The following is a 57,023-nucleotide window of genomic DNA, read 5'->3' as shown; positions in this document are numbered from 1 at the left end:
TTCGGCGAAGATGATCGCCGCCTTGGTCGCACGCGAAGGGCACTCTGTCATGTGCGCCCACGGCATTGCTGCCGCACGCCGGCTGATCGCGATGCAGCGGCCCGACCTGCTCCTGCTCGACCTGCATCTGCCCGACGGGAACGGCTTCGATCTGCTGGACGACCCCCAAATCGTGAGCGACACCATGCTGGTTTTAATGACCGGGCAGGCGAGCCTCGAGACCTCCATCAGGGCGCTGCGGCTCGGCGCCGCGGACTACCTCGTGAAGCCGATCAACCCGCAGCACCTGAAGGGCCTGCTCAAGCGCCTCATCCCTCCATCGCAGCTGCGCGCCGAGCTCGACGAGGTGCAGGAGTTCTGGCGCGAGACGGGCCGCTTCGGCCACCTCATCGGCCGCTCGGAGCCGATGCAGCGCGCCTATCGGCAGATGTCGAGAGTGGCCGGCACGGCCGTGACCGTGTTCATCCACGGAGAGAGCGGTACGGGCAAGGAGCTGGTGGCCCGCGCCGTGCACGACCTGAGCCGGCGGCGCGAGCAACCCTTTCTTGCCGTCAACTGCGGCGCGCTGTCGCCGCACTTGGTCGAAAGCGAAATTTTCGGCCATGAGCGCGGCAGCTTCACCGGGGCGGAGCGCCAGCACCAGGGCTTTTTCGAACGCGCGCACGGCGGCACGCTGTTTCTCGACGAGGTCACCGAGATGCCGCCCGAGTTGCAGGTGAAGTTGCTCCGCGTGCTGGAGAGCGGCACCTTCATGCGGGTTGGTTCCACCCAGGTTCAGCAGACCGACGTGCGCATCATCGCGGCCACAAACCGCGACGCCGCCCAGGCGGTGGCGCGCGGCCAGATGCGGGAAGACCTGTTGTACCGCCTCAATGTATTTCCGATCGGACTGCCGCCCCTGCGCGAGCGCGGCGACGACATCGCGCTCATTGCCAGCAGCTTTCTGCAGGACCTCGGACGCCAGGAAGGCGGCACCAAGCGTTTCACGCCGGCAGCGCTGGCGCGGCTGGCAGCGCACCGCTGGCCGGGCAATGTGCGCGAGCTGCGCAACGTGGTGCAGCGCGCCTGGGTGATGGCCTCCGGCTACGAGATCGACGAGGAATGGCTTCCCGCCAGCGACGGCGCCGTGCCCGGCATCGATCCCCGGCCCCAGCCCGAGGCGGCGCAAGGCCATGCATCTGCGCCGGCGGCGGGGCACGACGGCCGACGCAACGGCGCGGCCGCGGCAGCCCTGCCAGGCCCCGGCGAGGACCAGATCGTGGTCGAAGTGGGAATGCAGCTCGCGGAGGTGGAGCGGCGCGTCATTCTTGCAACCTACGAGCGTTGCGGTCGCCACAAGGAGCGCACTGCGGCGCTGCTCGGCATCAGCATGAAGACGCTCTACAACCGTCTGAAGGAGTACCAGCAATGAGAGGAAGGCGCCGGCGGCTGGACCAGCCCGCGCCGGCGGGCGCGTGAAGAGGGGCCTGCGGAGGTGGCCGACGCGCGCATTTGCTCGCGATAGCCTTCCTTCCAGCTGCGCAGGCGCAACCTGTACGCCGCGGCGCCGGTGGGATCGAAGTCCGTTCCCAGATAATTCGCCGGGTTTTCGAGGGGATGGCTGGCGAAATAGCTGCTGAGTTCGTTCATTGGCGTCTCCGGTGCGTGAGGGTTATCGCTCGGCACAGTTCTCGCGCAAGGCAATGGCCACCCGGCAAACAGCGTGCCAGCCAGTGCCGCGGGCCGAAAGCACGTACGCCGTTTGCCGCTGTAAGAAGGAGGATGCGCATTGGATGTGACCCCCGACCAGGCCGTGGAAGAGCTGGGCGACCAGATGCGGCGGGCGCCAGGCGGGCACGCCGCTTGCCGAAAGTCGAATCGGTGCGCAATGGTTGCGCGCTCAGGCCCGCACTGTTCTTGCGGAACGAAGGAAGGCATCCAATGAACAATCAAGATGGGCGCATTCGTACCCGGCGCGGCTTTGCCGGGATGGATCCCGAGCGCCAGCGGGAGATCGCCAGGCAGGGCGGGCGCGCCGCCCATGAACTGGGACGCGCCCATGAATTCACCCCCGAGGAAGCCCGGCATGCGCGGGCCAAGAGCCTCAATGGACGGGCGCAAGCGGCCGAACGGCTCCAGGAGTGAACAGGCAGGCTGGCAGCAAGCGCAGCCGCCGCGCTCAGCCGATCGCGGCGTGCAGCGCGGCGGGTTCGAAGGTTCTTGCGAGCACGGCGTCGAAGCCGGCAATTGCGCCCTTGTCCTCGTGGGCTTGCGGGCCCGATTGGTCTGCTGCCGGCGGTGAGTCTTCGACGGCGACCATGCGGCCTTCGAAGCCCGCGCCCCGCGCGCGTTGGCCCAACGCAAGGGCCGTGCCGGTCGAGGTGCGCACGTCGATCACCGCGATCTCGGGCGCGCGCTTCATGAGGGCGAGATAGCCGCCCTCGCTGCTCGCGGCGAGTTCGACCCTGTAGCCCGCGTCCGAAAGCAGCCCACCCAGCATCGCCAGCAAACCCGCGTCGTCGGACACGGCCAGTGCCAGGCCGGCGTTGCCTGCGCCGCGCTGTGCGTGTGCCATGAGCTCGGTCATCCGGGCCGTTAGCTGGAGAACCTGACGTGCCACCACGATGCCCGCGTCGCGCAGCACCGCATGGGGAAGTTCCACGCGCGCGAGCACTTCGCTGGCCGACGAAATGGCGGCCAGTGCGTTGCGGGCGTCATGCATGCAGCGGTTCAGATCCTCGGAGTCGTCGGTGATAGGTTCGGGCATGTGAATCAATCGCGTCGAGGTGCGAGACCCCATGGCATACGGCGTGCCCGCCAGCAATGGCAAGGCCAGCGGATCGTTCGAGGCTGTCGTCGGCTAGCGCCGCGCTACTCCCTCTGGGGCCCGAGCCGACCGGGCGTGCAAAACTTGCTGCAAATAGCGCCCCGGGCCACGGTGAAGTGCAGCAGGGCGTGCTCGCGCAGTGGACACGGGGAGGGGACTAGCGTGTGCTTGCCGGCGTTCGCACGCCGGCCAGCACGCGGCGAAAATCCGCGGCGAAACGTCGGCGCTGCGGGTCGGCCAGGTAGACGGCTACGGGCACTCGGGTGCGGCCGCTGCACAGCGCCGGCGGCCCTGCATTCGCCCTGCATTCGAGCCGGGTCCAGCAGGGGTTGAGGCGAACGGTGGTCGAACGAAGGCCGCGTGTGGTGCGTACTTCGAGCAATTCGCCGGCGAGCACAAGCTGCTCGCCGTCCAGCGCATGGATCGCGTGGTAAATCACGGCCCCGGCGAGTGCCAGGGCCTGCAGGATGCAAAAGCCGAACACCACCGGATAGCCCACGATCAAGAAGCCGATTCCAATGGTGCAGCTCAAGCCGGCCGCCGTGCCGACATGCAGCATGAAGACACGCGGAGTCATCGCGATGTTGCGCCGGAGATTCCAGCAGAGGGCCGGTGGTGCGCTGCCGTCGCCTGGTGTTGCGGCCTGCGCGTTGCCGCTTGAGGCGTGATCGATAAGGACTGGCATTTTTTTTCTCCAGCATGTGTCCCGCACCACACGTATTTTCCCAAGCAATCGGTGTACCCATGCGCCCTGTGGGCTTCGTCCGACGAGGCATCTGGGCGGCTGCTGGCGCGAAAACCCTGATGACGGCAGTCCTGGTCCGCTCTCGGGCCTCGTCCGGCGCAAAATCGAGGGAAAAAATCGGCCACGAAACCGAAAACAGCCACCGACAAACGGGGCAAAATTTCAGGACCGAAATGCGCGCACGGCAAGCCCGGGGTTCCCGCTCCGCAACTGACCTTCAATGCCCACATCGAACCCGCCTCCGCCTTCCTCTCCCGCCAGTACTGAACGCAAGCTCACGCCCAGCACGCTGAACTTTCCGATCATCGGTATCGGTGCCTCCGCGGGCGGGCTGGAAGCATTGATCCGCTTCTTCGAGCAGATGCCGGCCGACCCGGGCATGGCCTTTGTCGTCATCCTGCATCTCTCGCCCAAGCATGAGAGCAACGCGGCCGAGATACTGCAGCGCTCCACCCAATTGCCGGTGACCCAGGTCACGCACCCGGCACCGGTGGAGGCGAACCATGTCTACGTGATTCCGCCGGGCATCGAGCTGACCATGGATGACGGCTACGTGCGGGTCGCGCCCGGCGAGCGCGTGAGGGGCCACCAGGTGGCGGTGGACGTGTTCTTTCGCACCATGGCCGAGGTGCACAGGGAGCGGGCCGTCTGCATCGTGATGTCGGGCACGGGCAGCGACGGTGCGGTCGGGCTCACGCGCGTGAAGGAAAACGGCGGCTTGACCATGGCGCAGCTGCCCGAGGACGCGGCGCACGACGGCATGCCGCGCGCGGCCATTGGCACCGGCATGGTCGACATCGTGCTGCCCGCCGCCGAGATGGGTCCGCGCCTGGTCGAGCATTGGCACAACGCCCGGCGCATTCGCATGCCGGATGACGAGCAGGTGGAACTCACCCCCGAGGCAGACAGCGGCGGGGACGCGGCCCGGCAGGCCGAGAAAGCGCTGCAGGAGATCATGGCGCTGTTGCGCACCTACACGCGGCACGACTTTCTTCACTACAAGCGCGCCACGGTGCTGCGCCGCATTGAGCGCCGGCTGCAGGTGAACCGCCTGGCCGACCTGCCTGCCTACCGAGACTTCTTGCACAACCATCCCGAAGAGGCGGCGCCGCTGCTGCAGGACATGCTGATCAGCGTGACCAACTTCTTCCGCGATCTCGAGGCCTTCGAGGCGTTCGAGCAAGACGCGATTCCCAAGCTCCTTGCAAACAGGCAGCCCGGCGAGCAGGTGCGCGCCTGGGTGGCAGGCTGCGCCACGGGCGAGGAAGCCTATTCGCTGAGCATGCTGCTTCGCGAGCAGGTCGACCGGCAATCCAAGCCGCTCGACATCCAGATCTTTGCCACCGACATCGACGAACGCGCCATCGCCACGGCGCGCAGGGGCCTCTATGCGCAGGGCATCGCCGAGGACATCTCGCCCGCGCGGCTGCGGCAGTTCTTCGTGATCGAGCAGGACCAGTACCGCATTGCGACCTCGGTGCGCGAACCTGTGCTCTTTGCGCTGCACAACCTGCTGCGCGACCCGCCGTTCTCGCGGCTGGACATCATCTGCTGCCGCAACCTGCTGATCTATCTCGATCGTGCGGCGCAGGCCCACGTTCTGGAGATGTTCCGCATCGCGCTGCGGCCGGGCGGCTACCTGTTCCTGGGCACTTCGGAATCGATCGACGCGGTGGGCAGCCTGTTCACTCCGGTCGACAAGAAGAACCGCATCTTCCGCGTGAATCCCGATCTGCCCCCGGGGCGGCACATGCCGCTCATCAGCGATGCGCCGGTAAAGCCCGGCTGGGCCGGCCCCACGGAAGTGCTGCGCTCGCCCAAGCGTGCCGCAAGGCTGAGCTTTGCGGAACTTCACCAGCGCGCGCTGGAACAGTTTTCGCCGCCCAGCGTGCTGATCAACAGCGAGCACGAGGTGCTGCACCTGTCCAACGGGGTGGGTCGCTTCATGGAGCGGGCCAGCGGCGAGCCGTCGAACAACCTGCTGAGCAATGTTCGGCCCGATCTGCGCCTGGAGCTTCGAACCGCGCTCTTCAAGGCCGCGCAGACGGCCGGCAGCGTGGAGACCCGGCTGGTGCAGCGGCGGGACGACGGGCGGCAGGTGTTCCTCAACATCACCGTGCGTCCGCTGCAGCAGCAAAAGGACGACCAGAAGGAAGCCGCTCCGCAGCTCACGCTGGTGGTGTTCGACGAGGTGGAAGACAGCATGCGCCCCGAAGGCGGCGAGTCGGCCGATGCGGCGCGCGAACTGCTCATCAGCCAGATGGAAGGCGAGATCCGCCAGCTCAAGCTGCATCTGCAGGACACCATCGAAGGCGCCGAAACCTCGACCGAAGAACTGAAGGCCTCCAACGCGGAACTGCAGGCCATCAACGAGGAGCTGCGCTCCGCCACCGAGGAACTCGAGACCAGCAAGGAAGAGCTGCAGTCGATGAACGAGGAGCTCGTGACGGTGAACTTCGAGCTCAAGATGAAGGTGGAAGAGCGCGGCCGCATCAACGACGACATGCAGAACCTGATCGCGTCGTCAGAGATTGCGACCGTGTTCGTGGACCGCGGCATGCACGTCAAGCGCTACACGCCGCATGCGAGCAACCTGTTCAACCTGATTGCAACCGACCTCGGGCGTTCGCTGTTCGACATCACCAGCCGGCTCGACTACCCGCAACTGGCGGAGGACACGGCCGCGGCCTTCAAGGAGCTGCGCATCAGCGAGCGTCACGTGACCAGCGTGGACGGGCGGCACTACCTGGCGCGGATCCTTCCTTACCGCACGGCGGAAGACAAGATCGAAGGCGCGATCCTCAACTTCTTCGACATCACCGACCTCACCGCCGCCGAAGAGCGTGTGAAAGCGGGCGAAGAAAGGCTGCGGCTGGTGGCGGCCACCACGCGCGACTTCGCCATCATCACGACCGACGACCACGGCCTGATCGCTACATGGAATGCGGGTGCGCGCCGCATCTTCGGCTACACCGAAGAAGAAATGCTGCGCAAGCCGCTGGCGACGATCTTCACCGCCGAAGACCAGGCGAACGGCGTGCCGGAAAAAGAGATGCGCCGCGCGCGCGAAATAGGCCGCTCCGAGGACGAGCGCTGGCACCAGCGCAAGGACGGCAGCCGCTTTTTCTGCAGCGGCGTGACCACTCGGCTGGAACCCGCGGCAGGCGGCGGCTACGCCAAGATCGCGCGCGACATGACGGGCACCAAGCAGCATGAGCTCGCGCAGGAGCACCGGCTTTTCAAGGAGAAGAAGGCCAGCCTCAACGCGCAGATGGCCAACGAGCTCAAGGACAAGTTCCTGGCCGTGATGTCGCATGAACTGAAGCAGCCGCTCAACCTGATCCAGATGAACGCCGAGCTCCTGATGCACATGCCTGCCACTGCCGACAACCCTGTTGTGCGGCGCGTGGGCGAGACCATCAAGCGCGCCGTGGCCAGCCAGACGCGCATCATCAACGACCTGCTCGACCTCTCGCGCATCCGCACTGGAAAGCTGCGGCTGAACCTCGTGGCTGTCGACCTGGGCGAGCTGGTGCACGCCACGGCGCACGGCGCTGTGGGCGGCGCGGCCGGCAAGAAGCTCGAGCTGGAGGCGGACTGCGAAGCCGGCGTGATCTGCGACGGCGACCGCGTGCGCATCGAGCAGATCGTATGGAACCTGCTCAGCAATGCGGTCAAGTTCACGCCCGACGGCGGACGCATTTCAGTGCGCGTGAAGGCCGACGACGAGAACTTTGGCCGGCTCACGGTGCGCGACACCGGCTGCGGCATTGCGCCGGAGTTTCTTCCGCATGTTTTCGGCATGTTCAACCAGGCGAGCAGCGACGCCACGCCGCCCAATGGCGGCCTGGGCATCGGGCTGGCGCTGGTGCAGGAGTTGACGCGGGCGCACGGCGGCCGGGTCGAGGTGCATTCGGCCGGGTTGGGGCAAGGCGCGGAGTTCGACGTCTGGCTGCCGCGGGTGGGTGCGCATGTGGAGGTGCCGGTGAACGAGGTCCCGGCCAAGGTCAATCTTCGCGGCTGGCGCGTGCTCGCGGTGGACGACTATGCCGATGCGCTGGCCCCGTTTGCCGAGGTGCTGCGGCTCGAAGGCGCGATCGTCGACGTGGCGCAAAGCGCGAAAAAAGGCTTGGAGCTGCTCGATGCAAACAACTACGACCTACTCGTGTCCGACCTGGGCATGCCCGAGATGGACGGCTACCAGTTCATTGCCGAGGTGCGGCGGCGGCCGGGCACGCGCGAACTGCCTTCCATAGCCATGTCCGGCTTTGGCCGGCGGGCCGACGCACGCCGCGCGCTCGAAGCGGGCTTCAACGCGCATCTGCCGAAACCCGCGTCGCTCGAGGAACTGAAGGCGGCCATCGGCAGGCTGTGAATCGGCGTGGTCAGCCGATTCGCCGGACGATGAAGCCGCTGGCCGGCGCGATCCACTCGGTCTCGTCGTTTGTGTGCACCGCCGGCGTTCCGGCAGCGCCGGTGAAGAGGAAGCGTTCCTCGGCCAGCAGAAACTGGCGTGCCTGTGCGCCATCGATTGCCGCCCCTGAGTGCAGTACGCGCAGCGTGGCACCACTCAGGTCGAGGGTCTCCCCAGGTTCAGGCCACAGCACCGTGGCATCCGGCCATGAGGACGATCGGAGATGTTCGAGCGCGGCGGCCGATTCGTCAGTGCGGGCCGCGGTCGAGAGCAGCCAGCGCACGGGCCCCGGAGCCGCTCCGGCCTGTGCCGAACCCAGCGGTGCAGGGTCGATCAATGCCCACTGTCCGCCGTCGCCGCTGACGAAGTAGCTGTGCGGCGATTGCGCGTCGCCGGCCACGCGGCGGATGCGCGGCGACAGCTGCGTGGCCAGGCCCGCTTCGAGCGCATAGCGTGCATCGCCTCGGCCCTCGGGGTCGAGTCGGCCGATCTCCTGATAGGCCGCCTCGTCGATGTTCACCGCGCGCCGACCCGCAGGTCCGTCGGCCAGGCGCGGCATGTTCAGCGGAATGCCGGTGAGCGCGCGCGCATGGGTCATGCAGTGTTCGGCGCTGTCGAAAGCAGCCAACTGCTCGAGCGTGCGCCGCGTCACATTCATCAGCTTGAGGCCGCGCGCGGGGTCTACCGCCTCGGCCGGCTTGAGCCACATGTGCGCCACGATCTCGCGGCCGTCGGGCCGTACGTCTTGGGCGGACGGCATTTGCGCGATGAAGAAGCGGGTGTCGAAGCGGCGCGGCATGCCGGGCGGCGTCAGCCAGTGGCTGAAATAGGCCAGCCGGTCCATCGCCAGAAGCCAGCCTTGTGCTTCGCACATGGCAAGCAGCGCATCGGTGCCTTGTTCGGCCGCATGACGCATGGCCTCGAGCCGGCCGGGGGGCAGACCGTCGAGTTCGACCAGGCGGTCTTCGCTGTCGCTCGCGAACAGGATACCGGCCTCCTCGAAGCATTCGCGCACCGCGGCGGCGTAGTAATCGAGGCCGCCGTCGGATATGCCGAGGCGCGTGCTGGCGGCGAGGTCGTCCAGCCCCTTGCACATCAGGTGCAGACTGCGGTCATGCGTGTCGACCACGCCGCCCGGGAACACGCTGGCACCGCTGTTCTGGTCGTCGGCTTTTTCGGCGCGGCGCAGCAGCAGCACCTCCATGCCGCGGTCGCTTTCGCGCAAGAGAATCAGACTGGCTGCGGTGCGGATGGGGCGCGGCACGGACGATGGAGGGGCCGGCGCGGCCGTCGAAGGCTTGGCGTTCATGGGCGCCGATTGTCGGGCCAAAGCCTCAGATGGCGCGCTGGTTCACCCGCTTCGAAAGCTGCTCGGCGCTTTCCTTGCGCTCACTGTAGCGATCGACAAGGTAGTCGGCGGCGCCCCGCGTGAGCAGCGTGAACTTCACGAGTTCTTCCATCACGTCGACAACCCGCTCGTAGTACGAAGATGGCTTCATGCGGCCGGCTTCGTCGAACTCGAGAAAGGCCTTGGCCACCGACGACTGGTTGGGAATGGTCAGCATCCGCATCCAGCGACCGAGCACGCGCAACTGGTTCACCGCGTTGAACGACTGCGATCCGCCCGACACCTGCATGACGGCAAGCGTTTTGCCCTGCGTCGGCCGCACGGCACCCACGCTGAGCGGGATCCAGTCGATCTGCGCTTTCATGATGCCGGTCATCGAACCGTGGCGCTCGGGCGAGCACCACACCATGCCCTCGGCCCATTGCGCGAGCGTGCGCAGCTCCTGCACCTTGGGGTGATCGTCCGGTGCGCTGTCCGGCAGCGGCAGGCCGGCGGGATCGAAGATGCGCGTTTCGCCGCCCATCGCTTCGAGCAGGCGCGCGGCCTCTTCGGTCAACAGGCGGCTGTAGGAACGCTCGCGCAGCGAGCCGTAGAGCAGCAGGAACCGCGGTGCGTGGTGCAACGATGCCGCGCTGGCCAGTCGCTCGGACGAGGGCCGGTCGAACAGCTCGGCGTCGATGTTGGGGAGCTCACGCAGGGCGATGGACACGGCGGCCCTCCGAATCGATGACGGCTTCGCCGTCTTCCTTGGTGAACGCGCCTTGTTGCGGCGAGGGCAGGATGTCGAGCACTTCTTCTGAGGGGCGGCACAGGCGCGTGCCGAGGGGCGTGACCACGATGGGCCGGTTGATGAGGATCGGATGCGCGAGCATGAAGTCGATCAGCTGCTCGTCCGTCCACTTTGCGTCGTCCAGGCCGAGCTCTTCATACGGCGTGCCTTTTTTGCGCAGAAGCGCGCGGGGCGCCATGTTCATTGCGGCAAGCAGCTCGCGCAGCGTCTCTTTGCTGGGCGGCGTCTTCAGGTATTCGACGACCTGCGGCTCTTCGCCGCTGTTGCGGATCAGCGCCAGCGTGTTGCGCGAAGTGCCGCATGCCGGGTTGTGAAAGATGGTGATGGAAGAAGGCTGTGTTTGCATTCCTGCAATTATGCAACTATTATTGAAATATGGAAGAACAAGACATCGTCAGATCCCTCGCAGCGTTGGCCCAGCCCGTGCGCCTGCAGGTCTTTCGCGCGCTGGTGGTGGCGGGCCCGGCGGGGCTCACACCCGGCGCGCTGGTCGAAGCGCTCGACGTGCAGGCCACCAGCCTGTCGTTCCACCTGAAGGAGCTCACCCATTCGGGGCTGGTGACGCAGGAGCGCAGCGGCCGCAACCTGATCTACCGCGCGGCGTTCGAACGGATGAACGCGCTCATCGGCTACCTCACCGAAAACTGCTGCCAGGGCGAGGCGTGCCTGCCGCAGGCAGCGCAGGCTTGTGCATGCTGAACAAGGAGCAACCATGAAGCGATTTCACGTGCATCTGAACGTGCACGGCGAGAAGCGGGCGCTCGCCGGTTCGGAATCCGCATGCTGCGCACCGCGCAGCAATACCGTCACCATTCATTCGCGGATCCCGAACATGGCCAAGGCGAAGGGAGCCGCGCAATGACTGTCAACGTGCTGATCCTGTGCACGCACAACTCGGCGCGCAGCGTGCTGGCCGAAGGCATGCTCAATCACCTGGCGCAAAAGGCGGGGAAGGACGTGCGGGCCTACAGCGCCGGCAGTGCGCCGAGCGGGCGGCTGAATCCTTTCGCGCTCGAGGCGCTTGTCGGCGCCGGCGTGGACGTGTCCCCCTACCGCAGCAAGAGCTGGGACGAATTCGCGGGCGATGCAAGCCCGGTGATGCGCATTGTCATCACGGTCTGCGACAGTGCGGCGCAGGAGACCTGCCCTTATTGGCCCGGCAGCCCGGTGAAGGTTCACTGGGGCTATCCCGATCCATCGAATGCACCGGGCGGGGACGAGGGCAAGCGGGTGGCTTTCGAGCTGACGCGCCAAGCCATTGCCTACCGCCTCGTGCAGTTGCTGGCGCTGCCGCTCGAATCGATGCCCGACGCCGAACTCCAGGCGGCGCTGACCGCGATTTCCGAAAGCTGACCTTTTCATGAGCTCCAATACCGCCGCCGCCGTTGCATCTTCCGCGCCGCCGCCCGCCATCGGCTTCTTCGAACGCTATCTCACGATCTGGGTCGCGCTGTGCATCGTGGCCGGCATTGCGCTCGGCCAGTGGCTGCCTGGCGTGTTCCGCGGCATTGCATCGCTGGAGGTGGCCAAGGTCAACGTGCCGGTGGGCGTGCTCATCTGGGTGATGATCATCCCGATGCTGCTGAAGATCGACTTCGCAGCGCTCGGTCAGGTGAAGGCGCATTGGCGCGGCATTGGCGTCACGCTCTTCATCAACTGGGCCGTCAAGCCTTTCTCGATGGCGCTGCTCGGGTGGATCTTCATTCGCCACGTGTTTGCGCCGCTGCTGCCGCCGGAACAGTTGGACAGCTACGTCGCGGGCCTCATCTTGCTGGCCGCGGCGCCGTGCACGGCGATGGTGTTCGTGTGGAGCCAGCTGTGCAAGGGCGATCCGTACTTCACGCTGTCCCAGGTGGCGCTCAACGACGCGATCATGGTGGTGGCCTTCGCGCCGGTGGTTGCGCTCTTGCTCGGACTGTCGTCGATCACCGTGCCGTGGGACACGCTGTTGACGTCGGTGGGCCTGTACATCGTGGTGCCGGTGATCATTGCGCAGCTGCTGCGAAGGCAGCTGCTCAAGAAGGGCACGGCGCACTTCCAGGCGGTTGCCGCGCGGCTCGGGCCATGGTCGATCTCGGCGCTGCTGCTCACGCTGGTGCTGCTGTTCGCCTTCCAGGGCGAAGCGATCCTGCGGCAGCCGCTGGTGATTGCGCTGCTCGCGGTGCCCATCTTGATCCAGGTGTTCCTGAACTCGGGGCTGGCCTATGTGCTCAACCGCAAGCTGGGCGTGGCGCACTGCGTGGCGGGCCCGTCGGCGCTGATCGGCGCCAGCAACTTCTTCGAGCTGGCGGTGGCCACGGCCATCAGTTTGTTCGGCTTCCAGTCGGGCGCGGCACTGGCCACGGTGGTGGGGGTGCTGATCGAAGTGCCCGTGATGCTGCTGGTGGTCGCGGTGGTCAACAGGTCGCAGGGCTGGTACGAAAAGGGCGCGAAGACGGCCTGACGACGGGGGCAGGCGATCGGCCGGGGGGCGCCGGGCTCCCCGCAGGGCGTGTTCTCCGACATGGCCCGGGCGCCTTCAGGGCCATGATCCGGAATCCGGTACTTCTTCGGTGCAGGGTTCATGAAGATCGCGACCTTCAACGTCAACGGCGTCAACGGCCGGTTGCCGCGCCTCCTGGAGTGGCTGGCCGAGTCCTGCCCCGACGTCGCGTGCCTGCAGGAACTCAAGGCGCCCGACATGGGCTTTCCCGCGGCCGCGATCCGCGAGGCGGGCTACGGCGTGGTGTTCCACGGGCAGCGCTCGTGGAACGGCGTGGCCATCCTGGCGCGCGGACGTGAACCGATCGAAACGGGCCGCGGCCTCGACGGCAATTTCGAAGACAGCCAGAGCCGCTACATCGAAGCCGTGGTGAACGGCGTGATCGTCGGATGCCTCTACCTGCCCAATGGCAACCCGCAGCCCGGTCCCAAGTTCGACTACAAGCTCGAATGGTTCGAGCGGCTCAACGCCCATGCAAGGCGCCTCTTCCACTGCGGCCTGCCGGTGGTGCTGGCCGGCGACTTCAACGTGGTGCCCACCGACGCCGACATCTACAACCCGGCCTCATGGCGGGACGATGCGCTGCTGCAGCCCGAAAGCCGCGCCGCCTTCGCGCGGCTGCTCGAGCAGGGGTGGACCGACGCCATCCGTGCTCGGCATCCGGGCGAGGCGGTCTACACCTATTGGGATTACTGGCGAAACCGATGGCCCCGCAACGCGGGGCTGCGCATCGACCATCTGCTGCTGAACGACGAACTCGCGCCCCTGCTGGTCGACGCGAACGTGGACCGCGAGGTGCGCGGCCGGCCCGGGGCAAGCGATCACGCGCCAGCGTGGGTCGAACTGGCGCTGCCCGCGGGCTGAGCTTGAGCACGAAAAGTCGGAACTGCGGCGGAAAAACCACGGTTAGCCGGATCGGTGACAGACAGGTTACATTTGAAGACTGTGCACTATTCAATTACTTGGCCTATTCCTGAGGATCCATTCCAGTGATTACCGGAGCAACGGCCGATGCCAGCTTTTCCCGGGGTTTCGACGCCGGGTTCGTCATGGCTTTCCAGCCCATCGTGGACTTCGAGCGGCGGGAAGTCTTTGCGCACGAAGCGCTGGTGCGGGGCGCCGCGGGAGAGGGCGCCCTGGAAGTCTTCTCGCGCGTGAACCCGCAGAACCGGTTCGCGTTTCATGAAGCTTGCCGCGTGAAAGCCATTGAAACCGCATCCGAACTGGGCATGCAATCGAAGCTCAGCCTCAACATCATGCCCAACGACGTGGCCGGGCAGACCGAGTGCTTTCATACCGCCATGGAAGCCGCCCAGCGCTGCAACTTTCCGGTCCACCGCCTGATGTTCGAGATCACCGAAGGCGAACGCGTGGCCGACCTGCCGGCATTGGCGGCCGCCTTTCGCACCTACAAGGGCTACGGCTTCACCTCGGCCATCGACGACTTCGGCGCCGCCTATGCGGGCTTCGAACTGCTTGCGGAGTTCCAGCCCGACGTGGTGAAGATCGACATGGGCCTGGTGCGCAACATTCACAACGACCCGGTCCGGCTCAGCATCGTGCGGGGTTTTGTCGGCACGTGCCTGGAGCTGGGCATCCGTGCCGTTGCGGAAGGCGTCGAGTCTTCGGACGAAGTGCACGCGCTCCGGTCGCTGGGCGTGGAATTGTTCCAGGGATTCCTGTTCGCCCGCCCCGCCATCGCCACGCTGCCGCCGGTGGCGTGGGACGCCGCCTGAGCGGCGGCACGCCTTGCGCCATCCGGCGCTGACTCACACGTTGCTGGTTGCGCGGACCTCTTCGATGGTGGTCTTGCCCGCAAGAACCTTGTCGATGCCGTCCTGGCGCAGGGTGCGCATGCCCTCCTGCATGGCGGCATCCTGCAGTTCCTCGGCGCGGGCGCCGTTCTGGACCAAGCGGCGCAACGTCCTGGAGATCACCATCAGTTCGTGAATGCCCACGCGCCCGTTGAAACCGGTGCTGTCGCAGTGCGGGCATCCGGTGCTCGTGAAGACTTGCAGCTGCCCGTCGCGGCCATACTGGCCGAGCCAGTGCTTGTGCACCGCCTCGCGCTCGGCCTGCATGGCGTCGTGCGCGGCGAATGAATGCATGTAGTCGGACAGCAGTTCCTCGACTTCTTCAGCACGCATGGGCCGGCTTTGGACGCAACGCTCGCAGAGCCGACGCACCAGCCGTTGCGCCAGCACCGCCAAGAGTGAATCGGCGAAGTTGAACGGGTCCATGCCCATGTCCAGCAGCCGCGTCACGGTTTCGGGCGCGCTGTTGGTGTGCAGCGTCGACAGCACGAGGTGGCCGGTAAGCGAAGCCTCGATGGCGGTCTTGGCGGTTTCCTCGTCGCGGATTTCGCCGACCATGATCACGTCGGGATCGGCGCGCACGAAGGCCCGCAGCGCCTTGGCAAAGGTCCAGTCGATGCGCGGATTGACCTGCACCTGGCGCAGGCCCGGCTGGGTGATTTCGATCGGGTCTTCGGCGGTCCAGATTTTTCGCTCGGGCGTGTTGATGTGCATGAGCGCCGAGTGCAGGGTGGTGGTCTTGCCCGAACCCGTGGGGCCCACGCAAAGCACCATGCCATAGGGGCGTTCGATCGCCTGCGTCAACAGCGCCAGGTTTCGCTCGGAGAGCCCGAGCTGCTTCAGCGCAAGGGGCTGCGCCGAGGCCAGGATACGCATCACCACGTCTTCGAGGCCGTTGGCGGTGGGGATGGTGGCCACGCGCAGCTCGATGCGGTGCTGCGGCGAATACTTGGCGAAGTTGATCTTGCCGTCCTGCGGCTTGCGCCGTTCGCTGATGTCCAGGTCGCACATGATCTTGATGCGCGCCACCACCACGTTGCGATAGGTGGCCGGCAGCTCCAGGTGGGTGCGCAGCCGCCCGTCCTTACGAAACCGGATGCGGGTCTTCTCCTGGCCCGGATAGCTTTCGATGTGGATGTCCGACGCGCCTTCGCGGTGCGCATCGATGATCATGCTGTTGATCATCCGCACCAGCGAGTTGTCCGACTGTTCGATGGGCGCCTCTTCGACCGCGGGCGCGCGCTCTTGCCGCTCTTCTTTCTCCAGGGTGACCAGCAGGTCGCTGGTGCCCCCCGCGTCGAAGTCGAGCGGCCGCGAGGGATCGTGGACGATGGTGGGGTCGGGCGTGTCCTGCCCGAGTTTTCCGTAAGCCTTGTAGAGCACGGTGTCCAGCACCAGGCACTCCCCGATGACCGGCACTACCTTCATCTGCGTGATGAACTCCACCTCGTCGATCGCGGCCAGCCGGCTCGCAGGGTCGTCGAGCGCAACGATGAGGCGCCCCTCGTGGATCATGAGCGGCATGACCTGCAGGCGCCGCGCCGCGCCGTGGCTGAGGGTGCGCAAGGCGTTCACGGCCACGGGAAACACATGCAGGTTCACGAGCGGATAGCCCATCTTGCGCACCAGCGCGGACTGCAACTGCGCCCGGGTGACCACGCCCATGCGCACCAGCGTTTCGCCGAGCGGCACGCTGCGGTCGAGCTTCTGCTGCTCCAGGCCCGCGCGCAACTGCTCTTCGGTGAGCACGCCGAGCGCCATCAGCGCCTGGCCGATGCGCAGTATCGGCATACGGCTTTGAACCTCCAGCGCATGCAGCAATTGCTCGGGCGTGACGACTTCGGTGGGGGACATGAATGGATCTCCTGTGGGGCGATTCTGAGGGGGCCGGCGGGCCTTGTCAGCAAAGGCGCGCCGGCCGCGCAGTGCGGGCGCAACGCAGCACTACGAAAGTATTCAGAACGAAGTCGGCGCGGCCGAGGCGCGTCAATCGGAAAATCCGAAGGTGTTGCGGCCCGCCGACTTGGCGCGGTAAAGCGCCGCGTCGGCACGCGCCAGCAGGTCGGCATCGGTGACGGCGACGGCGGCGTCGCCGGGCTGGTGGAACGCAATGCCGATGCTGGTGGTGACCCTGAGGCTCTGGCCGTCGAGCTCGAAGGCCGAGGTGGCGATCAGGTTGACGATCTTTCGTGCCACGGCCACGGCAGCTTCGCGCGTGTGCACGTTTTCCAGCACCACCACGAACTCGTCGCCGGCAAGGCGCGCCACCGTGTCGGTGCTTCGCACGCTGGCCAGCAGGCGCTTTGCATATTCCACCAGCACACCGTCGCCGGTCGCATGGCCGAAGGTGTCGTTGATGGTCTTGAAGTGGTCGATGTCCAGAAACAGCACCGCCAGTGCGTTGCCCGAGCGCTGGGCGCGGGCGAGGGCGCTGGGCAGGTACTCGTTGAAGGCGAGCCGGTTCGACAAGCCCGTGAGCGGATCGAGGCGGGCCAGGTCGATCAACTGGCGCTCCACCGCCTTCAGGGCGCTGATGTCCAGGCTGAGAGAGAAGATTCCGCGCGTGATGCCGTCGGGACCGATGTCGGGCACGTAGCTCACGCGGGTCGTGCGGTCGAAGTCCTTCGTCCGGGTCTTGGCCTCGAACTCGACACGCTCGCCGGCCAGCGCACGCTCGATCATGGCCTTGCGTGAAAGATACAGTTCTTCGCCCGCCACCTCGCTCACATGGCGGCCCAGCAACCGGGCGGGATCCACGCCCATCCACTCGCGGTAGGTGGCATTGGCAAAGGTGATTTTCTCGTCGCGGTCGATGTAGGTGATGAGGGCCGGCAGGTTGTCGGTGATGGTGCGCAGGCGCATTTCGCTTTCGGCCTGCCGCAGCTCCGCCTGCTTCAAGGCGGTGATGTTGAAAGACATGAGGTAGAAGCCGATGAACTTGCCGTCCGGGTCCATGTCGGGAATCAGGTTGACCTGGAAATAGCCGGTCTTTCCATAGAGCGGGGCCTGGACCGGAAAGCGCACCGACTTGCCCTCGCGCACCAGCGGAAGGTAGGGCCGCTGCTGCCGGTACACCGCCTTGCCCACGGCCGAGCGCATCGTCACGCCATCGAGCGGACCGTCGCCAAGGCCGGCCATGCGCCGCGCGCGGCTGTTGGCAAACAGGCAGTTCTCGTTGCTGTCGAAGTAGCCCACCAGCGCCGGAATACTGTCGGTCACGTCGCGCAGCCGTTTTTCCTGGGCGGTCAGGGCCTTGCGTATGTTCACCTCGTCGGTGATGTCGAAGGTCATGGCGAACACGCCCTGCACCACGCCGTTCGCGTCCTGGTCGGGAATGTAGTGGGCCTTGAAGGTCCGCTCGCCGATGCCCAGCGCCGCATCGCCGGCTTTCTCGATGACCACCGTTTCGCCGGCCAGCGCGCGCTCGTAGGCGGGCGCCACGACAGCGAAATCGGCGGCGCCCCGAACCTCGGGCATCGACCGGCCGACCATCGCACGTTCCCTGTGCAGCGCCATGACCTGGGCATTCACGAAGGTGTAGCGCAGCGACGCATCGACGTGCGACACCAGCGCAGGTATGTTGTCCGCAATGATGCGGACCTGCGCTTCGCTGTGCGCCAGGCTGAATTCGATGCGCTTGCGCTCCGTCACGTCCGAGGTCATGGCGTAGTAGCCGCGAACCTGTCCGGCCTTGTTGCGGTCGGGGATGAGTTCGGTCTGGAAGTAGCGGTCTTCCTCGCCCCGGCTCGCCTCGCCCCGTCTTTCGAAACTCACCGCCTCGCCGGCCATCACGCGCTCGACGGCGGTCTTCATGGCTTCGTCGTCTTCGCCAAAGCTCCGCGCCTCCCGCCCGATCAGCTGGGCCGCGCCGCGATCGAGCTTTCTGCAGAGGGGCGCATTCACGAAGGTGTAGCGGCCTTGCGCATCGACGTGCGACACCATCGCGGGGAGGTTGTCGGTGATGTCGCGCAGGAATTTCTCGCTCGACTTGCGCTGCCACATCAGCGTGTCGAAGGTACGCGCAATGTCGCCGATCTCGTCGCGCGCATAGGTGCGCGGCACGGCCGTTTCGAGCGCCGGGTTGTCCACGTCGAGCATGTGCCGGTGCAGATGCGTGAGGGGCCTGAGCTGGCGGCGCACCAGGCCCAGCGCCAGGGCGCCGGCAAGCATCGCGAGCACCACCGCGCCGATCCAGGCTGAACGCTCGATCGCGTCGATCCGGGCGAACGCTTCCCTGCTGGGATACATGGAGCCCATGACCCAGTTGGTCTCGCGCAGCCGCTTGAAGGCATACAGGGCGTGCACGCCGGCATGGTTGACGCCCTCGGCCGCGCCTTCGTAGCCTTCCATCGGACGATCGATCTCGGGGTTGCCCACGCCCTTCAGGCCCGTCTGGTTGATGATGCGCTCCGTCGACGGATGGTCGATCACGCTACCTTCCGTGCTGGTGATGAACAGGTAGCCGGTCTGGCCGAAGCTGATGTCCGCGAGCTCGCCCAATATGTTGCGTTCCTTCAGGTTGATGGCGCCTGAAATCACGTACTTCACTTGGCCGTCAAGGCCCAGAACGGGCTCGGTGAGGGCAACCTGTGCCAGGCCGTTGAGCCGGTTCAGATAAGGTTCGGAGAGGACGCCGGTCCTGGATGCGAGCGTTTGCTTGAAGTAGGGGCGGTCCTTGATGTTCACCCGGCCGGGCTGCTGCGCACCGCTGAGGCTCGCGACCAGGTCGCCCTCGGCCGTAAAGAACGCGACATTGCTGAAGGCCTTCCGCAGCGACGGGTGCCTTTCGATGAAGGCCTGCAATGTTGCTGCGTCCAGGGAGCCGTTCGTGTCCACGCCGTCTGCAAAGGTCTCGAGCAGGGTGCGCCGGCTGATGAACTTTTGGTCTACTGTATTTGCAATGGCCGTCAGCCGCGCGAACGCTTCGCTTTCGATCGAGGCCTTCATGCTCGTCTTCACCAACTGCAACGCAACGGTTGCAATGGCCAGCGTGGCCGCCAGCACCACCGCGGCCACACCGAGACTGAGGCGCGTGTTCAAGCTGATGTGGATATTCCTGAGACCTGATGAGTTCATTGGCGTGGAAAAAGCATCGCGATGCGGCCCGCTTTTGCGCGCTAGTGTGTCAGAAGAGAGGGGAGGGGTACCTCGCGCAATCCCCCATGGTTCGTGGGCTGCCGGCCAGCGTCGTCACATCTCTTCGCGCTTGAGCAGATAGTCCAGCGGACCGACACGGAACCAGCGGTAGCCGTAGGGTTCCAGAAGCATGCAGTGCGTGCCCTTGGAGTTGGCGCGGCTGTGCGCATTGGAGAGCAGGTTGACCAGCTGCCCGCCGTGCCGGCCGAATGACTTGGCGTCGAGCTTGATTTCGAGCGGGTCCGCGCGGAAGTTGTGGACGAAGGCCACCGCATTGCCGCGCCATTCGTAGCGGATCACGAGCACGGACTTTTCCACGTGGGGAATCACCTTGAAGTCGCCCCATCCGATTTCCGGTACCTCCTTGCGCATGCGGATCACGCGTTCCATCCAGTTGAGCAGCGAATCGGGGTCGCGCCGTTGCGCCGCCACGTTCACGTGCTCGAAGCCGTAGGCGCCGCCCGAGATCACCGGAATCACCGGTTTCGACGAGGTGGTGAACCCGCCCTGGCGTTCGGTGGACCACTGCATCGGCGTGCGCGCGCAGGTGCGCTCAGGCAGATTGAGGTCGTCGCCCATGCCGATCTCGTCGCCATAGCGCATCACCGGCGTGCCTGGCAGCGTGAGCATCAGGCTGTAGGCAAGCTCGAGCCGCCGCCGGTTGCCGCCGAGCATCGGCGCCAGGCGCCGGCGAATACCGCGGTCGTACAGCTGCATGTCTTTCTCGGGGCCGAAGGCATCGAACACGCGCTGGCGCTGCGCCGGACGCAGCCGCCCGAGGTCGAGCTCGTCGTGGTTGCGCAGGAACATGCCCCATTGCGATGTGGCGGGCCGCTCCCTGGTCGACTCCAGCGCCTTGGCAAGTGGCCGCGTGTCGCCAGCGGCCATGGCATAGAACAGGTTCTGGTTGACCGGGAAGTTGAACATCATGTGCAGCCGCTCGCCCTCGTCGCCGAAGTAGGCCATGTTGGTCTTCGGCAGCACGTTGGCCTCGGCCAGGATGATGGCGTCGCCGCGGCGCCATTGAAGCAGCTCGCGGAACTGCCGCAGCATGTCGAACTTTTCCGTCGGATGGACGACCTTCGGGCCCTTGGCGCCGATCACGAAAGGCACCGCGTCCATGCGGAATCCCGACACGCCCATCTGCGTCCAGAAGCCCATGATCTTGAGGATCTCCGCCTGCACGGCGGGGTTGGCCGTGTTCAGGTCGGGCTGGAATTCGTAGAAGCGGTGAAAGTACCAGCGCCGTGCGACCTTGTCGAACGTCCAGGTGGATTTCTGCACGCCCGAAAAAACCACGCCGTCGGCGTAGCGGGGCGGCTTCTTGTCGGACCAGACATACCAGTCGTGGTATTTTGAATTCCGGTCCTTGCGCGCTTCCTGAAACCAGGCGTGCTGGTCCGAGGTGTGGTTGACGACGAGGTCCATCAGCACGCGCATGCCGAGCTGCTCGGCCGAATGCGTGAACTCGACGAAGTCGCCAAGCGTACCGAATCGGGGATCGACGTTGTAATAGTCCGAAACATCGTAGCCGTCGTCACGTCGTGGCGACGGATGGAACGGCATCAGCCAGAGCGTCGTCACACCCAGGCCGTGAAGGTACTCCAGCCGCCGCGTCAGGCCCTCGAAGTCGCCACAGCCATCGCCGTTGGAGTCCATGAAGGTTCCCACGGACAGGCAATACACCACGGCGTTCTTGTACCAAAGGTCGTTGATCATGCCGGGGAACCTCCTAAGAATAGGTACCTCGCAATGCAAGAACACGAAAGGAAAACTCGATGTCGGCCGATGCTTGGTGGAAGAACGGAATCGTCTATCAGATCTATCCGCGTTCGTTCCAGGACAGCGATGGAGACGGCATCGGCGACTTGCAAGGCATCCAGAGGCGGCTCGATTATCTGGTCGAGCTTGGCGTGGATGCTGTCTGGATTTCGCCGATCTACCCCTCACCAATGGCCGATTTCGGGTACGACATATCCGACTACTGCAACGTCGACCCACGCTTTGGCACGCTGGAGGACTTCGATTCGCTCGCGGCCGAGTGCAAGGCCCGAGGCCTGAAGCTGGTGCTGGACTTCGTGCCCAACCACACGTCGGACCGGCACCCCTGGTTCGTGCAGAGCCGGGCCTCCCGTAACAACACCAAGCGGGACTGGTACCTGTGGCAAGACCCCGCGCCCGGCGGCGGCCCACCCAATAATTGGCTCAGCAATTTCGGCGGACCCGCATGGACCTTCGACGAAGCCAGCGGGCAGTACTACTGCCATTCGTTCCTCAAGGAGCAGCCCGATCTCAACTGGCGCAGCCCCGAGGTTCGCAAGGCCATGTACGACGTTCTGCGCTTCTGGCTGCGCCGCGGCGTGGACGGTTTTCGCGTCGACGTGCTGTATCACCTCATCAAGGACGTCGAGTTTCGCGACAACCCGCAGAACCCCTCGTTCCAGGCGGGGCAGGATCCCTCGCACCAGTTGCTGCCGCTGTACACCACCGACCGCCCGGAGATGCAGGACATCATTGTCGAGATGCGCCGCGTGGTCGACGAGTTCAGCGACGAGGCTTCCGCGCGCGTTTTGATCGGCGAGCTCTATCTGCCGCTGGAGCGGCTCATGGCGTACTACGGACGCACCTCCGACGGGCTGCTGCAGGGCGTGCAGCTGCCGTTCAATTTTCAGCTCATCACCGCGCCGTGGCATGCGGCCGAAATCGACCGCATCGTGCGCAACTACGAAGCGGCATTGCCTCATGGCGCGGCGCCCAACTGGGTGCTCGGCAACCACGACAAGCCGCGCATCGCGAGCCGTGTCGGGCAGGAGAGGGCGCGGCTCGCGGCCATGCTGCTCCTCACGCTCCGCGGCACGCCCACGCTCTACTACGGCGATGAGATCGGTCTCACCGACGTTCCCATTCCACCCGACGAAGTGCAAGACCCGTTCGAGAAGAACGAGCCCGGCAAGGGCCTTGGGCGCGACCCGCAGCGCACCCCCATGCAGTGGAGCGGCGCGCACGCCGCCGGCTTCACGGACGGCACGCCCTGGCTGCGCCTGGGCGGCGACTGGAGCATGCGCAACGTCGAGGCGCAGCAGGGCGACCCGGCCTCCATGCTGCAGCTCTACAAGAAGCTGATCGCGCTGCGGCGCAATGAGCACGCGCTGCACGAAGGAAGCCACGAGCAACTCGAAGCCGGGGCCGATGTGCTGGCCTATGCAAGAAGCGCGGGCACGCGGCGGTTGGTGGTGCTGCTGAACTTCGCCACCAGCGAGACCCCCGTGGCCGCGGAGCTGCTGCCAGCCGACACCGTCGTGCTCGCCTCGACGCATGCGGACCGCACCGGCGCGGTGAAGGGTGAACTGGTGCTGCAGCCGCTCGAGGGGGTGATCGTCGCGCAGTAGCCAGCGAACTCTGCGCTGCGGCAGCTGCATAGCGGCAGTATCTTCTGGCCGCTTTCAGCAACGCCTACTTGCCGGACGGATAGGTTTCCGGAACCTCGGTGTCCGATGCGGCCGCATCGCGCTCCAGCGGGTCGACCGCGCGGGTGCGGTCGAAGTGCAGCAGCGCATCGAACTGCACCGGCAGGCGCGCAAAGAAATAGTGGCTCTGCCGCTCGGTCTCGGGGCGGTAGATGACGCCGATGGCGCGCTCCAGCCGCTGCTCCCGCAGCGCGAAGAAATGGCTTCCCTCGCCGCGCAGGGGCAGCATGAAGCGTTCGAGGCCGGTGTCGTGCATGAGCCCTTCATAACTGTCGGGCCGGGAGGCAAGAACCTGCTTGCGCTCGGGCGCCGAACCCCAATCGGACGCCGCCATGACGGTGCCCGTGTGGGTGGTGAAGCCCACCAGCACCGCGTCGCGGCCCTGGCGTTCGCGCACCAGCTGGCCGACGTTCAGCTCGCCGCGCTGCTCGCCCATTTCGGTCGCGCGCGCATCGCCCAAATGCGAGTTGTGGGCCCACACCACGATCTTCGGCCGTTCGCTGGAGCGCCACAGATGGCGCTCCAGTTCGCCCAGCGTCTCGACCATGTGCCGGTCACGCAGGTTCCAGGACGATACGTCGTGGAGGTACATCGAGCGGTAGTACGCCTCGGCGTTCTTCACCAGGCGCGCGTTCTGCTCGGCATTGAAGGCCTCTTCCTCGCTGGCCGCATTGCCGCTGCGCCATGCATCGCCTGAAGCACGGCGCATCTCGACCAGCGTGTCGATCACTTCCTGCCGGCATGAGTCCGACTTGCCCAGGCCCGCCATCAGGCCGTAGACCTGCCCGCCATCGCCGAAGCGGTCGAAGCAGCCGTAGCGTTCGCGCGCGCTGCGTGCGGTGTCCGGATCGGTCCGGTCGAAGTAGGCCAGCACGGCTTCGATCGAGGCGTGCAGGCTGTACAGGTCCAGCCCGTAGAAGCCGGTCTTTCCCTGCGCTGGATTTGCCTCGTTGAAGGCGCGCTGCCATTCGACGAAGCCTGCCACATCTTCGTTGCGCCACATCCAGGTGGGAAAGCGCCGGAAGCCCGCCAGCGCGTCGCGCGCGCTGGCGTCTTCGCCGTCGCCGCGCACATAGCGGTTGACGCGATAGGCGTCGGGCCAGTCGCCTTCGATGGCCACGGCGTTGAAACCCTTCTCGGCCAGCAGGCGGCGCGTGATGTCGGCTCGCGCCGCATAGAACTCGTGCGTGCCGTGCGAGGCTTCGCCGAGCAGTACGTAGTGCGCGTCGCCGATCAGGTCGAGCAGGGCGTCATGGTCGCCTGCGGAGCCGTCCATCGGGCGGGCTGCGGCGCGTAATGCGTCGGTCTCTCGTGAAATGCGTGATGGCTGCATCGTTCGTTGTCCTCAGGAGGAGCGCGGGCTGCGGCGGTTCGCGTCATCGAGCAGGCGGCACACTTCCTCGTCGCTGGTCTGCGAGAAATCCAGGTACCAGCGGCCCACGCCCAGGAAGGGATCGGGCATCTCGGCGCACACCACCTCGTCGGCTTCGCCGCGCAAAAGCTCGCAGGCTTCGGGCGCCGCCACGGGCGCGGCCACCACGACGCGGGCTGGTGACTGGCGGCGCACCGCGCGCACGGCAACGCGCATGGTCGAGCCGGTGGCAAGCCCGTCGTCCACCAGGATCACGGTGCGGCCGCGCAGGTCGGGCGCGGGCCGCCCGCCGCGGTACACGCGCTCGCGCCGTTCGAGCTCGCACGCTTCGTTGCTCGCGACTTCCTCGACGTCCCGGGTGGAGATGCCGAGCTCGCGCACCAGCATGTCGTCGATGAGCCGCTCACCGCCGCTGGCGATGGCACCCATGGCAAATTCAGGGTTCCACGGCACGCCGAGCTTGCGCACCACCAGCACGTCGAGGGGCACATGAAGCGCCTTGGCAACTTCGTAGGCGACAGGGGTGCCGCCGCGGGGCAAGGCCAGCACCGTCACGTCGCGGCGGCCGGCGAAGAGTGCCAGGCGCCTGGCGAGCGCGCGGCCCGCGTACTTGCGATCGCGGAAAGATTCGAAAGCCATTTCGATGTCCTTGCCCCCACCTTATTTTTGCGGACGCGAGGACGCTGTAGGGGGATGCGCACATCGGCGTAGGCATGCGCTGCCACGCAGAGGGCAGGGGGTGCCGTGCGGGCGCCGGATTCGTCAGGCGCGGCGCTGCCCGTGGTCGGGCCGCGCATGCTGCGCGGCCTGCCAGGCATTGACGATCAGCTCGCGCGCCTTCGGGTGTTCCGGGTCTGTCACTACCCATTCGGGATACGCATCCGGCAAGCTGGCGGCAGTGACGCGTATCGCATCGAACTCGACGGGCGAGAGCGGCGCCGTGGCGCTGGCGCGGTGCGCCAGCGTCTTGCGCAGGGCCGCCTTCCATGCGTCCGGCAGGTGTTCGACGGCGGGCAGAAGCGCCAGTGCAATGTGCGCGGCGCGCGGGCTCAGGGCTGCGGCGTCGGCGCGCAGGCGCGCCAGTCGTTCGGTCCCGCTCATCTTTCATCACCTCCCGGAGCACATGTCCATCACCCACTCAGGCCAGTCAGGCCACTCAGGACGCCTGGATCTCGATGCGCCTCGGCTGGGCGTGCTCGGCCTTCGGAATGCGCAGCTTCAGCACACCTTGCTTGAGCTCCGCCGAGATGTTGCCGGTGTCCAGCTCCTTGCTCAGCGTGAACACGCGGCGGAAGCGGCCCAGGCCCACTTCGGTGTGGCTCGACTCGAGACCCTCGGGCACCGACAGGTCGGACTCCGCCTCGATGGTCAGCGTGTCCGAAGCCACGTGCAGGCCGAGCTTGTCGCGCGAGACACCCGGCAGGTCGGCATAGAGCGTGATGCCGCCGCTGTCCTCGATCACGTCCACCGGGGGCGTGAGCGCGGCGTCGCTGTAGCGCGTGTCGTCTTCCTTGCCCTTGCGGGCGAGCTGCGCCCGTTCGGAAACGCTAGGCGATGTGTTGGTAGTCATGGTCGTCTCTCCTTTCGTCTCTTGTCTTACTGAACGGTAATGCGGCGCGGCTGCGACGAAGCGCGGCGCTGCACCGAGATGTGCAGCACGCCGTCGCGGCATTTGGCCGTCACGGCTTCGGGGTCGGCGTCCTCGGGCAGAGTCAGCACCCTGCGGAACTGCCCCTCGAAGCGTTCGTTGATGTGGACGGCCGCCTTCTCGTCCTCTTGCGGCAGCGCGTTCTCGCGCTTTCCGGCGATGGTGAGAAGGCCGCGCTCCAGGTTGACTTCAAGGCTCGACGGGTCGACACCCGGCGCAAACGCATAAATCTCCACCGTTTGCGGCGTGCCGCCGATGTTCAGGGCCGGGAAGCCATTACGGCCGAAGCCACGGATGGTCGGAGACAGATCGAAGGCCTGCTGCATCTCGCGTTGCAGGCGATCCATTTCGGCGAACATGTCGCGCGGGAACAGGGATCGGTACATAGCGAAAACCTCCATTCAAAACAAAAGTTGAACGGAGCGCCGGAGGCGTCTCCAGCGCTTCCGATATGCGAAATAGACGCTGGCTGCGCTTTTTCAAGAGGGGGTTTTTCGCGCCTTTCGCGTGGCTTGCGCCGATTGCTTGCGTGCTATGGAATGCGCCTCGCGAAGAAAAAAAACCAATCGTCCGCGCTCTTGAAAGCCCGGCCGCCAAACCTATTTCGTTCGTCATCGAAATCGTCAATCGTCATTCCAAACCTGAAGGAGATTTGCCATGTCGATGGACCTGCTCAAGCAGATTGCCGCATCCCGCCTGCCCGTGTCTTTCCGGACGCCCAAGGAAATCGACGGAGTCCGGATTCTTCGCCAGGCCGGGCTCGTGATCGCTTTCGTTCCGGCTCCGTCCGATCCAATGAAACTTTCCGGCGCCGAGCCCGCTGCACAGGTGCTGGCCATCACGGAAAAAGGCCGCGAGGAACTGGCTCGCATCCGGTATCCGGGCGAGGCAGAGCAAGCCATGCCCCGCCACGTGGGCCTGAAGAACTGGCTCATCGGTGGGCGTGGCAGACATGGATTGCAGCAAGTCTTACGCGCACGCGGCCACGATTCCCGGCCCTCTCAAGGCCTGTAGGGCGCATCCTTCTCGCATATGCGCGGAAGTCCATCCCGCCGGTTGCGTGGAGCCGCGCTGAATTCGAACTGCAATGAACGAGCTCGAAAGATCAGGAGACAGCCATGGACTTCGAAGGGATCTACTGCTTTGACACGGCGACCGTCCGATTCGCGATCTATCCCGACGGCCATGATGGCGCGCGCATCATCGCGCAGATCTCGGAGGAGACCCTGCACGATGTGTTCGGCACCAGGAACCTGGGCGACCGCCTGCTGGACACCTGCAGGACGAACTGCGAAGCCATCAGTGCCGCCGCGCTCCGGCGCTACCGTGAGAACCCGCGTGCGCCCATCGACCTGACCGTGGGCGACTTCTCTACCATGTCCGCGACGTCGCACGACGCGGCCCAAACCGATTCGCGGATTGCCGCGTAAGTAAAAAAGCCACATCGCGCCCGGGTTTGCCAAACCCTGTCGCGTGATGGGCAACTCTCCGACACGGCAAGGCGGCATCAGCCTTAACCGCCGGGCTCGATTTTTTTGCAAATTGGGCGGTCAGGTCTTGTGAAAGCCGCAAGCGTGCTCCTTTTGGGCACCCGGTTCGCTGGCCTTCTGCACGCAAGGAACACCGGTGCCAGTGAACCCGACGCCAAGAAAGCCAGAAGCACAAGACGCCTACCTGTTCCGGGAAGGAACCCATTCCCGCTTGTACGACCTCCTGGGTTGCCACCCGGATAAAGACGGCGGCGCGCATTTCGCCGTCTGGGCACCCAACGCCGAGTCGGTGTCGGTGGTCGGCGACTGGAACTACTGGTCGGGCGAAGCCGATCCGCTTTCGCCGTCCCCGGACGGCACGGGCATCTGGCAAGGCCATGTTCCCCACGCGGCGCTGGGCCAGGCCTACAAATACCGTGTCCGTTCCCGCTTTGGCGGCTTCGTCGTCGACAAGGCCGACCCCGTGGCGTTCTGCAGCGAGCCGCCGCCCGCCACGGCCTCGCGCATCTGCGAACTTTCCTACGAATGGCAGGACCACGAATGGATGGCCATCCGTGGTGCGCGCAACGCACTGGACGCGCCCATGTCCGTCTACGAGGTGCACCTGGGCTCGTGGCGCCGGCGCGATGGCCAGTTCATGGGCTACCGGGAGATCGCCCACGAACTTGCGGCGTATGTGAACAAGATGGGCTTCACGCACGTCGAGCTCATGCCGGTGACCGAGCATCCGTTCTACGGCTCCTGGGGCTACCAGACCACCGGCTACTTTGCGCCGACCGCGCGCTTCGGCTCGCCGCAGGACTTCATGTACCTGGTCGACCATCTGCACCAGAACGAGATCGGCGTGCTGCTCGACTGGGTGCCCTCCCACTTTCCGACCGACGAGCACGGCCTCGCTTACTTCGATGGCACGCACCTCTACGAGCATGCCGATCCGCGCCAGGGCTTTCATCCGGAGTGGAACTCGAGCATCTTCAACTACGGGCGCTCGGAAGTGCGCAGCTTCCTCGTGTCGTCGGGCCTCTTCTGGCTGGACCGCTACCACCTCGACGGGCTGCGCGTGGATGCGGTCGCCTCGATGCTGTACCTGGACTATGCGCGCAACCACGGCGAATGGATTCCCAACCGCCATGGCGGCCGCGAGAACCTGGAGGCGATCGATTTCCTGCAGACGCTGAACCGCGCCGTGTACCGCGAGCATCCCGACACGATCACCGTGGCCGAGGAGTCGACCGCCTGGCCGCGCGTCTCGCGCCCCACCGACATGGACGGCCTGGGCTTCGGCGAGAAATGGAACATGGGCTGGATGCACGACGTGCTCGCCTACATGAAGGAAGAGCCCATCCATCGCAAGTACCACCACCACAAGATGACGTTCTCGCTGGTCTATGCGTTCCACGAGAACTTCGTGCTGCCGCTGTCGCACGACGAGGTGGTCCACGGCAAGGGCTCGCTGCTGGGCAAGATGCCCGGCGACCCGTGGCAGCAATTCGCGAATCTGCGCGCGCTGTTCGGCTTCATGTGGGCGCACCCCGGCAAGAAGCTGCTCTTCATGGGCGGCGAGTTCGGGCAGCGGCGCGAATGGACGCACGACGGCGAACTTGAGTGGTGGGTGTGCGACCTGGAAGGGCACTCGGGCCTGCAGCGGCTGGTAGCGCAGCTCAACCGCGTGTACCGCGGCGCGCCCGCGCTTCACCAGCAGGACTTCACCGCGTCGGGTTTCGAGTGGGTCACAGCGGACGATACCGAACACAGCGTGTTCGCCTTCTTGCGCAAGGCGCGCGACGGCCATCCGCCGCTGCTGGTGGTCAGCAACATGACGCCGGTGCCGCGCACCAACTATCTCCTGGGGGTTCCGCAGGGCGGCTTCTGGCACGAACTCATTAACACCGACGCGGTGGAATTCGGCGGCTCGGGCTGGGGCAACCTGGGTGGCGTGGAATCGGCGCCCGTGCGTTCGCATGGCCGCATGCAGTCGGTGTCCATGACCCTGCCGCCGCTTTCCACGCTGATCCTCGAACACCGGCCATCATGAAAAAACTGTTCGCTACCCCGCAGTCACCCGCAACTTCAAGAATGCCCGAGGTGCGCGACGGCGAACGGCGCGCGGTCATCGACGCCATCTTGCCGTCGGTGGACAACGGCCGCTTTCCGGTCAAGTGCGTGGTGGGAGAAATGGTGCGCGTGAAGGCGCATTGCTTCACCGATGGCCACGACGTGCTGCGCGTGCAGCTGTGCTGGCGGCCGCACGACAAGGCCGAGTTCCGCGAAGTGCCGATGAAGCTGCTGGTCAACGACGTATGGGAGGCTTCCTTCTCGCCGCCGGCCCTCGGGCGCTACTACTACACCGCGGTGGCGTGGGTCGATCCCTTCGAATCGTGGCGCAGCGAAATGACGCGCCGAGTCGAGGCCGACGACGTGCGCATCGCGTCGCAGGTGGGCGCACTGGAAGTGGCCGCGGCCGCCGAGCGCGCAGAGGGCGCCGACAGGCAGACGCTCGCCCGATGGGCGACCGAGCTCGATGCCGTGGCGGCCCATCCGTCGTCCGAGGTGTCAACCCTCAAGGCGCTGGCGCTCGACGAAGAACTGGCCATGCTTGCGCGCCGCCATCCCGACCGCCGCCACCAGGTGCGCTTTCCGGTCGAGCTGCCGCTGGAGGCCGAGCGCGAGCGCGCGCGTTTCAGCACCTGGTACGAACTGTTCCCGCGCTCGGCCAGCCCGACGCCCGGCGTGCACGGCACCTTCAAGGACGTGGAAGCGCGCCTGCCGGCCATCGCGGCCATGGGCTTCGACGTGCTCTACTTTCCGCCGATTCACCCCGTCGGCCGCATGCAGCGCAAGGGGCCCAACAACGCACTGGCCAGCGGACCCGACGACGTGGGCAGCCCCTGGGCCATCGGCGCGGCGGAGGGTGGGCACAAGTCGATTCTTCCGGCCCTCGGCACGGCCGAAGACTTTCGCCATCTTTATGCGGAGGCCGCGAAGCACGGCCTCGAGATTGCGCTGGACATCGCGTTCCAGTGCGCGCCCGACCATCCCTATGTGAAGGCGCACCCCGACTGGTTTCGCTGGCGGCCCGACGGCAGCGTGCAGTACGCCGAGAACCCGCCCAAGAAGTACCAGGACATCTATCCCTTCAACTTCGAGAGCGAGGATTGGCGCGGCCTCTGGGCCGAGCTGCGCAGCGTCATCGAGCACTGGATCGGCGAGGGCGTGCGCATCTTCAGGGTCGACAACCCGCACACCAAGGCCTTTCCGTTCTGGGAATGGGCCATCGGCGAAATCCGGCGCGAGCACCCGGAGGCGATCTTTCTTGCCGAGGCTTTCACCCGGCCAAAGGTGATGCACCGGCTGGCCAAGCTCGGCTTCTCACAGTCGTATACCTACTTCACCTGGCGCAACACCAAGCAGGAGCTCATCGAATATTTCACCGAGCTTTCGACGCCGCCCGGTGTCGACTACTTCAGGCCCAACGTGTGGCCGAACACGCCCGACATCCTGCACGAGCAGCTGCAGGGCGGGGAGGCTTCGGTGTTCATGGCGCGGCTGGTGCTTGCCGCCACGCTGTCCGCCAACTACGGCATCTACGGGCCGGCGTATGAGTTGCGCGAGCACCTGCCGCGTTCGACCGGCAGCGAGGAATATCTCGACTCCGAAAAATACCAGCTGCGCCACTGGAACCACGACGACCCGTCCAGCCTTGCGCCGTTCATCGCTCGCGTGAACCGCATCCGCCGCGAGAACCCGGCGCTGCAATGGGACCGGAGCCTGCGCTTCCTCCCCATCGACAACGACCAGTTGCTGGCCTACGCCAAGACTTCGGAGGGCGGCGACAACGTGATCGTCACGGTGGTCAACCTCGACCCGTACAACGTGCAGTCGGGTTGGATGGAGCTCGATCCCGCGAGCGTGGGCGTGGACCCCTTGCGCGGGTTCCAGATGCACGACCTCTTGAGCGGACAGCGGTTCAACTGGCAGGGTGGGCGGCACTACATCCGGCTCGACCCGCACAGCGTGCCCGCGCACATCTTCGTCGTGAGGCGGCGCCATAGCGACGAGCGCGACTTCGACTACTTCCTGTGAGGCCGCGCCCATGAACGCTCCCGTGTCCCATATTGCGCTTGAAACGGTTGAGATCGACATCAGCGACGATCCGCTTTGGTACCGCGATGCGGTGATCTACCAGCTCAACGTCAAGGCGTTCTTCGATTCGAACAACGACGGCGTGGGCGACTTCAAGGGCGTGACGGCCAAGCTCGATTACGTGAAGGAGCTGGGCGTCAACACCATCTGGCTGATGCCGTTCTACCCCTCGCCGCTGCGCGACGACGGCTACGACATCGCGGCCTATGAAGACGTGAACCCGCAGTACGGCACGCTCGACGATTTTCGCGAGATGCTCGACGCAGCCCACGAGCGCGGGCTGCGCGTGATCACCGAGCTGGTCATCAACCACACCTCGAGCGACCACCCATGGTTCCAGGCCGCGCGCCGTGCGCCCGCCGGCTCACCCGAGCGCGACTTCTACGTGTGGAGCGACACCGATCAGATCTACCAGGGCACGCGCATCATCTTCACCGACACGGAGACGTCGAACTGGGCCTGGGACCCGGTGGCCAAGGCCTACTACTGGCACCGCTTCTTCAGCCACCAGCCGGACCTGAACTTCGACAACCCCGCTGTGCTGGAAGCCATCTTCAAGGTGATGCGCTTCTGGCTCGACATGGGGGTGGACGGCTTCCGCCTGGACGCAATTCCCTACCTGGTGGAACGCGACGGCACCAGCAACGAGAACCTGCCCGAGACCCACGCGGTGATCAAGAAAGTGCGCGCCGCCATCGACGCGCAATACAAGAACCGGTTCCTCCTGGCCGAAGCCAACATGTGGCCGGAAGACGTGCGCGAATATTTCGGCGATGGCGACGAGTGCCACATGGCGTACCACTTTCCGCTGATGCCGCGCATGTACATGGCCATTGCGCAGGAAGACCGGCACCCCATCGTGGAGATCATGCAGCAGACGCCGGACATTCCCGAAGGCTGCCAGTGGGCCATTTTCCTGCGCAACCACGACGAGCTCACGCTCGAGATGGTGACCAGCAAGGAGCGCGACTACATGTACACCATGTATGCCGCCGACATGCGCGCACGCATCAACCTGGGCATCCGCCGGCGCCTGGCGCCGCTGATGGAAAACGACCTCGACCGCGTGAAGCTGATGAACGGCATGCTGCTGTCGATGCCTGGCTCGCCCATCATCTACTACGGCGACGAGATCGGCATGGGCGACAACGTGTTCGTGGGCGACCGCAACGGCGTGCGCACGCCCATGCAGTGGAGCCCCGACCGCAACGCCGGCTTCTCGCGCGCGGACCCGCAGCGCCTGTACCTGCAGCCCATCATGGACCCGATGTTCGGCTACGAGGCGCTGAACGTGGAGGCGCAGGCGCGCGACAGCAGCTCGCTGCTCAACTGGACCAAGCGCATGCTGGCCGTGCGCAAGACCAGCCACGCCTTCGGACGCGGCAAGCGGCGCTTCCTGAAGCCAGGCAACCGCAAGATCCTGGCCTACCTGAGCGAGTACGGCGACGACATCATCCTGACGGTGTTCAACCTCTCGCGCGCCGCGCAGCCGGTGGAGCTCGACCTCTCGGCCTTCAAGGGCCGCGTGCCCATCGAGATGCTGGGCCGCGCGCCGTTTCCGCCCATCGGCGAACTGCCGTACCTGCTCACGCTGGCCTCGTACGGCTTCTACTGGTTCCGGCTCACGTCCGACGCCGAGATGCCCAGCTGGCACCAGGAGGGCGTGGCGCTCCAGGAGTGGCCCACGCTGGTGCTGTTCGACGGCTGGACCAGCTTCTTTCGCGACCGCGTGATGCCATGGCGCATCGGCATGTCGGAGCGCATGCGCAACCAGTTCGAGCTGGAGACGCTGCCGCGCCACATCGAGATCCAGCGCTGGTATGCATCGAAGGGCACCACCATCGAACGCGCGCGGCTGGCCGACCACGTGATCTGGGAGGTGGGCCCGCTGAGCTGGATGCTGCCCCTGCTCGAACTCGATGGCCCGCCCGGCGGCGCCACCTATTTCATGCCGTTGGCGCTGGCCTGGGAAGAGCGCGACGAAGAGCGCATGGCCGGTGTCGCGCAGGCGGCGCTCGCCAAGGTGCGGCAGCAGGCGCAGGTCGGCCTGATGGGCGATGCGTTCTACGACGAGGCCTTTTGCCGTGCGCTGCTGCAGGCCATCCGCACCGGCATGGAACTGGAAACCGCGAACGGGCGGATGCGGTTCCGCGCGACGGCCGCCTTTGCCGCGATCGACATCGCCAGCCTGCCGGTCGGGCGGCCGAGCGGCGTGAGCAGCAACACCGTGGTCACGCTGGACGAGACCCTGTTCCTCAAGGGCTACCGGCACCTGCGCGAAGGCCTCAACCCCGAGCTCGAAATGGGCCGCTTCCTCACCGAGGTGGCAAGGTACCCGCACTGCGTGCCGGTGCTGGGCGCGCTCGAATACACCGGCAACGACGGTCGCACCATGACGCTGGCGATGGTGCAGTCGTATGTGTCCAACCAGGGCGACGGCTGGGACCACACGCTGGGCTATCTGGAGCGCTTCCTGCGCGATTTCGCCACCACCAGCGATGCGCTTCCGGACCCCATCGCGGTGCACGGCGGCTTTCTGGCACTCATGGCCACCCTGGGTCGGCGCACGGCCGAGTTGCACCAGGCGCTTTCGATACGCACCGGCGCGGCGGCGTTCGACCCCGAGCCACTGCTGGCCGAGGACATCGCGCGCTATACGGCGCAGGCCCGCGCCGACGCCTCCGCCACGTTGGCGCTGCTGCGCGAAAGGCTCGGCCAGCTGCCCGCGGCCGCGCAGCCCGACGCGCAGGCACTGCTCGACATGGAAGACGCGCTGCTGTCGACGGTCGATGCGCGCAAGCCGAAGGCGCAGGGCGGCATCAAGAGCCGCTACCACGGCGATTTCCACCTGGGCCAGGTGCTGCTGCGGGACAACGATTTCGTCATCATCGATTTCGAGGGCGAGCCAGCCCGCGGCTTCGACGAGCGCCGGGCCAAGGGATCGCCGCTGCGCGACGTGGCCGGCATGCTGCGCTCGTTCAACTATGCGCGCTGGTCGGCCCTTCGGCGCGTGGCGCAAAGCGCGGAAGAGGCCGCCTACCTGGCGCCGCCGGCTGCCGGCTGGGAGCAGGCCGCTCGCCAGGCCTTCATGGACGGCTACACCGGAGCGTTTGGCCGGGAGGGCGGCGTGGCGCGCATCGACACCGAACTGCTCGCGCTGTTCGAACTCGAGAAGGCGCTGTACGAGCTTCGCTACGAACTCAACAACCGCGCCGACTGGGCACAGGTGCCGCTGAACGGCGTGCTCGCGATCTTGCAGGCGGAACGGCCCGGTTGATGCTTGCACCGCATTCACCTCTTTTGTTTGCCACCGCAACCGCACTCGCAACCGCAATCACGCACCGGAGAGAAACATGGACAGATTTGGCATTCACCTGGAGCCGCTGAACGCAATGCTCTACCAGGTTGGAGCCTTCGTGCCCCGCCTGGCGATTGCGCTGGTCGTGGTGCTGGCCGGCTGGCTCATTGCCAAGACGGTGCGTTTTGCGGTGACCAAGGCGCTGCGCGCCATCAATTTCAACGTGCTGACCGAGCGCGCCGGGCTGGACAACTTCCTGCGCCAAGGCGGATGGCCCGGCGACACCAGCAGCCTGTTCGGCGTGCTGGCGTATTGGCTGGTCATTCTGGCTGCGCTGCTGATGGCGTTCAACGGCATGGGCCTGAGCTACATCGCCGACTTGCTCGGGCGCGTGGTGTGGTTCGTGCCGAATCTTTTCGTCGCCTTGCTGGTGCTGGCCTTCGGTTCGTATTTCGCCCGTTTCGTGGGGGAGGCGGTGTCGAGCTACTTTCGCGGTGCGCAGTTGCGCGATGCCGTGCTGCTGGGGCAGATCGCGCGCTATGCGGTCATGGCTTTCGTCATCTTGATTGCGCTCGACCAGGTGAAGGTTGGCGGCGACATCGTGCGCGAAAGCTTCCTGGTGGTGCTGGCCGGCGTTGTGTTTGCGTTGGCGCTGGCCTTCGGCTTGGCAGGCAAGGATTGGGCCGCGGAGCAGATCGAGCGCTGGTGGCCGCGCCTGCCGAAGGACAACAGTCCGCCCAAAGGTTCGCACGACGAGCGGCCGCCGCGCTGACAGCCGTTTTCTCTCCCACATCCCAATTTGATGACACGCAGCCAACGCAATTCGATCACGGCCGTGTGGCCGGGGCGCCCTTATCCGCGAGGCGCCAACTGGGACGGGGAGGGCGTGAATTTCGCGCTCTTTTCCCAGCACGCCCAAGGCGTGGAGCTGTGCCTTTTCGACGAGAAGGGCCGCCATGAACTCCAGCGCATCCCGATCCGGGAGCGCACCGACGGTGTCTGGCACTGCTACCTGCCCGAGGCCCGTCCCGGGCAGGCTTACGGCTACCGCGTGCATGGCCCCTACAAGCCCGAAGAGGGCCACCGCTTCAATCCGCACAAGCTGCTGGTCGACCCCTACGCGAAAGACACGGTGGGCGAGCTGCGCTGGGGCGATGCGCTCTACGGCTATACGGTAGGCAGCAAGCGTGAAGACCTTTCGTTCGACCGCCGAGACAGCGCGCCGCTGGTGCCCAAGGGCCGCGTGCTGGAGCCCGCCTTCACCTGGGGCGACGACCGCAGGCCGTCGGTGCCCTGGCAGGACATGGTGATCTACGAGCTGCACGTACGCGGCTTCACCATGCGCCACCCCGAGGTGCCGCCCGAGCTGCGCGGCACCTACGGCGGCCTGTGCTGCGCGCCCGTGGTCGACTACCTGAAGCGGCTGGGCGTGACCACCATCGAGCTGCTGCCGGTGCACAGCTTCCTGAACGACAGGCACCTGGCCGAGAAGGGCCTGCAGAACTACTGGGGCTACAACTCGCTGGCCTACTTTGCCCCCGAGATGCGCTACAGCGCATCGGGCAAGGTGAAGGAGTTCAAGACGATGGTGAAGACGCTGCACTCGGCGGGCATCGAGGTGATCCTCGACGTGGTCTACAACCACACCTGCGAGGGCAACCAGCTCGGGCCCACGCTCTCGATGCGCGGCGTGGACAACGCCTCCTACTACATCATCAACGCCGAGCGCCGGCGCTACTACGACGACTTCACGGGTTGCGGCAACACGGTCAACCTCGAGCACCCGCATGCCCTGCAACTGGTGATGGATTCGCTGCGCTACTGGGCCGAGGAGATGCACGTCGACGGTTTCCGTTTCGATCTGGCATCGGCACTCGCACGCGAAGCCGGCAAGGTCGAGAACCTGGGCGGCTTCTTCGATGCCATCCGGCAAGACCCGACGCTCAACCGCGTCAAGCTCATCGCCGAGCCCTGGGACCTCGGGCACGGCGGCTACCAGGTGGGCAACTTTCCGCTCGGCTGGGCCGAGTGGAACGACCGCTACCGCGACGGCATGCGCGGCTTCTGGAAAGGCGATCCGGGCGTGATCGGCGAGGTCGGAAAACGGCTTTCGGGCTCGGAAGATCTCTATGGCTGGTCGGGCAAGCGGCCCAATGCGAGCATCAATTTCATCACCGCGCACGACGGCTTCACGCTCAACGACCTGGTCTCCTACAACGAGAAGCACAACGAGGCCAACGGCGAGGACAACCGCGACGGCAACAGCCACAACATCTCATGGAACTGCGGCGCCGAGGGGCCGACCACGGACCCGGAGATCGAAAGCCTGCGCGAGCGCCAGAAGCGCAACCTGCTTGCCACGCTGCTGCTGTCGCAAGGCGTGCCGATGCTCTTGGCCGGCGACGAGCGCGGCCACACGCAGAACGGCAACAACAACGCTTATTGCCAGGACAACGACATCAGCTGGATCGACTGGACCCCCACGCCGGAACGCCAGGCGCTCATCACCTTCGTGGAGCGCACCATCGCGCTGCGGCGTGCGCACCCCTCGTTCCGGCGGCGCACCTTCTTTGCCGGCAAGCCCTCTGAAGCCGAGAGCGTGACCGACGTGATCTGGCTCAAGCCCGACGGCGCAGAGATGCGGCCCGAGGACTGGAGCGACACTAACGCGCGGTGCATTGCGATGTACATGTCCGGCGGTGGCATTGCCGACCGCGGGCCACGCGGGGAGGCGCAGCACGACGACGATTTTCTGGTGCTGTTCAATGCGCACCACGACGAGATTTCGTTCACGCTGCCAGCCGCACGGTATGGCGCCTGGCGGTTGCTGCTCGACACTGCCAGCGGCACGCCGCCGCCCGCCACCGAGGACGTGGCCGCGCTCGCGCCCGCGTGGTCGGAGCCCGCTTATCCGCTGCAGTGCCGCTCGCTGGTGGTGCTGAGCCGGCCGGACGTGCGGCCATGAAACGTGTCCACGCAATGCCCTTTGGCGCCACGGTGCATGGCGGCGGCGTCGACTTTGCGCTCTGGGCGCCTTCGGCCAACGACATCTTGCTGCTGCACACGCCCGCCGGAGCAGCGGCTGTGTCGCATGCCATGCAGCGCGGCGCCGATGGCTGGCATCGCCTCACGCTCGCTGATGCGCGCGATGGCGACAGCTATGCCTACCGCCTGCCCAACGGCACCACCATGCCCGACCCCGCCTCGCGCTTCAACCCGCAAGACGTGCACAAGCCCAGCCAGGTCGTCGATCCCGGCCGCTTCGAGTGGACCGATGCCGAGTGGCGCGGCCGCCCCTGGCATGAGGCCGTGGTGTACGAGCTCCACGTCGGCACCTTCACCGAGGAAGGCACTTTCAACGCCACGCGCGAGCGGCTTCGCGAACTGGCGGAGCTCGGCGTCACCGCCATCGAGCTCATGCCGCTCGCGGATTTTCCGGGCGCGCGCAACTGGGGCTACGACGGCGTGCTGCAGTTCGCGCCGGACGCCACCTATGGAACGCCGGACGATCTCAAAGTGCTGGTCGCCGCCGCGCATGCGCTGGGGCTCATGGTGCTGGTCGACGTGGTCTACAACCACTTCGGGCCCGAGGGCAACTACCTGCATGCGTGCTGCCCTGAGTTCTTCAATGCGGCGGAGCGCACGCCCTGGGGTTCGGCCATCAACTTCGACGGTGCCGGCTCGCGCACCGTGCGCGACTTCTTCATACACAACGCGTTGTACTGGGTGGAAGAGTTTCACGTCGATGGCCTGCGCATGGATGCGATCCACGCCATTCGCGATACGTCTCCAAAGCACATCGTGCAAGAAATCCGCGAGGCGCTCGACGCCGGGCCGGCGCGCGAGAGGCATGTGCACCTGGTGCTGGAGAACGACGCCAACCAGGCCTCGATGCTCGCGCGTGATGGCAGCGACCGGCCCATCGCCGCCACCGCGCAGTGGAACGACGACCTTCACCACGCAGTGCACACGCTGGCCACTGGCGAACGCGACGGCTACTACGAGGACTACGCCGACGACCCACCGGCCGGCTTTGCGCGCTCGCTGGCCGAGGGCTTCATCTATCAGGGCCAGCGGTCGGAATTTCGCGGCGGAGAGCCGCGGGGCGAACCCAGCACGCAGCTGCCGCCCACGGCCTTCGTGTCCTACCTGCAGACTCACGACCAGGTGGGCAACCGCGCGTTCGGCGAACGCATCCATTCGCTGGGAGACCCGGTGCTGGTGCGCGCCGCATTCGCCTGCCTGCTGTTGTCGCCGCACGTGCCCATGTTCTTCATGGGCGACGAGTTCGCGGCGTCTTCGCCGTTCCTTTATTTTTGCGACTTCGGGCCCGAGCTGGCTTCTGCGGTGGCCGAGGGACGCCGCGCGGAGTTCGGCGGCTTCGCGGCCTTTGCCGACGAGGCGGCCCGCGCGCGCATTCCCGATCCCAATGCCGAGGAGACTTTCCTTGCATCGAAGCTGCGCTGGCGCGAGCGCGGCACGCAGCCGCACTTTGCGCGGCTGTGCGAAGTGAAGCAGTTGCTCGACGTGCGCCATCGCCTGTTGGTGCCGCACCTGGCGGGCGCGCACCGTGCCGGAAACCATCGCGCTGAAGAGGGCGTCATCCAGCTCGATTGGAAGCTGGGCGGCAAGCGTCTTCATCTGCTTTCCAACCTTGGCACGCAGCCTGCCGTGCAAGCTGCGGCACCGCCCGGCGCAGTGATCTACAGCGCGCGCTCCGCGGCCGATGCAAAGGGCCTGCGGCTCGAGCGCGGCGCCGTGCATGCGACGCTGGAGGACATGGTCGTTGACTGATCCGAGCCACTGGGACCACGACGCGCTGGAACGCTTGTGCCGGCACCACGGCATTTCGGCCGCCTATGTCGATGCATTTGGAACGCAGCGCCACGCCACGCCCGAGAGCCTGGCCGCGTTGCTGGGCGAGTTCGGCGTGCACGCGGGCGCTGCCGAAGTGGATGCCGCCGGTTCGTCGCCCTTGCCGGCCATGCCGCCGGTGCTGGTGGTGCAAGCGGATGCGCCGCACTGGTCGCTGCAACTGCCGCATCTTTCCGGCAGGCTCCATTGGCGGTTGAGCGACGAGGAAGGGCGTTCGCGCCAAGGCGAAGCCGACGCACAGCCATGGCCGCATGGCTGCTGCACGCTGGAACTCACTGAGCCGCTCGCGCCTGGCTATCACTGGCTGCACATCGACGGCCTGGTGGGCCGCACCCTGGTGGTCGCGTCCCCGGGTCGCTGCTACCGGCCGCCCGCGGTGCGCGATGGCGGCCGCGTCTGGGGGCCGGCGGTGCAGCTGTATGCATTGCGTTCTCAACGCAACTGGGGCATGGGCGATTTTGGCGACCTGGAGGCGCTGATCGACGGCATGGCCGGGCAGGGCGCCGACGTGGTCGGGCTCAACCCGCTGCATGCGCTGTTCCCGACCGATCCGTCGCGTGCCAGTCCCTACAGCCCGTCGTCCCGGCAGTGGCTCAACGTGCTGTACATCGACGTCGAAGCGGCTGACGACTTTGCGCACTGCGAGGCCGCGCGCCGGCGCGTGGAGTCGCCCGAGTTCCAGGGCCGCCTCGCGGCGCTCCGGGCTGCGCCGCTGGTCGACCATGCCGGCGTGGCGGCTGCAAAGTTCGAAGTGCTGGAGCTGCTGTTCGAGCACTTTCGCTCGCATCACTTGTCGCCGGCCGGTGCGCCCGATGAAAGAGGCGAGGCGTTCCTTGCCTTTGTGTCCGCGCATGGCGAGCCGCTGCGGCGGCATGCGCTTTTCGAGGCGCTGCAGAGCCACTTTGCCGCGGCCGATCCGCACTGCTGGAGCTGGCTTGCGTGGCCCGAAGCCTATCGCGAGGCCGATTCGCCCGAGGTGAAGGCCTTCGAGGTGCAGCATGAGAGTCGCCTGCAGTACCACCAGTACCTGCAATGGGTGGCCGATCGCCAGTTGGCGCGCGCGGGGGACCGTTGCACGGCGCTCGGCATGGGTATCGGGCTCTACCTGGACCTGGCCGTCTCGGCGGACCGCGGCGGCTCCGACGCATGGACCTCGCAGCATTGCTTCGCAGTCGGTGCCAGCATCGGCGCACCGCCCGACGAGTTCAATCCGGCCGGGCAGAACTGGGGGCTTCCGCCGCTGCGCCCTGACCGGCTTCGCACCCACCATTACGAGCCCTTCGTCCAGATGCTGCGCGCCAACATGCGGCATGCGGGCGCGCTGCGCATCGACCACGTGATGGGCCTGATGCGCCTGTTCTGGATTCCGCCGGACCGTACCGCGCACGACGGCGCCTACGTTCGCTACCCGGTGGAAGAGATGCTCGCCATCGTCGCGCTGGAGAGCCATCGAAACAGTTGCATGGTGGTGGGCGAAGACCTGGGCACGGTGGAAGACGCGATGCGCGAAGCGCTCGCGCGCGCCGACGTGCTGTCATACCGGCTGCTGTATTTCGAGAAGCAGCAGGACGGCGGCTTCACGCCCCCCGAGACCTATCCCGCGGCGGCGCTGGTCGCCATCAGCACGCACGATTTGGCCACGCTGGCCGGCTGGTGGTCGGGCCACGATCTTCGGCTGCGCCTGGCGCTTGGCCTCTTTCCCGATCCGCGCTTGTTCGACGTGCAGCTGCTCGGCCGTGCGCAGGAACGCATCCGCTTGCTGCTGGCGGTGCGCGAGGCGGGTTTGCTGTCGCAGGACGAAGCGGCGCAGGCGCTGGCGCATGCCACCCCTTCGACGCGCACCATGCAGGCGGTGCATGCCTTCCTTGCCGCAGCGCCGTCGGCGTTGATGGTTTTTCAGCTGGAAGACGTGGCCGGTGAAGTGGACCAGGCCAACATGCCCGGTACCACCGACACGCATCCCAACTGGCGGCGCAAGCTGGTACCGACCGTGCAGGAACTCGTGGCCGGCGATGCGATGAAGGGCCTCTCAGGGCACCTGCGCACGGTGCGGCCGCGCCGCAGTGTGGGCGCGGAGCCGACGCCACAGCGGCTCCAGGCGCGCGTGCCGCGAGCCACCTACCGCCTGCAGTTTCACCAGGGCTTCGGCTTCGATGACGCGATTCGCGTGCTGCCTTATCTTGCGCAGCTTGGCGTCAGCCACGTGTATTGCTCGCCAATCCAGCGGGCGCGCGCGGGCAGCACCCACGGCTACGACGTCGTGGCCCATGCAGAGATCAACCCCGAACTCGGCGGCGCCGAAGGATTCGCACGCTTTGTCGAAGCGCTGCAGGCGCACGGCCTGGGGCAGCTGCTGGACATGGTGCCCAATCACATGGGCGTGCTCGGCGCCGACAACGCGTGGTGGATGGACGTGCTGGAGAACGGCCCGGCCTCGCTGTTCGCGCATCATTTCGACATCGACTGGCAGCCGCTCAACAAGGAACTGGCCGGCAAGGTTCTGCTGCCAGTGCTTGGCGGCCATTACGGCGAGGTACTTTCCAGCGGAGAGCTGGTGCTGCATTTCGAGGCGGCGGAGGGCAGCTTTGCGCTGCGCTACTTCGACCACCGGTTTCCGCTTGCGCCCGAAAGCTACCCGGTGGTGCTGGCGCGCGCACTGCCGCACCTGAAGGACCCGGCGCTCACGGCGCAATTGGCCAGCCTCTCGACTGCCTTTGGGCACCTGCCCGGCCAGCACGCGCAAACGCCCGCCGAGTGCACGGAGCGCGTGCGCGACAAGGAGCTGTTCAAGGCACGGCTCGCGCATCTGGCGCAGGCGCACCCGTCGCTGGCGCGCGCTGTGCTGGCGGCCGTGGCCGAGCTCAACCTGAGTTCGCCCGAGGCCCGCGACGATCTGCACAAGCTCATCGACGTGCAGGCCTACCGGCTCTCCTACTGGCGCGTGGCGGCCGACGAAATCAACTACCGGCGCTTCTTCGACATCAACGACCTGGCGGCGGTGCGCATGGAGCGCGACGAGGTGTTCGAGGCCACGCAGTCCTTCGCGCTCGACCTGGCGGCGGCCGGCGTGGTGGACGGCTTGCGCATCGATCACCCCGACGGCCTCTATGATCCCGCGCGCTACTTCCGGCAACTGCAGGAAGGCTATGCGCGTCGCGCAGGTATCGTTCTGCCGGCCACCATGGACGCGGAGGGCCGTCCGCCGCGGCCCCTCTACGTGGTGGCCGAGAAGATCGCCGCATCGGAAGAGGAAGTGCCCGTGCAATGGCATGTGCACGGCACCACCGGCTACCGCTTTGCGAATGTGGCGAACGGCGTGCTGGTCGACGCTGCCGCGGCGGGCGCCTTGCGCAAGACCTGGCATGAGTTCACGGGCGAGACGCAAGACTTCGACGCCGTGGCCCGGTCGAGCAAGCGCGAGGTCATCCGCAATGCGCTGTCGTCGGAACTGAACGTGCTCTCCACCGAGCTGCTCAGGATTGCGCGGGCCGACCGCAGCACGCGCGACTACACCCTCAACGCATTGCGCCGCGCGCTCACCGGCGTGGCGGCGTGCATGCCCGTGTACCGCACCTACATCGTCGATGCGCCCTCCGCGCAGGATGCGCATTTCATCGACGCCGCCACCGAGTCGGCCGAACGCCAGAGCCGCGACGCCGACCGCTCGGTGTTTGCCTTTGTGCGCCGCGCGCTGCGCGGCGAAGCGGCCGAGCATGCGACGCCCGCGCTGGCCGAACGCGTGCGCCGTTTCGCGATGCGCTTTCAGCAGTTCAGCGCGCCGGTCGCGGCCAAGGGCGTGGAGGACACTTCGTTCTACCGCTACTTTCCGCTCAGCTCGCTCAACGAAGTGGGCGGCGAGCCCGATCACTTCGGCTTCGACGTGCCCGAGTTTCACGTGCTCAGCGCCGACCGCGCGCGGCACTGGCCGCACACCATGCTTGCGACTTCGACGCACGACAACAAGCGTTCGGAAGACGTTCGCAACCGCATCGACGTGCTCTCCGAAATACCCGGCGAGTGGCGCGATGCGCTCGCGCGCTGGCATGCGCTCTGCTGCGGCGGGCAGGAGGTTGCCGCACCTTCACGCGCCGACGAATACCTGCTCTACCAGACCCTGCTGGGCACTTTGCCGTTTGGCGGCCTCGATGCGGACGCAGTGCCGGCGTACGCCGCGCGCATCTGGCAGTACATGCAGAAGGCTGCGCGCGAAGCCAAGCTCCACACGCGCTGGACCCAGCCCGAGCCGCAGTACGAGGGGGCGCTCGAAAACCTGGTGCAGCGCATCCTGTCCGACCGCTCGACGGGCGGCTGCCTCGCAGACATCCAGCGCATGGCCGATCGCCTGTCGTGGTTCGGCGCATGGAACGGTTTGACCCTTACGCTGCTGAAATACGCCTCGCCCGGCGTACCAGATCTCTATCAAGGCAGCGAGCTCATCGACCTGAGCCTGGTCGACCCGGACAACCGGCGGCCGGTGGACTATGAGCTGCGCACCCGGCGCCTGGAGCAACTCCAAGAAATGGCCGGCGAGCCCGACCTGCCAGCGCGCGTACAGGCGCTCGCCGCGGCGCCGCACGACGGCGGCGCGAAGCTCTGGTTCATCTGGCGGATGCTGTCGATGCGGCGCGAGTGCGCGGAACTTTTCCGCGAAGGTGGGTATGAAGGGTTGCCTGTCGAAGGGCCGCTGGCGCAGCACGTGGTGGCTTTCGCGCGAAGGCACGAAGGGCGTACGTTGTTGATGATGGCCGGGCGGTTGTTTGCCGGAATGCCGCGCGAGGCAGAAGGCAACGCGCCGGTGCTTCCGGATGCGGCGGCTTGGCAGGGGACGAGGGTGCTGCTGCCCGAGGGGTTGGAAGGCGCGGGGTTCGAGAACGTGCTGACGGGGGAAACGCTCTCGATCAACGGGAATGTCGTTCCGCTTGACGAGGCATTTTGTCGGATGCCCTGGTGTGCATTCAAGATTGAGCAATAGGCCGCGGCGCCTTGCAACCCCGCGGCCCACACCCTCCTACAGCCCGTAATACTTGTCAATGGTTCCGCTGTACCTGTCGTCGTAGTCCGGCACCTTGTCGCTCGCGTAGCGCGGCGCGCCGTCGATCTGCTCCTTGGTCAACGGCACCACGTAGCCGTCCTGCGAAGTGTCGTACTTCAGCATGGACCAAGGGAGTGGGTAGCGGTCGGTGCCTATGCCCAGGAACCCGCCAAACTCCAATACGGCGTAACGGACCTGGCCCGAGATCTTGTCGATCATGAGATCGTCGATGCTGCCGAGTTTGTCTCCCGCTGGGTTGTAGACGGATGTGCCCTCGACACGCTCTGAAGAAATAACTGGATTGGCGCTTGCCATGGAAGTAAGTCTCCGGCCGCCATTTCTGGGGAAGGACGGCGTTGGTTGCAATGCCCAGACATGCAACTTTCGGCGCGGAAAATTTGCGCCGCATCGGTCAAGGGAACGTCGTCTTGTAGGAGGCTGTCTGGCACCCACGGGCAGAACTCCGATCGGGATCTTTCGGCCCGCTGCGGCTGCGTGTATGCCTTGCCGACTGGTTGGCGTCAAAGCAAGACGAGCAACACCAGGCATGCAGTGGACAGGCCCACTTCCAGCATTTCCTTGCCCGACATGCTGCGCAGCCGCCGCGCGGTCAGCGTCGCCAGCGGCAGCAGAAGGGCGAGGCCGATCCAGCGGTCCAGCGGCACGAGGCAGATGCGTGCGAGTGCCCACAGCCAGGCGCAGTGGGCGAGAAAGACCCAGAACTCTGCGCGGCTGGTCGTGGAAGTCAGGTCGAGCGCATTGCGCCAGCCGTTGGCCACGGCGTCCCACCAGTCGATCTGCTCTTTGTCCAGCAGCTTTTGCAGACCGTGCAGCGCCAGCACGCACAGCACAATGGGCCCGAAGTAGACACTCCACAAGGCGATGCCGGTGTACAGCGGATGGCCGTAGCCGGTGCCACCACCGCCCAGGCTCGTGGCGGCCAGCACCGTAAGGCCTGTGCCGGCCAGCAGCGTGCCCGCCGCCACGGCGAACTTCGGGATGCCCACGCACAGCAGGCCGCGCCCGCCGGCAAACAAGGCAAGCGCGAGCACGGTGGCGGCCAGGAAGTACTTCAGCGCCGCAGCAGACGACTTCCAGCCTTGGTGGGGCCGCGCGGCCCAACGGCTCGACACGGGCGGCTCCAGCGGGAGCGCGCCGGGCGCCCATTGCCGCCCAGGCTCGTGGCGTGCCGTCAACAGCCGCTGGCCCCAGTCTTCGGCTTGCGGCGCGAGTTCCGTCAGCGCCAGTTCCAGGTGATACAGGCGCCGTGCGTTGTCCAGATCGTGCGGCACCAGAAGCGGCTTTGTTGCGGTGACGCCGGCCGCCATGAGCGCTGGCAATTGCTCGCGCCAATGCATGGGGGCGGGCTGCGCCTCGCACGCCAATGGCCCGGACGCTTCGCCGGGTTGCACCATGGTCACCGCATTGGCCTGCATGACGCTCAGGTTGTCTTCCGGGCGATCCCAGGCGCAGGCAAAGGCCAGGCCGCCGAGCCCGGTGCCGGGCGCACCGCCCAGAATGATGTCGGGCCGAAAAACGGGAAGCGGCTGCGTGGAGGTGTTGGCCAAGCGCAGCGCCAGCATCAGGCGGACTCTGCCGTCGGCGGCCGGCGCAGCCCACAGGCCGGGCGCGATGGGCTGCATGTCGCGTCTCTCAATCGCGAAGAAGGGCGTGCGCGCGGCGCCGGTCTCCCACCGCGGGGCCAGCCCCTGGTTGAGCGCGCCTTGCCAGACGGCGCGAAAGGGGGCATCGAGCACGTCGCTTCGCGCGTGGCCGCGCGCAATCGCGGCGGCCACGGTGTCTTTCGGGGTGGGTGCCATGCCGGGCAGCTGGCGCTTCAAGGACTCCCAGGCGCCGGGCCGGGGCGCGGGGGTAGCAGCCGGGCCAGTGATCTGGGCCACATACGCATGCAGGAGTTCGCGGCGCATGTCCTCCACCTCGGCAGCGGGCGCTTCGGCGCTGCGCAACATGCGAATGAGGAAGAAGGCCTGGGCTGCGTTGCCGCCCACTGTCGTTTCGCGCAGGGCGGCGATGAATTCGGTGGGCCCCGACGCAAGGGCCAAGGCCGGCAGGCAGAGCAAGACACAGAGGATGCGGCGCAGGTAGTGCGTCATGGGCGATGCAGGGGCCGATGGCGGAGTTCAGGGCGAGGGGATCATAGTGTTGAACCGGGCACACGGCTCCTGTGTCTGTCGTCGCTCGGCATTCAAGAAGGGTCGCCCGGTCGCTTGGCTTTCTTCCCTTGCGCCTTGATGGCTCCAGACGCAGCCGCCCGCAGGATGCGGCGGAACGTCGGGCATTCCATGTGGCTGGGCGCGGGGCAGGCCGCGGCGTGGCGCAGGCCGTCGCGCATCGCGCTGAGTCTGCGGATGGTCCTGTCCAGTTCGTCCGCCTTCGACGCGAGCATCTTGCGGTCGATGCTCGGCTTGCCATCCCGCGCGAACATGCGCCCGATCTCATCGAGCGAAAAGCCCGCGTCGCGACCCACGGCAATCAACGCCAGCTGTTCCAGCACGCCAGAATCGAACAGGCGGCGCAGGCCGCGCCGGCCGGTGGAGGCGATGAGCCCCTTTTCCTCGTAGAAGCGCAGCGTCGATGCAGGAACGCCCGATTGCTGCGCCACCTGGGAAATATCCAGATGTGTTGTCGTCACCTCTTGACCTCAAGTCGACTTGAAGTTGCACAGTCTAGCTTCCGCCTCTCGAGGCCAGCCAAGGAGAAACGATCATGGACATCACACAACAGCAAAAGGAAACCGAACAGACCGCGCTCTGGAATGGCCGCGCCGGCCGCGCCTGGGTCGATGCGCAAGCCTCGCTCGACGCGATATTGCAGCCCTTCGAAGACCGGCTTGTCGATGAGGTGCGCGCCGGCTCCGCACAGCGGGTGCTCGACGTGGGCTGCGGCACGGGTGCCACTACGCTTGCAATCGCGCGGCTGCTGGCCAGCGCGAAAGGGCACTGCGTCGGCGTCGATATCTCGGAGCCGATGATCGCCGCCGCCCGCGAACGCGCCCAGCGCGAAGGCTCCATGGCCACCTTCATTTGCGCCGACGCCCAGCGCCACGCCTTCGAGCCCGCAAGCTTCGACATGATCATCTCGCGCTTCGGCGTGATGTTCTTCGACAGCCCGGTGCAGGCCTTTGAAAACCTGCGGCAGGCGGCACAGGGCGGCGCGGCGCTCCGGGCCCTTGCCTGGCGTAGCCCCGCGGAAAACCCGTTCATGACAACGGCCGAGCGTGCCGCCGCACCGCTGCTGCCGAACATGCCGGCCCGCCAGCCCGGCGCGCCGGGACAGTTCGCCTTTGCCGACCGCGAACGGGTGTCTTCCATCCTGGAGGAGAGCGGATGGACCGGCATCGACATCCAGCCGATGGATGTCGAGTGCGCGATGCCTGAGAAGGCCCTGAACGGCTATTTCACCCGGCTCGGCCCCGTGGGCCTGATGCTTCAGGAAGAGCCCGACGAGCGCAAGCGCGCGCAGGTCATCCAAACCGTGCGTGCCGCCTTCGAGCCCTTTGTGCGCGGCGGCGAAGTTCGCTTCACCGCCGCCTGCTGGATGATCGGCGCCCACGCGCCCTCCGCGTAGAGGCGCCTAGCCCAGCAGCCGCGGCACCAGTTGCACCGTGAGTGCCCCGAGAATGCCTTGCGCGGTCACGCAGTGCCACATAGGCGCCGTGTTGTCGATCGTCGCGCGGGCCGCGGGCTGAAGACGGCCGGCCCACGAGCGCGCCAGCACATAGCCGCCCATCAGCAGCAGGACGGCGATGTGGAAGGCCTGGTAGCCGAGCAGCATGCCGACCGATGCGCTCCAGCCTTGCGCGCGCGGGTCCAGCCAGGCCAGCAGATGGCCGCCGATGTCGAGCGCGGCCGAGGCAACTGCACAGGTCATGGCCAGCGCCATGAGAAGGCGCAGCCCGCGCTGTCTGCGCGCATCGGCTGTGCGCAATGAACGCTTGGCCAGCGCTATGGCGGCGGAGCCGGCAGCGAGCAGCAGCGCCGCGCCGAGCGGCCAGCGCGCGGCCGGCAGGGCAGCGCCGGGCGGCGGACACACGTCGCTCGCCATGGCAAGGTGCAGATGGGTGTACAGCAGCGAGATGAAGATCGTCATGTCCACGGCGACCAGCACGATCATGGCCCACCACGAATGCGAGGCCCGGCCCTCTGCACCCACCGGCAGGCGCAGGCCATGTCCCACGTCCGCCATGGGGATGGGCGGTGGACGGTCGGAATCCCAGAGCCAGCGCAGGATGCACGCCACCGCGACCACGCCGCATGCAAACGCAAGCAGCGGTTGCGACACCGTGAGAAGAAGAAAGAAACCGGCTGTGCCTGCGGCTGCCGCCAGCGGCCACCAGTTGTCGGTCGGCAGGCGCAGCAGGTGCATGGGCCGGGCGTCGCGCGGGCTGGTCACCAGCGTTTCGCGGCCGCCGAACACCGTGCCCGGCAGCCAGTGGCGGCCGGCCTCGACCTCTTGCGGCAGCGTGGGGTGCTTCCACAGCGGATAGTCCGAGTCGACCTGCGGAATGCTGCGCGCGCCGTATTCGCGCGTCGGCAGCCATTCGAGCGTGCCCGCACGCCATGGGTTGCCGTGGTCGCGCGAGGGCCGGCGCAGCGTGCGAATGGTATCGACGAAGAAGAGCAGCACGCCGGCCGCCAAGGTGAAGGCGCCGAGGGTCGACAGCATGTTGAGCGTGTTCCAGCCCAGGTCGCCGCCATAGGTGTACACGCGCCGGGGCATGCCGAGCATGCCCGCGATGTGCATGGGAAAGAACGCCAGGTTGAAGCCGCCGAACATGAGGCCGAACACCCAGCGGCCCCAGCGCTCCGAAAGGCAATGGCCGTTGAAGAGCGGCGCCCAATAGTAGAACCCCGCGAACACCGGAAACACCATGCCGCCGATCAGCACGTAGTGCAGGTGCGCCACCACGAAGTAGCTGTCGTGCGCCTGCCAGTCGAACGGCAGCACGGCCACCATCACGCCCGTGAGCCCGCCCAGCACGAAGATGAAATGAAAGCCGAGCAAGAACAGCGTCGGCGCATTGAGCGTCACGCGCCCGCGCCACAAGGTGGCAATCCACGCGAACACCTGCACGCCGCTTGGTATGGCCACGATGAAGCTGGCCGCGGACACCACCAGCAGCGACAGGTTGCCGAGGCCCGCGGCAAACATGTGGTGCGCCCACAGCGCGAAGCTCACCACGCCCACGGCGATGAGCGCCAGCACCACCGCGCGGTGGCCCACCAGCGGCGTGCCCGCGAGCGTGGCCACCATCATCGAGACCATGCCGGCCGCGGGCAGGAAGATGATGTAGACCTCCGGGTGGCCGAAGAACCAGAACAGGTGCTGCCACAGCAGCGGGTCGCCGCCGCGCGCCGGAATGAAAAATGGCCAGTCGAACGCGCGCTCCAGTTCCAGCAGCATGGTGGCGGCAATCACCGCCGGGAAGGCGACGACGATCATCAGCGCGGTCACCAGCATGGCCCAGGCGAAGATCGGCATGCGCGCGAGCGTCATGCCGGGCGCGCGCGTGAAGAGAATGCCAACGATCAGTTCGACGGCGCCCGCGATGGCCGAAATCTCGATGAAACCGATGCCCAGCAGCCACCAATCGGCGCCGCGCCCGGGCGAGAATTCCTTGCCGGTGAGCGGCGGGTACATGAACCAGCCGCCATCGGGCGACACGCCGAAGAAGATGGTGCAGAAAAAGGCCAGGCCACCGATCGCATAAGCCCAGAACGCGTAGGCCGACAGCAGCGGAAACGGCAGGTCGCGCGCGCCGAGCATGCTCGGCAGCAAATAGATGGCCACGGCTTCGACAATGGGAACCGCAAACAGGAACATCATCACGGTGCCGTGCATCGTGAAGAGCTGGTTGTAGGTCCGCGGGTCGATAAGGCCGTTATCGGGCACGGCCAATTGCGTTCGCATCATCAGCGCCAGCATGCCGGCCAGCACGAAGAAGAGCATGGCCGTCACGATGTAGAACACGCCGATGCGCGTGTTGTTCACCGCCGATAGCTGCCGCCAGCCGGTGGGCGGAGCCCATGCGCGGTGGAGCGCCTCGCGCTCTCCGTCGGGGCGCGGCGGCGGGTTCGAAACGGCGTCGAGAGCTTGCGTCATTTATTTCAGGTGCGTGAGCCAGGCGGCGATCGATTGCAGCTCCGCGTCTGCGATGCGTTCGCCCGACGAAGGCATTCGCGCGCCGGGCTTCAACTGCTGCGTGTGGGCCACCCATGCCGCAAGTTGGGCGGGCTCGTTGGGCACGGTGCCAGCGCCCAGGTGCAGCCGGCTGCCCACGTGGGTAAGGTCGGGCCCCAGCCGGCTTTCCTCGCTCACGCCGCGCACCGTGTGGCAGGCGTTGCAGCGGTGCGCCAGAAAGGCCTCGCGCCCGCGCTCGATTTCGCCCGTCGCCGTCGCCGCCGCCGCAGCCGCCGGCCTTGCTTGCGCCGCAAGCCAGGCGTCGAACGCGGCGGGTTCTTCTGCCACCACGTGCAGCGCCATGCGCGCATGCTGTTCGCCGCAGTATTCGGCGCACTGTCCACGCCACGTGCCGGGCCGGTCGGCCTGCAACTGCAGGTGCTGCACGCGGCCGGGAAGCATGTCCATCTTGCCGCCGAGCGATGGCACCCAGAAACTGTGGATCACATCCGCGCTGCCAAGCCCGAAGTACACCGGCCGCCCGACCGGAATGCGGATTTCATTGGCTGTGACCACCTCGGCGCCGGTAACCGGATCGCGATAGCGCACCTCCCACCACCACATGCGCCCCGTGACTCCGACGATCAGCGCATTGGGCGGCGGAACGGGCTTCCACGGCGGCCGGTGCCATTCGCTGTAGACGAAGAGAGCGGCAAGCACCACGGTCGGAAACACGAGGCCTCCGCCGATGATCCACCAGCGGGTATCGATCACGCCGCCGCTTCGGCGGCGCACCGCAACGGCGAGCAGCACCATCACCGCGGCGAAGATCAGCGTGCCTCCCACTGCCAACACGCCGCTCACTTCGAGCAGCGTCTCCGCCACCGGGCCCGCAGCCCGCAGGGCGGATTGGTGCGGGCCTTCGGTCATCGCCTTCATTCAAGCGCGAGCAGGTAGGCCGCCATGTCGCGCGCATCGTCCGGCGACACACCCATTGCCGGCATGAGGGTGCCGGGTACCACCGCGGTGGGCGCCACGATCCAGCGCGCGAGGTGTTCCGCGCCGTTGGGCACTTGGCCTGCGATGTAGCTGCGGCGCCCGAACGCGGCGAGCGTGGGGCCCATGTGTCCGCGCGCGGCCTGCACGTCGGGAATAGTGTGGCAGCTGCCGCACTGGTATTGGGCCAGCAGCAAGCGCCCGCGCTCGCGTTGCGCGGAAGGCGCGCGCTCGCGCTGGTCTCCGGGTGTGCACCCGCCCGCGAGCAGCGCCAGCACCAGCAGGGCGCAAGGGCAGACAGCGCGGTACGACGGGGCGGCCACCATGTCGCAATTCTGCGGACTGGAACGCGGCTTGCGCCGACACGGCAGCGCCGGTGCGCGTCGGACAATGCCGCCAATTGAATGCTGCCGATGGGTGCGCCGAAGACCGTTCTTCTCACCGTTGCCGCGCTGGGCCTTGCGGGCGCGGCAGCCGGCGCGCTGGTGGTGTATGGCGGTTTGTACAACGTGGCCGCCACGGCGCAGCACACGCAGCCGGTCCATTCGCTGCTGGAAACCGCCATGCACCAATCGGTGAAGCTGCGCGCCCGCAACATCGAGCCGCCGCGGCTGGACGACGAACAGCTCGTAGCGCGCGGCGCGGCGTGTTTCCGCGACAAGTGCGTGCAATGCCATGGTGCGCCGGGCGTTGCGCAGGGCGAGATCGGAAAAAGCATGCAGCCTCTGCCGGGCCCCTTGGTGGATGCGCGGCAGCACTGGAAGCCGCGCGAGCTCTACTGGATCACCAGGCATGGCATCAAGATGAGCGGCATGCCGGCGTGGGAGTTCAGGATGTCCGAGGACGACCTGTGGTCGGTGGTGGCTTTCCTGGCGCGGCTGCCCGACCTCACGCCACAGCAGTATGCGGAGGCAACGCGCATGGAGCCAACGGGCATGCAGGGCCCACCTGCCGCACCGGCATGCGGGACGGTGTCCAGCCCGGCATTGGCGCAGCCGGGCGATGTGCGGCGCGGCGCGCTGGCGCTTTTTCAGTACGCCTGCAATGCCTGCCACACGATTCCGGGCATCACGAGCTCGTCGCCCAACGTGGGGCCGCCGCTTGCGGGCATCGGCAGCCGCTCGCTCATTGCGGGAAAGCTGGCCAACACACCCGACAACATGGTGCGCTGGCTGCGACATACGCACGACGTCGACCGGCTGACAGCGATGCCCGAAATGGGCGTGACGGAGCAGGACGCGCGCGACATCGCCGCGTACCTTGCAACGCTCCGGTGATGTTTTCTGGCTAGTATTTGGCGGCGGTGCGCTCGTCGTCGACAGTAGCGATCCGCAGCCGCGCCCGCTCGTGCTTGATGACGAGCTCGGCGCATCGCTCCTGCACGGATGCGTCCGAGGGCGACCCTTCGCTGCAGTTCACGAGAAGCTGCGATTCTTCGAAATCCAGCCCGTGAAGAACTTCCTGGCCGTGCGAATTGATGGCCAGGAGATTTTCCGCCGCGAGATGCGCGCGGAGGGCTTCCGAAATGGCGAGCGGCCGCAACGGCTTCACCATTTCGTCTTTGGAGTGGTGTTGCCCGCCATTCATTATTTCTTCATTGCCTTGATGTCGGCCTTGCCCTTCGCCTCGTCGGCCTTGGCTTCCTTCACGCAGGCGTCCTTGGCATCACCCTTGAGGTCGTCGCACTTTTCCTTGGCGACCTTGTAGGTGGCTTCCACCTTGGCTTCGGCGACCTTGCGGGCGTTGCCGTCGCTGGGCTTCTGCTTCTGGTCGAGTTCGGCCTTGGCAATCTTTTCCTTGCCCTTGGCTTCTTCCATGCAGACGTCCTTGGCGTTGTCCTTCATTGCATCGCAGGCGGCCTTGGCGGCCTTGTAGTCGGCCTCGATCTTGTCGCGGGCAGCCTTGAACTCGGCGATTGCCGGATCGGCCGCGGCCGGAGGCGTAGGGTTCACTTGCGCATGCACCTGAACGACGGTCAGGCAGGAAGCTGCGGCACACATCAATAACAGTTTCTTCATGGTGTGATCTCCTGGACGCACGGCGGGTTTGTCTGCAACGGAGAGTCCGGCGTCGAAATCAATATAGAAGTCGGCGGGGATGCAACGGTAGGACGCTTCGCGATCCGGCCGTAAGCACATGCCGACGCTTCGCCGCGCGTCGTTTGGTGCCTTTCAAGTCGTCGGCAGCCGCCGCCGCCGGCCATGCGCCGCGTCCTACCGAACGGTGAGGAGCAGGGCGCACACTGCCTGAACGCGGATGTACAGGAGATTGCCATGCAAAAGCTTCACGCGTTGTTTGTTGCCATTTGGCTTATATGCGCGGCCGCGGTGCCAGCGGGAGCGCAGACGCCGCCGCCGCATCCGGCCGAGATCGACCCCGCTCTTGTCGAATACAGCGCCGCCCGAGAACGGATCGGTGCCACCTCCAAGGTGGCTTTGGGCCAGTGCGAGGCATTGGCCGGGCCGGGCAGGATCGTCTGCATCAAGGAAGCCCGGGGCCGCGAGAAAATCGCCCTCGCCGAACTCGACCAGCAGCGCAATCCGAGCGATGCCAATGCCCGTCGTCTCGCAGAAACCAAGCTGGCCGTGAACCACGAGATCGCCGTCGAGAAATGCAACGACCGCCAGGGCGGCGACAAGGCCGAATGCCTTTCACGCGCCAGCGCGGACGAGTCGAAGGCCCGCGCCGGCATCAAGGCGGGACAGTAAAAACCAGGTCGCGGTTCGCGCTATGGCACTGGCTCAGCACTACCGTGCGGCCAGCGCCAGACTGCTCCGACGCACAAGTCCTTCGTCTTCCGACCCACGTGGTGGGTGGGCGATGCACGATGCAATTTCCCTCACCATTCAGGAGAGAGCAATCATGCCAAGAGGTGACAAGTCGTCCTATACGGACAAGCAGAAACGCAAGGCCGAGCACATCGAGGAAGGCTACGAGCATCGCGGCGTGGGGAAGGCCGAAGCCGAGAAGCGCGCATGGGCCACGGTGAACGCGGAGAGCGGCGGCGGCAAGAAGAGCGGCAGCGGCCGCGGCAAGGCCGAGAACCACGCGCCTTCGCGCAAGGGCGGCCACAAGGGCGGGGCTGCGGCGGCATCGCGTACTGCCGCAGAGCGTTCCGCCTCGGCCAAGAAGGCTGCGGCCACCCGCAAGCGCAACGCCGAGCACCGCAGCGGCTGACGAACGACGAACCAGGAGATTCCCAATGACTCGCGTATCCGAACTGATGACCCGCGGCGTGCGGACCTTGTCGCCGTCGGACTCCGTCGCACTGGCGGCCCAGGCGATGGACGAGCTGGACATTGGCGCCATTCCCGTGTGCGACGGTCAGCGGCTGATGGGCATGGTGACCGACCGCGACATCGTGCTTCGCGTGGTGGCGCAGAAGCTTTCGCCCGACACCGCGTTGTCCGACGTGATGTCCAAGGACGTGAAGTGGTGCACCGACAGCGATGACGTCGAAACCGTGATGAATGAAATGGCGGGCTACCAGGTTCGCCGCATGCCGGTGGTCGACAGCGACCGCAAGCTGGTGGGCATGCTTTCGCTGGGCGACACAGCCGCAAAGGGCGACGTGGCCAAGGCGGGCGATACGCTCAACATCATTTCCCAGCCGGCCGAGCCCGACCGTTCGAAGCAGTCCGCGGCCAGCGGCCCTGCTGGGGGCGGCGCGTCCTGAGCCAAGCCAATCGAACTCTCCCCCGGCCTCAGAGACTCGGGGTGTACACGAAGCACACCTTGGGTCCTCCATTTTTTTATCGCTTCGCGGGGAGTCGGATGCGCGATGCCAGGGGCGTGGACACGCGCAACGCTTCCTTCGCCTGGCGCAGGAAGCGCTCGTTGCGCGCGGGCGTCTGCGAGGCCACGCAATCGCGCGGAACGATGGCTTCCAGGTCGCGCATGCCCGCATCGGCCACGGTGGCGACGATGCATTGGTCGCTCGCAACGCCGGTCACGATCAGTCGCCTGGCCTTCAGGTAGGCGAGCAGCAGCTCGAGCGGCGTGGCAAAGAAAGCCGATTGCTTGGGCTTGAGAACGAAATAGTCCGTCTCCTCGGGCAAGAGTGCCGAAGTGATCTCGGCGCCGGCGCCGCCCGCAGCCAGCGACAGCTCCACCAGCTTTGAAAAGTCCGAGCGCCAGCGCCCGCGGTTGTCGTTGACGTAGATGGTGGGCACACCGGCGCGCGTGCAGCGTGCCTTCAGGGTGGCAATCCGCGCAGCGATGGCGTGCGCCCCGGGCAGGAGCTTCTCCGCATCGGGAAAATCCCAGCAGCTGATCATGTCGATGACCAGCAAGGCCGTGTGGCCGGCCGCGGGAACGGGTGCAAGCACGGGAGGCTGGGAACGCGCCATGAGCCGGAGTCTTTTTGCGAGCGGAGACTCCACGATTCCCAATGGCCGGCGCGCATGCCGTAGGAAAGCCGCGCGAGGCGGCGAAAGGCGTCGCCACGCGCAGGGGTCAGGGCCAGCGCGGGCGCCTGATCAACGGTCGTCCGGCACTTCGAAGGCCGCGCGCATTTGGTCGAGCCGCGCCTGCGCGATGTGGAAGCATTCGGACAGCTGCTCGGCCGTGGCCGGTGGATAGCCGGCCGGCGGCTGCAGCGCATTGCCCAGCCTTTCCCAGGCCGCCTCCCATGCCAGCTTGGCGAGCGCGCGGGACTCCGGGGTGGAAGGAGGGGCGGGCATGTTCATCCTTGGTTGCAAACCAATGGAGTATGACCCCGTACAACGCTGGATGTTTCTGGCGCGCGGCGGCGTAGGAGGCCGCTTTCACCGGCGACGCGCGTTATCCCGCCCCGCCGGGGCCAAAGCTGCTGAACCATAGGGCGAGGATGACGGCTGCTGCTGCAAGCAAATGCAAAACTAGGCCGGAGCACGAAGACGTCTTGTAGGAGCCGGACCCATCCACATGCACGGATCACCGCCGTGCGCCCAGCCACCGTTCACAAGGAGCTGTCCCGATGAACACGACTGATCTTTCCTGGCAGTGCAAACCCCAGTCCACGGTGGCCGGCATCACGCCCTCGGCG

48 protein-coding genes and 1 pseudogene (2 of these 49 cut by a window edge) are annotated in these 57,023 nt (G+C 66.4%); 25 read left to right on the top strand and 24 right to left on the bottom strand.

Annotation, left to right across the window (positions count from 1 at the left end; genetic code table 11):
- A protein-coding gene (locus ASC78_RS18990) for a sigma-54-dependent transcriptional regulator (protein ID WP_055804624.1) crosses the window boundary here: on the top strand, positions 1 to 1,411 show its 3' portion. It extends 35 nt beyond the left edge of the window; the window shows 1,411 of its 1,446 coding nt (coding positions 36–1,446); its start codon lies off the left edge, out of view; the stop codon is at positions 1,409 to 1,411.
- On the opposite strand, the gene ASC78_RS27530 is transcribed toward ASC78_RS18990, so the two are convergent.
- Entirely contained in the window at positions 1,381 to 1,629 is a 249-nt protein-coding gene (locus ASC78_RS27530) for a hypothetical protein (protein ID WP_157634488.1), read from the bottom strand. The genes ASC78_RS18990 and ASC78_RS27530 overlap by 31 nt on opposite strands.
- A gap of 291 nt (positions 1,630 to 1,920) precedes the next feature.
- Between ASC78_RS27530 and ASC78_RS18985 the strand changes: the two genes are divergently transcribed.
- Positions 1,921 to 2,124, top strand: coding sequence for a KGG domain-containing protein (locus ASC78_RS18985; protein WP_055804621.1), 204 nt, complete (start codon positions 1,921 to 1,923; stop codon positions 2,122 to 2,124).
- Positions 2,125 to 2,158: 34 nt separating this feature from the next.
- On the opposite strand, the gene ASC78_RS18980 is transcribed toward ASC78_RS18985, so the two are convergent.
- Positions 2,159 to 2,746: a hypothetical protein gene (locus ASC78_RS18980; protein WP_055804619.1), complete on the bottom strand. Its 588-nt coding sequence runs from the start codon at positions 2,744 to 2,746 to the stop codon at positions 2,159 to 2,161.
- A 217-nt stretch (positions 2,747 to 2,963) separates the two neighbouring features.
- Positions 2,964 to 3,491 carry a DUF2244 domain-containing protein gene (locus ASC78_RS18975; RefSeq protein ID WP_082517589.1) on the bottom strand — a complete coding sequence of 176 codons (528 nt, stop codon included), beginning with the start codon at positions 3,489 to 3,491 and terminating at the stop codon, positions 2,964 to 2,966.
- 280 nt (positions 3,492 to 3,771) lie between these two features.
- On the opposite strand from ASC78_RS18975, the pseudogene ASC78_RS18970 reads away from it, so the two are divergent.
- Positions 3,772 to 7,854: pseudogene (locus ASC78_RS18970) on the top strand (chemotaxis protein CheB); the annotation flags it as partial.
- An 82-nt stretch (positions 7,855 to 7,936) separates the two neighbouring features.
- On the opposite strand, the gene ASC78_RS18965 reads toward ASC78_RS18970, so the two are convergent.
- The 3 genes from ASC78_RS18965 to arsC are packed head-to-tail and all read right to left on the bottom strand — an operon-like array spanning position 7,937 to position 10,449.
- Complete coding sequence (locus ASC78_RS18965) at positions 7,937 to 9,274, bottom strand: NUDIX domain-containing protein (RefSeq protein WP_235505135.1); 1,338 nt, start codon at positions 9,272 to 9,274, stop codon at positions 7,937 to 7,939.
- 25 nt (positions 9,275 to 9,299) lie between these two features.
- Positions 9,300 to 10,016 (bottom strand): arsenical resistance protein ArsH, encoded by a 717-nt coding sequence (arsH, locus tag ASC78_RS18960; RefSeq protein WP_055805049.1) that lies wholly within the window; start codon positions 10,014 to 10,016, stop codon positions 9,300 to 9,302.
- On the bottom strand, positions 10,003 to 10,449 hold the full coding sequence (gene arsC, locus ASC78_RS18955; RefSeq protein ID WP_055804610.1) for an arsenate reductase (glutaredoxin): 447 nt from the start codon (positions 10,447 to 10,449) through the stop codon (positions 10,003 to 10,005). The genes arsH and arsC overlap by 14 nt, the downstream gene beginning before the upstream one ends.
- Positions 10,450 to 10,478: 29 nt before the next feature.
- Between arsC and ASC78_RS18950 the strand changes: the two genes are divergently transcribed.
- The 6 genes from ASC78_RS18950 to ASC78_RS18930 all read left to right on the top strand — a co-directional run bounded on the left by ASC78_RS18950 (position 10,479) and on the right by ASC78_RS18930 (position 14,321).
- Positions 10,479 to 10,802 (top strand): ArsR/SmtB family transcription factor, encoded by a 324-nt coding sequence (locus ASC78_RS18950; protein WP_029682818.1) that lies wholly within the window; start codon positions 10,479 to 10,481, stop codon positions 10,800 to 10,802.
- A 13-nt stretch (positions 10,803 to 10,815) separates the two neighbouring features.
- A complete protein-coding gene (locus ASC78_RS27525; RefSeq protein ID WP_157634487.1) occupies positions 10,816 to 10,965 on the top strand; it encodes a hypothetical protein in 150 nt (49 codons plus the stop codon).
- The gene (locus tag ASC78_RS18945; RefSeq protein ID WP_055804607.1) at positions 10,962 to 11,456 is read left to right on the top strand and encodes an arsenate reductase ArsC; all 495 of its coding nucleotides are present in this window, start codon (positions 10,962 to 10,964) and stop codon (positions 11,454 to 11,456) included. The genes ASC78_RS27525 and ASC78_RS18945 overlap by 4 nt, the downstream gene beginning before the upstream one ends.
- A gap of 7 nt (positions 11,457 to 11,463) precedes the next feature.
- On the top strand, positions 11,464 to 12,546 hold the full coding sequence (gene arsB, locus ASC78_RS18940; RefSeq protein ID WP_055804604.1) for an ACR3 family arsenite efflux transporter: 1,083 nt from the start codon (positions 11,464 to 11,466) through the stop codon (positions 12,544 to 12,546).
- Between the two features lie 120 nt (positions 12,547 to 12,666).
- The gene (locus tag ASC78_RS18935) at positions 12,667 to 13,449 is read left to right on the top strand and encodes an exodeoxyribonuclease III (RefSeq protein WP_055804601.1); all 783 of its coding nucleotides are present in this window, start codon (positions 12,667 to 12,669) and stop codon (positions 13,447 to 13,449) included.
- Between the two features lie 125 nt (positions 13,450 to 13,574).
- Positions 13,575 to 14,321: an EAL domain-containing protein gene (locus ASC78_RS18930; RefSeq protein WP_157634486.1), complete on the top strand. Its 747-nt coding sequence runs from the start codon at positions 13,575 to 13,577 to the stop codon at positions 14,319 to 14,321.
- A 33-nt stretch (positions 14,322 to 14,354) separates the two neighbouring features.
- On the opposite strand, the gene ASC78_RS18925 is transcribed toward ASC78_RS18930, so the two are convergent.
- The 3 genes from ASC78_RS18925 to ASC78_RS18915 form a co-directional block, all read right to left on the bottom strand.
- Positions 14,355 to 16,253: a GspE/PulE family protein gene (locus ASC78_RS18925; protein ID WP_055804596.1), complete on the bottom strand. Its 1,899-nt coding sequence runs from the start codon at positions 16,251 to 16,253 to the stop codon at positions 14,355 to 14,357.
- Positions 16,254 to 16,385: 132 nt separating this feature from the next.
- Positions 16,386 to 19,475: a PAS domain-containing protein gene (locus ASC78_RS18920; RefSeq protein ID WP_055804593.1), complete on the bottom strand. Its 3,090-nt coding sequence runs from the start codon at positions 19,473 to 19,475 to the stop codon at positions 16,386 to 16,388.
- Between the two features lie 114 nt (positions 19,476 to 19,589).
- A complete protein-coding gene (locus ASC78_RS18915; protein WP_055804590.1) occupies positions 19,590 to 21,254 on the bottom strand; it encodes an alpha-amylase family protein in 1,665 nt (554 codons plus the stop codon).
- 59 nt (positions 21,255 to 21,313) lie between these two features.
- Here ASC78_RS18915 and ASC78_RS18910 point away from each other — a divergent pair, with 59 nt between their 5' ends.
- Positions 21,314 to 22,924 carry an alpha-amylase family glycosyl hydrolase gene (locus tag ASC78_RS18910; RefSeq protein ID WP_055804588.1) on the top strand — a complete coding sequence of 537 codons (1,611 nt, stop codon included), beginning with the start codon at positions 21,314 to 21,316 and terminating at the stop codon, positions 22,922 to 22,924.
- Between the two features lie 64 nt (positions 22,925 to 22,988).
- Here the strand turns inward: ASC78_RS18910 and ASC78_RS18905 are convergent, their stop codons facing one another.
- From ASC78_RS18905 to ASC78_RS18885, 5 genes are all read right to left on the bottom strand, one after another.
- A complete protein-coding gene (locus tag ASC78_RS18905) occupies positions 22,989 to 24,335 on the bottom strand; it encodes an erythromycin esterase family protein (RefSeq protein WP_055804585.1) in 1,347 nt (448 codons plus the stop codon).
- A gap of 12 nt (positions 24,336 to 24,347) precedes the next feature.
- On the bottom strand, positions 24,348 to 25,013 hold the full coding sequence (locus ASC78_RS18900) for a phosphoribosyltransferase (protein ID WP_055804582.1): 666 nt from the start codon (positions 25,011 to 25,013) through the stop codon (positions 24,348 to 24,350).
- 123 nt (positions 25,014 to 25,136) lie between these two features.
- Positions 25,137 to 25,475 (bottom strand): hypothetical protein, encoded by a 339-nt coding sequence (locus tag ASC78_RS18895; RefSeq protein ID WP_055804580.1) that lies wholly within the window; start codon positions 25,473 to 25,475, stop codon positions 25,137 to 25,139.
- A 55-nt stretch (positions 25,476 to 25,530) separates the two neighbouring features.
- Positions 25,531 to 25,944, bottom strand: coding sequence for an Hsp20/alpha crystallin family protein (locus ASC78_RS18890; protein ID WP_055804576.1), 414 nt, complete (start codon positions 25,942 to 25,944; stop codon positions 25,531 to 25,533).
- Between the two features lie 26 nt (positions 25,945 to 25,970).
- On the bottom strand, positions 25,971 to 26,408 hold the full coding sequence (locus ASC78_RS18885) for an Hsp20/alpha crystallin family protein (protein ID WP_055804573.1): 438 nt from the start codon (positions 26,406 to 26,408) through the stop codon (positions 25,971 to 25,973).
- A gap of 271 nt (positions 26,409 to 26,679) precedes the next feature.
- On the opposite strand from ASC78_RS18885, the gene ASC78_RS18880 reads away from it, so the two are divergent.
- From ASC78_RS18880 to ASC78_RS18840, 9 genes are all read left to right on the top strand, one after another.
- On the top strand, positions 26,680 to 27,036 hold the full coding sequence (locus ASC78_RS18880; RefSeq protein ID WP_055804571.1) for a hypothetical protein: 357 nt from the start codon (positions 26,680 to 26,682) through the stop codon (positions 27,034 to 27,036).
- 104 nt (positions 27,037 to 27,140) lie between these two features.
- Positions 27,141 to 27,452, top strand: a complete 312-nt coding sequence (locus tag ASC78_RS18875) for a hypothetical protein (protein ID WP_055804567.1) — start codon at positions 27,141 to 27,143, stop codon at positions 27,450 to 27,452.
- 202 nt (positions 27,453 to 27,654) lie between these two features.
- Positions 27,655 to 29,547, top strand: a complete 1,893-nt coding sequence (gene glgB, locus ASC78_RS18870; RefSeq protein WP_443082737.1) for a 1,4-alpha-glucan branching protein GlgB — start codon at positions 27,655 to 27,657, stop codon at positions 29,545 to 29,547.
- The gene (locus tag ASC78_RS18865) at positions 29,544 to 31,595 is read left to right on the top strand and encodes an alpha-1,4-glucan--maltose-1-phosphate maltosyltransferase (RefSeq protein ID WP_055804561.1); all 2,052 of its coding nucleotides are present in this window, start codon (positions 29,544 to 29,546) and stop codon (positions 31,593 to 31,595) included. Before glgB ends, ASC78_RS18865 begins: the two co-directional genes overlap by 4 nt.
- A gap of 10 nt (positions 31,596 to 31,605) precedes the next feature.
- Complete coding sequence (treS, locus tag ASC78_RS18860) at positions 31,606 to 34,932, top strand: maltose alpha-D-glucosyltransferase (RefSeq protein ID WP_055804558.1); 3,327 nt, start codon at positions 31,606 to 31,608, stop codon at positions 34,930 to 34,932.
- Between the two features lie 76 nt (positions 34,933 to 35,008).
- Positions 35,009 to 35,725: a mechanosensitive ion channel family protein gene (locus tag ASC78_RS18855; RefSeq protein ID WP_055804556.1), complete on the top strand. Its 717-nt coding sequence runs from the start codon at positions 35,009 to 35,011 to the stop codon at positions 35,723 to 35,725.
- A gap of 30 nt (positions 35,726 to 35,755) precedes the next feature.
- On the top strand, positions 35,756 to 37,918 hold the full coding sequence (glgX, locus tag ASC78_RS18850; RefSeq protein WP_055804554.1) for a glycogen debranching protein GlgX: 2,163 nt from the start codon (positions 35,756 to 35,758) through the stop codon (positions 37,916 to 37,918).
- The gene (gene treZ / locus ASC78_RS18845; RefSeq protein ID WP_055805048.1) at positions 37,915 to 39,747 is read left to right on the top strand and encodes a malto-oligosyltrehalose trehalohydrolase; all 1,833 of its coding nucleotides are present in this window, start codon (positions 37,915 to 37,917) and stop codon (positions 39,745 to 39,747) included. The genes glgX and treZ overlap by 4 nt, the downstream gene beginning before the upstream one ends.
- Positions 39,740 to 44,800, top strand: a complete 5,061-nt coding sequence (locus ASC78_RS18840; protein WP_235505134.1) for a malto-oligosyltrehalose synthase — start codon at positions 39,740 to 39,742, stop codon at positions 44,798 to 44,800. The genes treZ and ASC78_RS18840 overlap by 8 nt, the downstream gene beginning before the upstream one ends.
- A gap of 36 nt (positions 44,801 to 44,836) precedes the next feature.
- On the opposite strand, the gene ASC78_RS18835 is transcribed toward ASC78_RS18840, so the two are convergent.
- From ASC78_RS18835 to ASC78_RS18825, 3 genes are all read right to left on the bottom strand, one after another.
- Positions 44,837 to 45,175 carry a PRC-barrel domain-containing protein gene (locus ASC78_RS18835; protein ID WP_055804551.1) on the bottom strand — a complete coding sequence of 113 codons (339 nt, stop codon included), beginning with the start codon at positions 45,173 to 45,175 and terminating at the stop codon, positions 44,837 to 44,839.
- 206 nt (positions 45,176 to 45,381) lie between these two features.
- Positions 45,382 to 46,974, bottom strand: coding sequence for a hypothetical protein (locus tag ASC78_RS18830; RefSeq protein ID WP_055804549.1), 1,593 nt, complete (start codon positions 46,972 to 46,974; stop codon positions 45,382 to 45,384).
- A 92-nt stretch (positions 46,975 to 47,066) separates the two neighbouring features.
- On the bottom strand, positions 47,067 to 47,513 hold the full coding sequence (locus ASC78_RS18825; RefSeq protein WP_055804546.1) for a helix-turn-helix domain-containing protein: 447 nt from the start codon (positions 47,511 to 47,513) through the stop codon (positions 47,067 to 47,069).
- A 74-nt stretch (positions 47,514 to 47,587) separates the two neighbouring features.
- Between ASC78_RS18825 and ASC78_RS18820 the strand changes: the two genes are divergently transcribed.
- On the top strand, positions 47,588 to 48,448 hold the full coding sequence (locus ASC78_RS18820; protein WP_055804543.1) for a class I SAM-dependent methyltransferase: 861 nt from the start codon (positions 47,588 to 47,590) through the stop codon (positions 48,446 to 48,448).
- Positions 48,449 to 48,454: 6 nt separating this feature from the next.
- On the opposite strand, the gene ASC78_RS18815 is transcribed toward ASC78_RS18820, so the two are convergent.
- From ASC78_RS18815 to ASC78_RS18805, 3 genes are read right to left on the bottom strand one after another with little or no spacing between them, the layout of a single operon-like run.
- Positions 48,455 to 50,983, bottom strand: coding sequence for a cytochrome c oxidase subunit I (locus tag ASC78_RS18815; RefSeq protein WP_055804540.1), 2,529 nt, complete (start codon positions 50,981 to 50,983; stop codon positions 48,455 to 48,457).
- A complete protein-coding gene (locus ASC78_RS18810; protein WP_055804538.1) occupies positions 50,984 to 51,940 on the bottom strand; it encodes a cytochrome c oxidase subunit II in 957 nt (318 codons plus the stop codon). It abuts the gene before it with no gap.
- A complete protein-coding gene (locus ASC78_RS18805) occupies positions 51,937 to 52,323 on the bottom strand; it encodes a c-type cytochrome (RefSeq protein WP_055804535.1) in 387 nt (128 codons plus the stop codon). Before ASC78_RS18805 ends, ASC78_RS18810 begins: the two co-directional genes overlap by 4 nt.
- An 87-nt stretch (positions 52,324 to 52,410) precedes the next feature.
- Between ASC78_RS18805 and ASC78_RS18800 the strand changes: the two genes are divergently transcribed.
- The gene (locus ASC78_RS18800; RefSeq protein ID WP_235505133.1) at positions 52,411 to 53,274 is read left to right on the top strand and encodes a c-type cytochrome; all 864 of its coding nucleotides are present in this window, start codon (positions 52,411 to 52,413) and stop codon (positions 53,272 to 53,274) included.
- Positions 53,275 to 53,284: 10 nt separating this feature from the next.
- Here the strand turns inward: ASC78_RS18800 and ASC78_RS18795 are convergent, their stop codons facing one another.
- Entirely contained in the window at positions 53,285 to 53,584 is a 300-nt protein-coding gene (locus tag ASC78_RS18795; protein WP_235505132.1) for a hypothetical protein, read from the bottom strand.
- The gene (locus tag ASC78_RS18790; protein WP_055804529.1) at positions 53,584 to 54,015 is read right to left on the bottom strand and encodes a hypothetical protein; all 432 of its coding nucleotides are present in this window, start codon (positions 54,013 to 54,015) and stop codon (positions 53,584 to 53,586) included. Before ASC78_RS18790 ends, ASC78_RS18795 begins: the two co-directional genes overlap by 1 nt.
- Positions 54,016 to 54,198: 183 nt before the next feature.
- Between ASC78_RS18790 and ASC78_RS18785 the strand changes: the two genes are divergently transcribed.
- The 3 genes from ASC78_RS18785 (at position 54,199) to ASC78_RS18775 (ending at position 55,673) form a co-directional block, all read left to right on the top strand.
- Positions 54,199 to 54,705, top strand: coding sequence for a hypothetical protein (locus ASC78_RS18785; RefSeq protein ID WP_235505131.1), 507 nt, complete (start codon positions 54,199 to 54,201; stop codon positions 54,703 to 54,705).
- Positions 54,706 to 54,859: 154 nt separating this feature from the next.
- A complete protein-coding gene (locus tag ASC78_RS18780) occupies positions 54,860 to 55,174 on the top strand; it encodes a hypothetical protein (protein ID WP_055805036.1) in 315 nt (104 codons plus the stop codon).
- Between the two features lie 25 nt (positions 55,175 to 55,199).
- The gene (locus ASC78_RS18775; protein ID WP_055804526.1) at positions 55,200 to 55,673 is read left to right on the top strand and encodes a CBS domain-containing protein; all 474 of its coding nucleotides are present in this window, start codon (positions 55,200 to 55,202) and stop codon (positions 55,671 to 55,673) included.
- Positions 55,674 to 55,749: 76 nt separating this feature from the next.
- Here the strand turns inward: ASC78_RS18775 and ASC78_RS18770 are convergent, their stop codons facing one another.
- Positions 55,750 to 56,346, bottom strand: a complete 597-nt coding sequence (locus ASC78_RS18770; RefSeq protein WP_055804525.1) for a cysteine hydrolase family protein — start codon at positions 56,344 to 56,346, stop codon at positions 55,750 to 55,752.
- A 129-nt stretch (positions 56,347 to 56,475) separates the two neighbouring features.
- Positions 56,476 to 56,679 carry a hypothetical protein gene (locus tag ASC78_RS18765; RefSeq protein ID WP_055805033.1) on the bottom strand — a complete coding sequence of 68 codons (204 nt, stop codon included), beginning with the start codon at positions 56,677 to 56,679 and terminating at the stop codon, positions 56,476 to 56,478.
- Positions 56,680 to 56,954: 275 nt separating this feature from the next.
- Here ASC78_RS18765 and ASC78_RS28245 point away from each other — a divergent pair, with 275 nt between their 5' ends.
- Positions 56,955 to 57,023: the 5' portion of a hypothetical protein gene (locus tag ASC78_RS28245; RefSeq protein WP_268810392.1), read on the top strand. Its footprint extends 57 nt past the window's final position; 69 of the gene's 126 nt are visible here — the first part of the coding sequence; the start codon lies at positions 56,955 to 56,957; its stop codon lies beyond the right edge, outside the window.

Source organism: Variovorax sp. Root318D1, assembly GCF_001424835.1.
Classification (GTDB): Bacteria; Pseudomonadota; Gammaproteobacteria; order Burkholderiales; family Burkholderiaceae_C; genus Variovorax.
Note: the sequence above shows the minus strand (reverse complement) of the source record. Positions and strands in the feature narration are given on the sequence as shown.

Excerpts from the sequence above, each read along its gene's own strand:
- ASC78_RS27530 (WP_157634488.1), bottom strand. The coding sequence starts at position 1,629 with ATGAACGAACTCAGCAGCTATTTCGCCAGCCATCCCCTCGAAAACCCG.
- ASC78_RS18985 (WP_055804621.1), top strand. The coding sequence starts at position 1,921 with ATGAACAATCAAGATGGGCGCATTCGTACCCGGCGCGGCTTTGCCGGG.
- ASC78_RS18980 (WP_055804619.1), bottom strand. The coding sequence starts at position 2,746 with ATGCCCGAACCTATCACCGACGACTCCGAGGATCTGAACCGCTGCATG.
- ASC78_RS18975 (WP_082517589.1), bottom strand. The coding sequence starts at position 3,491 with ATGCCAGTCCTTATCGATCACGCCTCAAGCGGCAACGCGCAGGCCGCA.
- ASC78_RS18965 (WP_235505135.1), bottom strand. The coding sequence starts at position 9,274 with ATGAACGCCAAGCCTTCGACGGCCGCGCCGGCCCCTCCATCGTCCGTG.
- arsC (WP_055804610.1), bottom strand. The coding sequence starts at position 10,449 with ATGCAAACACAGCCTTCTTCCATCACCATCTTTCACAACCCGGCATGC.
- ASC78_RS18950 (WP_029682818.1), top strand. The coding sequence starts at position 10,479 with ATGGAAGAACAAGACATCGTCAGATCCCTCGCAGCGTTGGCCCAGCCC.
- ASC78_RS27525 (WP_157634487.1), top strand. The coding sequence starts at position 10,816 with ATGAAGCGATTTCACGTGCATCTGAACGTGCACGGCGAGAAGCGGGCG.
- ASC78_RS18945 (WP_055804607.1), top strand. The coding sequence starts at position 10,962 with ATGACTGTCAACGTGCTGATCCTGTGCACGCACAACTCGGCGCGCAGC.
- arsB (WP_055804604.1), top strand. The coding sequence starts at position 11,464 with ATGAGCTCCAATACCGCCGCCGCCGTTGCATCTTCCGCGCCGCCGCCC.
- ASC78_RS18935 (WP_055804601.1), top strand. The coding sequence starts at position 12,667 with ATGAAGATCGCGACCTTCAACGTCAACGGCGTCAACGGCCGGTTGCCG.
- ASC78_RS18925 (WP_055804596.1), bottom strand. The coding sequence starts at position 16,253 with ATGTCCCCCACCGAAGTCGTCACGCCCGAGCAATTGCTGCATGCGCTG.
- ASC78_RS18920 (WP_055804593.1), bottom strand. The coding sequence starts at position 19,475 with ATGAACTCATCAGGTCTCAGGAATATCCACATCAGCTTGAACACGCGC.
- ASC78_RS18915 (WP_055804590.1), bottom strand. The coding sequence starts at position 21,254 with ATGATCAACGACCTTTGGTACAAGAACGCCGTGGTGTATTGCCTGTCC.
- ASC78_RS18910 (WP_055804588.1), top strand. The coding sequence starts at position 21,314 with ATGTCGGCCGATGCTTGGTGGAAGAACGGAATCGTCTATCAGATCTAT.
- ASC78_RS18905 (WP_055804585.1), bottom strand. The coding sequence starts at position 24,335 with ATGCAGCCATCACGCATTTCACGAGAGACCGACGCATTACGCGCCGCA.
- ASC78_RS18900 (WP_055804582.1), bottom strand. The coding sequence starts at position 25,013 with ATGGCTTTCGAATCTTTCCGCGATCGCAAGTACGCGGGCCGCGCGCTC.
- ASC78_RS18895 (WP_055804580.1), bottom strand. The coding sequence starts at position 25,475 with ATGAGCGGGACCGAACGACTGGCGCGCCTGCGCGCCGACGCCGCAGCC.
- ASC78_RS18890 (WP_055804576.1), bottom strand. The coding sequence starts at position 25,944 with ATGACTACCAACACATCGCCTAGCGTTTCCGAACGGGCGCAGCTCGCC.
- ASC78_RS18885 (WP_055804573.1), bottom strand. The coding sequence starts at position 26,408 with ATGTACCGATCCCTGTTCCCGCGCGACATGTTCGCCGAAATGGATCGC.
- ASC78_RS18880 (WP_055804571.1), top strand. The coding sequence starts at position 26,680 with ATGTCGATGGACCTGCTCAAGCAGATTGCCGCATCCCGCCTGCCCGTG.
- ASC78_RS18875 (WP_055804567.1), top strand. The coding sequence starts at position 27,141 with ATGGACTTCGAAGGGATCTACTGCTTTGACACGGCGACCGTCCGATTC.
- ASC78_RS18865 (WP_055804561.1), top strand. The coding sequence starts at position 29,544 with ATGAAAAAACTGTTCGCTACCCCGCAGTCACCCGCAACTTCAAGAATG.
- treS (WP_055804558.1), top strand. The coding sequence starts at position 31,606 with ATGAACGCTCCCGTGTCCCATATTGCGCTTGAAACGGTTGAGATCGAC.
- ASC78_RS18855 (WP_055804556.1), top strand. The coding sequence starts at position 35,009 with ATGGACAGATTTGGCATTCACCTGGAGCCGCTGAACGCAATGCTCTAC.
- glgX (WP_055804554.1), top strand. The coding sequence starts at position 35,756 with ATGACACGCAGCCAACGCAATTCGATCACGGCCGTGTGGCCGGGGCGC.
- treZ (WP_055805048.1), top strand. The coding sequence starts at position 37,915 with ATGAAACGTGTCCACGCAATGCCCTTTGGCGCCACGGTGCATGGCGGC.
- ASC78_RS18835 (WP_055804551.1), bottom strand. The coding sequence starts at position 45,175 with ATGGCAAGCGCCAATCCAGTTATTTCTTCAGAGCGTGTCGAGGGCACA.
- ASC78_RS18830 (WP_055804549.1), bottom strand. The coding sequence starts at position 46,974 with ATGACGCACTACCTGCGCCGCATCCTCTGTGTCTTGCTCTGCCTGCCG.
- ASC78_RS18820 (WP_055804543.1), top strand. The coding sequence starts at position 47,588 with ATGGACATCACACAACAGCAAAAGGAAACCGAACAGACCGCGCTCTGG.
- ASC78_RS18815 (WP_055804540.1), bottom strand. The coding sequence starts at position 50,983 with ATGACGCAAGCTCTCGACGCCGTTTCGAACCCGCCGCCGCGCCCCGAC.
- ASC78_RS18810 (WP_055804538.1), bottom strand. The coding sequence starts at position 51,940 with ATGAAGGCGATGACCGAAGGCCCGCACCAATCCGCCCTGCGGGCTGCG.
- ASC78_RS18805 (WP_055804535.1), bottom strand. The coding sequence starts at position 52,323 with ATGGTGGCCGCCCCGTCGTACCGCGCTGTCTGCCCTTGCGCCCTGCTG.
- ASC78_RS18800 (WP_235505133.1), top strand. The coding sequence starts at position 52,411 with ATGGGTGCGCCGAAGACCGTTCTTCTCACCGTTGCCGCGCTGGGCCTT.
- ASC78_RS18795 (WP_235505132.1), bottom strand. The coding sequence starts at position 53,584 with ATGAATGGCGGGCAACACCACTCCAAAGACGAAATGGTGAAGCCGTTG.
- ASC78_RS18790 (WP_055804529.1), bottom strand. The coding sequence starts at position 54,015 with ATGAAGAAACTGTTATTGATGTGTGCCGCAGCTTCCTGCCTGACCGTC.
- ASC78_RS18785 (WP_235505131.1), top strand. The coding sequence starts at position 54,199 with ATGCGCCGCGTCCTACCGAACGGTGAGGAGCAGGGCGCACACTGCCTG.
- ASC78_RS18780 (WP_055805036.1), top strand. The coding sequence starts at position 54,860 with ATGCCAAGAGGTGACAAGTCGTCCTATACGGACAAGCAGAAACGCAAG.
- ASC78_RS18775 (WP_055804526.1), top strand. The coding sequence starts at position 55,200 with ATGACTCGCGTATCCGAACTGATGACCCGCGGCGTGCGGACCTTGTCG.
- ASC78_RS18770 (WP_055804525.1), bottom strand. The coding sequence starts at position 56,346 with ATGGCGCGTTCCCAGCCTCCCGTGCTTGCACCCGTTCCCGCGGCCGGC.
- ASC78_RS18765 (WP_055805033.1), bottom strand. The coding sequence starts at position 56,679 with ATGCCCGCCCCTCCTTCCACCCCGGAGTCCCGCGCGCTCGCCAAGCTG.